This window comes from Paramesorhizobium leguminum (genome assembly GCF_003217235.1).
In the GTDB taxonomy this organism is placed as follows: domain Bacteria; phylum Pseudomonadota; class Alphaproteobacteria; order Rhizobiales; family Rhizobiaceae; genus Paramesorhizobium; species Paramesorhizobium leguminum.
Genome location: NZ_QJTF01000018.1, coordinates 1 through 54,619 on the forward strand (window position 1 = coordinate 1; position 54,619 = coordinate 54,619).

A 54,619-nucleotide genomic window follows, 5' to 3' on the forward strand; every position below is an offset into this window, starting at 1 on the left:
GCGATTCCCGGGGTGGCCATCCCGGGAATCGCATCCAGCCTCAGCGCCAATTAAGCATGAAACAAACAGACAATTCCTGTGCTTGTCACAGGAATTCATGCCTCAACCTATCCATTCACCACAACGGTGCAAAAGGGACAGCAAGCGATTCCCTCAAAAGAGGAAGCGCGCTCTAAACTGGCCTATTGCGAGGTTTCACGTTGGATGCATTAACGCCGATGAGTTTGGAGCGGACGAACCAGATGGCGATGATGGCGGCTGCGGAGAGCAGGCTGAGCGTCACCTGCGACCGGGTGCCTTGCTCCAGAAGCATCATCACGATGATTGCCGCCATTCCGGCGAAGGTGGCCAGCGAGAGCCAGGGATGGAACCACATCTTCACCTTGAGGCGCTCTGGCGGTGTGCGCGGACGCAATATCAATTGCGAGACGGTGATGAACATATAAACGAAGAGCATGATGGCGCCGGACGAGTTCAGCAGGAATAGGAATATCGTGTCCGGCGCGAGATAGGCGGCGATGACGGCGACATAGCCAACCAGCGTCGAGGCAAGGATCGTCCGTATCGGCACGCCCTTGGCGCTTGTTTTGGCGAGCCAGGCGGGCGCATCGCCGCGCTTGGCCAGCACGAACAACATGCGCGAGGCGGTGTAGAGACCTGAGTTCAGGCAGGATAGAACAGCGGTCAGGACCACGAAATTCATCGCATCGCCGCCAAAAGGGATATTCATCTTGTCGAGGGCGGCGACGAAAGGCGACGTGTTGGGGGCGAGGCTGTTCCACGGCAGGATGGTGGTAAGAAGCAATATGGAGCCGACATAAAAAATCAGGATGCGGATGACCACCGAGCGGGTGGCCTGGACGACCGCCCGTTCCGGATCCTTCGCCTCCGCGGCGGCGACGGTGGCGATTTCCACGCCGACCATCGAGAACACGACAATGGCGATGCCGGTGAAGATCGCGCCGGGCCCGTGCGGCAGGAAACCGCCGGCGGGATCGATATTCAGGAAACTCATGGGTTCGCCGGGCCAAAGGCCGAATACATAGGAGACACCGAGCGCGAGGAAGGCGACGATCGCCGCGACCTTGATGCTGGAGAACCAGTATTCGAATTCGCCGAAGGAGCGGACGGAATAGAGATTGGTCGCGGTCATGACGACGATGAGACCGAGAGCCGCCGCCCATAGCGGCACGTCGGGCATCCATTTCTGCAGGATGCCGGCACCCGCCACGGCTTCCGCGCCAACGACGATCACCCAGAAATACCAGTAGAGCCACGCGACCGTGAAGCCGGCCCAATCGCCCAGCGCCAGCCTTGCATATCTGGAGAACGAACCCTCGACGGAATTGGCAATCGCCATTTCGCCAAGCATCCGCATCACCATGACGATCATCAGGCCTGTGAGGGCATAGGTGATGAATGCGGCAGGCCCCACGCTGCGAATGACAGCGCCGGAGCCGACGAAAAGACCGGCGCCAATGACGCCGCCCATCGCAATCATGGTGATGTGCCGCGGCTTCAAGCCATGATGGAGTTCGGCGCTCAACTCGGGAGCCGATTGCTTGCGATTATTCCGCTCTGGGGCCATTTTCTTCATATCTTTCCGACAATCCCGGTGACGCGAACATGCCAGTTTGCGAACGGAAATGTGTCTAAGTGCTGAATGCCGATAGGGCTCGGTTGGTTGCATTGCCTCTTTCGCGGCAATTCTAGGCGGTTGCATGGCAATATGGTTTATGATTCGATAATTCTGTGGGTTGGCCTTCCCATCGGACCTGGAGGGATTCTCAAACCCGGTTTCGTCCGGTACCTTGTGTTCATGGAGTCGCCTTCGCAGTGGCAGACATGGTAACCAGTACAGGCGGGATATGGCACAGACATCGAGCGCAGCGCGCGAGCCGTCCATGGAAGAGATTCTGGCTTCCATTCGTCGGATCATCGAGGACAGTGATGTGGTGCGGCAGAGTGTGCCGCCCAAGCCGGAGCGGCCGCTTTCCGAACGCCCAAATGTGGCCGAGCGTCCGCATGTAGCGCCGGTGCGTGTGGCGCCAGTGCGCGGCGAGATCGCCGAATTCCGGCGCGAACCCGAACCGGTGTTGCGTTCCCCGCACCCTGTCCAGACCGCCACGCCTGTTCAAGCGACTCAAACAGTTCAGGCCTCGCCGCTTGAGCGCGAGGCCGAACGCAGCGGTCGGCGCAACGAGCAGGCGGATGAGGCGATGAATGCGCTTGCCGCGCGCATCGGCTTGCGCGGTGCTCTGGATGTCAAGGGCGAAGCTGCGACCCAAGCAGCGTTCAAGCCGGCCTTTATAGCCATCGACGAGGATGACGAACCCGAGCTCGATGCCGTCAATGATGATTTGCCTGCCAAGGCCGAAGCGCTCAAACAAGCCCACGCCATGGCGAAACCAGAGATGGGCACGGTTAAGCCGGATGTGACGTTTGCTGCAGTTGGTCGCGCGGAACCGGTTGAAAAGCCGGGACGCGTGGTGGATCAGGGGCCGCAGTTTCTTACCACCCAGCCGGCGCCTGAAAAAACGGAACCCGTTTTCGAAGAGCCGGCGGCGCCGTATGTTGCAACCGATACGCCGCCGATAATTTCGCAGGTAACGGGCCTGCAGGTGGCCGCTGCCTTCGAGGGGCTTTCAAGCGTCATGCGGGCCGAGCAGCGCCGGTCCTTCGATGAGATGGCGGAGAAAATGCTGCGTCCCATGCTGCAGGACTGGCTGGACAACAATCTACCTTCGCTTGTCGAGCGGCTGGTGCGCGAGGAAATCGAGCGTGTGGTGCGCGCCGGACGGGGATAAACCGCAGTTGTCAGTACTAGCTTGAAATCGTTTCCCCTCCAGTCGTCATTTTCGGGCTTGTCCCGAGAATGACGACTGGATGAGGCGTGTCGTCCTGCTAGCGTTCAATTAGACAATGACAATCTTTAGAGCATTTCATTTTTAGGTTGAAACGGTGATATTCTTTTATCGGTGCGGACTGTTTCACCGTTGAGGCATGGATTCCTGTGACAAGCACAGGAATGACGGCAATATGGCTTTTGACACCAGCCCAAACATTTCTGCCTGCAAGACGATGAAGTTTCAGGCGAAGAACCCGCTCTTCCGTCATTCCTGTGCTTGTCACAGGAATCCATGCCTCAACCTATCCATTCACGACAACGGCGCAAAAGGACACCAAGCGATTCCATCAAAAGAGGAAGCTCCCTGCATAGGCTAAATTTTTCGATTTCATGACGGTCGGTTCCACTCACTTCTTCGTACGGCAGATCCTCGGGACAAGCCCGAGGATGACGATTGAAGCGGGATGCCCTAATCGCTGATGGCCCGTTGAGCCCATCATTCCAGACCCAGCGGCGCTTCCTGCACACGGTCGCGCAAGGGGCGTTCTTCCATGGCGATGACGGCGGCGAGCGCAATGAGAAGGCCTGCCGCTGCCGCAGCGAATACCCATCGGAAAACAACGGCAATATCAAGCCCGTTCGCTGTGAAACTTTGAGCGAAGGTTTCCATCGTGATGTGGCCTGCGACCCCGGGCGGAAGGCCGCCCATGAGGATCGCGCCGAAGCCCGCAACCACGAGCGCGCCGCCCAACGAGCGGAAGAAGTTCATGGTGGAGGTCGCGGTGCCCATCTGGTGGGAAGCGACCGCGTTCTGGATGGAGACCGTGGATACGGGCAGAAGCGTGCCGAGCCCGATCCCGGCTATGGCGAGAAAGACTTCCAGCTCGGTAACGGACAAGCTTCGGGGGACGGCCGCAAGAAAGGCAAGCGCCGCGACGGCAACGGCAAGGCCAACCATCGGCATGCGTTTATAATGCGCAACCCGCGCCATCGTTTGCCCCGTAGCCGTGGCGCCCAGCATGGTGCCGAGCATGAGCGGCATCATGGCGAGGCCGGATTGGCTGGCGCTGAGGCCATAGACGGTCTCCAGATAGATCGGCAGATAGATGATGAGCCCCATGAACGTGCCCATGCAGAAGCAGGCGGCGATCGTTCCCATCGCAACGATTCTGTTGGCGAGCACCTCGACCGGGATCAATGGCTCCGGCGCGGTCATGAGCCGCCTGATGAACCCAGCCCATAGTATCGCTGAAAATGCAAAAAGACCGAGGATGACCGGCGAGCCCCAGGGGTAGCTGAGCCCGCCCCAGTTGAGCGCAAGCATCAACGAGACGGTGGCGCTCGCCATGAGCACTGCGCCGAGGACATCGAGACGATGCGGACGCTCGTAACGCGGGAGCTTCTTGAGAAGCGTGCTCGTCATCCAGAATGCAAGGAAGCCGAGCGGCACGTTGATCCAGAAGATCGCCGACCAGTGCAGATGTTCGGCGAAAAAGCCGCCTATGAGAGGACCGGCGATGCTCGATGTGATGAAGACCGCTGCGATGTATCCCTGGTAGCGGCCGCGCTCTTTAGGCGAGACGACATCGGCTATGATGGTCTGCGGAAGAGCCATGAGGCCGCCGCCGCCCAAACCTTGCAGGGCGCGCGCCACGATCAGCACCGGCATGGTGGGCGCAAGCGCGCTGGCGACCGAGCCGACGACAAAGAGGCCGACCGAGACGAGAAGTGTCACCCGGCGCCCCATGGTATCGGCCATCTTGCCGTATAGCGGAGTAACCGCCGTCGCAGTGAGAAGATAGGCAGTGACGATCCATGACAGCAAATGAACGTCGCCAAGATCCTGCCCGATGGTCGGCATGGCGGTGGCCACGATGGTCTGGTCGAGAGAGCCCAGCAGCATGGCGAGCATGATGCCGAAGACGATGGACCGTGTCTCGGCGTGAGTAAGTGTTGCCTTTTTGGCCGGCTTGGATCGCGCAACAGTCATGGGCGGGATATGGCTCGCAGGATAATGTTCATGCCGGGATTCGGTAGTAACAGTATTGAGAATAATGAATTTGAAGCAAGTTAAGAAAGTTTAAGTCCTGTTATATTGTTGGTTGCGCGTTAAATATACGCATTACTATCCAGTCGACATAAGGGCTGCGCATCGCGGTAGGACGTGCGGACGGCTCCCTATTAAGACCGTTTCCGCTCTTGCCTCGCTGCGTGCTTTGCACTAGCGAATAAAGCCACGAAATCCATGAGTGACAAGCAGCATGACCCTTATCGATACGCGTACGCCTGAACCCAAACGTCTCATTTCCGGTGCCACCGGTGAATGGGAGGTGATTGTCGGCTTGGAGGTCCATGCCCAGGTAACGTCGAATTCGAAGCTGTTCTCCGGCGCTTCCACTTCCTTTGGCGCGGAGCCCAACTCCAATGTCTCGCTCGTCGATGCGGCGATGCCCGGCATGTTGCCGGTAATCAATATGGAATGCGTCGCCCAGGCGGTCCGCACGGGGCTGGGTCTCAAGGCGCAGATCAACCTGAAGTCGGTCTTCGATCGGAAGAACTATTTTTATCCTGATCTGCCGCAGGGCTATCAGATATCGCAGTTCCAGCAGCCAATCGTCGGCGAGGGTATTGTGACCGTTTCGGTTGGTCCGGATTCGAAGGGCCAGTTCGAGGATATCGAAGTGGGCATCGAGCGCCTGCATCTGGAGCAGGACGCGGGCAAATCGATGCACGACCAGCATCCGACCATGTCCTATGTCGATCTGAACCGTTCCGGCGTAGCGCTGATGGAGATTGTGTCGAAGCCCGACATTCGCTCGTCGGAAGAGGCGAAGGCTTATTTGACCAAGCTGCGCACCATCCTGCGCTATCTGGGCACCTGCGATGGCAACATGGACGAAGGTTCGATGCGTGCCGATGTCAACGTCTCCGTGCGCCGCCCCGGCGAGCCGTTCGGCACGCGCTGCGAGATCAAGAACGTCAATTCCATCCGCTTCGTCGGCCAGGCCATCGAATATGAGGCGCGCCGGCAGATCGCTATCTTGGAGGATGGCGGCAAGATCGATCAGGAAACGCGCCTGTTCGATCCGGTGAAGGGCGAGACACGCTCGATGCGCTCCAAGGAAGAGGCGCACGACTATCGCTATTTCCCCGATCCGGACCTGTTGCCGCTGGAATTCGACCAGGCTTTCGTAGACAGCCTCGCCGCGGAATTGCCGGAACTGCCCGACGATAAAAAGGCAAGGCTGATCAGCGAGCAGGGCCTTTCGGCCTATGATGCGTCGATCCTCGTCACCGAGAAGGCCATCGCCGATTATTATGAGGCGGTCGCCACGGGCCGGGACGGCAAGATGGCCGCCAACTGGGTGATCAACGATCTTCTCGGCGCGCTCAACAAGGCCGGCAAGGGTATCGAGGAATCGCCCGTATCGCCCGCGCAATTGGGCGGCATCATCGATCTCATCAAGGAAGGTACCATCTCCGGCAAGATCGCCAAGGATCTGTTCGAAATCGTCTGGAACGAGGGCGGCGATCCGAAGGCGCTGGTGGAAGAGCGCGGCCTGAAGCAGGTGACCGATACTGGCGCCATCGAGAAGGCCGTGGACGAGGTGATCGCCGCCAATCCGGACAAGGTGGAGCAGGCCAAGGCCAAGCCGACGCTTGCGGGCTGGTTCGTCGGTCAGGTGATGAAAGCCACCGGCGGCAAGGCCAATCCGCAGGCGGTCAGCGATCTGGTAAAGGCAAAACTGGGTATCGAATAATAGGTATCGAATAAGATGTGGCTGAGAACCGCGACCAAGGACGACATTCCCGCCGTTCGGGAGCTTCTGATCGAAACCTGGCATTCGACCTTCGATGACGTATTCGGCGTCGAGACGGTGAATGCCATCACCGACAAATGGCATTCTGCCGATGCCCTGAAGAAGCAGCTCTCCAAGCCCTATTCGGAATTCATTCTCGCCGATGATGGCTCCGATCTCTACGGCATGGCCTTTGCCAGCCAGAACGACCAGACATTCGCCAATCTGCATCAGCTCTATGTGCGGCCTGAAAAGCAGGGGCAGGGCGTTGGCGGCCTGCTTCTGGTGGAAATCGAAAGCGCGTTTCCGAATGTGCGCAAGCTGCGGCTGGACGTGATCGAGAAGAACGCCAAAGCGCTCCAGTTCTATGAAGCCAGGGGATATGCCAAGACCGGGCGCACGGAAAACTGGGGCGAGCCGGATTCGGGCATTGCGGTGTTGACGATGGAAAAAGCACTGGCGGACTGGTCGTTATAGGCGGGTTTGCTTATATCGGCATCAACTTGACCCTTGCCTTGGCTGGACGATGGGGCCATAAGCGGGGCCTGTTCTTTGGACTAGGAATGCCATGAAAACCCTTCTGCTGCAGATTTTCACCTGGTGGAATAGAGAGACCATCGGCACGCGCCTCCATACATGGCGCAAGGGCCAGCGCGTCGGGGAGGACGAATTGGGCAACGTCTATTATCAGGGCGGGACCGATTCCGAAGGCCGCACGCGCCGCTGGGTGATTTACGCCGGTTATGCCGAGGCATCTTCCATTCCGCCCGGCTGGCACGGCTGGATGCACCATCGCACCGACACGCCGCCATCAGAGGAAAACTACAAGCCCTGGTCCTGGCAGAAGCCGTTTCAGCCCAACATGACCGGCACGCCCTATGCCTATAGGCCGCAAGGCTCGATGGCGAGCCTGGGCGAGCGCCCGAGGGTGACGGGCGATTATGATGCCTGGACGCCGGGAAACTGAGCATGATCCCGAACCGAAGGTCAGCGACAGCAAAAAGTTGCAGACTTTTCGGATAAGATCATGCGGCTAAAACAATTAGAGCGGGATGCTTCATTCAACTTGACCTGCATCCCGCTCTGATTTCAGCGGATTGATGGAGATTTATCGGCTGGTGGCCTTGAATGGCCACGTTCTCCGGGTATGAATAGGCCCCAGGGGAAGGGTGCCTGTTTCAAAATCGATCAACCCGGATCATGCGGAAACCGAATTGACAATGCACCATACGACGCGACGCTTTAACCGCCGCTTTTTAGCCCGTTCCGCCACTGCGCTGTGCTTTCTGGCCGCTGCCATCGCTCCCGCCGCCGCAGAGCGCATCGCCAATCCGATTGCCGAGTTCTCCGGCCTCGACAAGATCACCGGGCGTATAACCACCTTCGACGTTTATATGGATGAAACGGTGCAGTTCGGCGCCCTGCAGGTGACGCCGCGCGTATGCTATTCACGCACCGATGACGAGGCGCCCAAGACCGACAGCTTCGTCGAAGTCGATGAGATCACCCTGAACAGGAAAATCCAGCGCATTTTTTCAGGCTGGGTGTTCAAGGACAGCCCCGGCCTCAATGCTATTGAGCATCCTGTTTATGATGTCTGGCTGAAAGACTGCAAGCAGAAGTCGGATGTCGCGGCGCCGGAGGGGAAGTAGAGTTTCATTTTTAAAATGCCGGGGCGGGAACACCCCCCTCTGGCTTGCCAGCCATCTCCCCCTCAAAGGGGGAGATTACGCCTTCAAAAAGTTCGGCACCAATCGCAACCGTTGCAAGACAAGCGTTGATGGCCGCGTCAGCCAATCTCCCCCCTTGAGGGGGAGATGCCTGGCAAGGCAGAGGGGGGTACGCCTTGCGATTTCATTAAAACAGTACCGCTCACACCGCCATCCCGTGCAAATCATAAGCATCGCTCTGCTCGATCTTCACCGTCACGATATCCCCCGCACGCAGCGGTCGGCGTGACTGTATGTGCACCGAACCATCAATCTCCGGCGCGTCATAGCGGGTGCGGCCTTTGGCGGTAGTGCCGTTCGCCTCATCGATGATCACAGGCAGGCGCTTGCCGACCTTCTTCTTCAGGAGATTGGTCGAAATCTGCTGCTGCTTCGCCATGAAGCGATGCCAGCGGCTTTCCTTGACCTCTTCCGGCACCATCTCAAGGCCGAGATCATTCGCCTTCGCGCCCTTGACCGCCTCATATTTGAAGCAGCCGGCGCGGTCGATCTTCGCCTCGTCGAGCCAGTCGAGCAGCATCTGGAAATCCTCCTCCGTCTCGCCGGGGAAGCCGACGATGAAGGTGGAGCGGACGGCGAGATCGGGACACGTCTCGCGCCAGGCCTGAATGCGGCGCGAGGTCTTTTCCTGATGCGCCGGGCGGCGCATGGATTTGAGAACCGCAGGGGAGGCGTGCTGGAAAGGGATGTCGAGATAGGGGAGGATCTTACCTTCCGCCATGAGGGGAATCACCTCATCGACATGGGGGTAGGGGTAGACATAGTGCATCCGCACCCAGGCGCCCATGTCCCCCAATTCGCGCGCGAGATCGATGAACTTGGCGCGGACTTGGCGGTCCTGCCAGACGCTTTCCTGATACTTGATATCGACGCCATAGGCGCTCGTATCCTGCGAGATGACCAGGATTTCCTTGACGCCAGCCTTCACCAGCTTTTCCGCCTCGCGCAGCACATCCGAGGCGGGCCGGGATACCAGATCGCCGCGCAGCGCCGGGATGATGCAGAAGGAGCAGCGATTGGAGCATCCCTCGGAAATCTTCAAGTAAGCGTAATGGCGCGGTGTCAGCTTGACGCCCTGCGGCGGCACCAGATCGACAAACGGATCATGCGCGGGCGGAACGGCTTGATGCACCGCCGTCATGACGCTCTCATAGGCCTGCGGGCCGGTGATCGCCAGCACATTGGGGTGCTTCTCGCGGATCACATCGGGCTCCGCGCCAAGGCAACCGGTGACGATCACCTTGCCGTTCTCGTTCAGCGCCTGGCCGATCGCCTGCAGCGATTCATCGCGCGCCGAATCCAGGAAGCCGCACGTGTTGACGATCACCAGATCCGCGCCGTCATGCTTGCGCGATATCTCGTAGCCTTCGGATCGAAGGCTGGTGATGATGCGTTCGGAATCGACAAGGGCCTTCGGGCAACCGAGAGAGACGAAGCTGACGCGCGGAGCGTTCATGAAGAGAGTCCTAGATTAAATTTGAGCGCGCACTAGCATGAAGTAGGCCATTTCGTAAATGCCGCTAGCGCCGTTTACCCTCCCCCTTGCGGGGAGGGTGGCCCGTAGGGCCGGGTGGGGGTGGTGAAAGGTAGAGCACAATCGTCTCCACCCCCATCCGCCCGCTCCGCGGGCACCTTCCCCGCAAGGGGGAAGGAGGGCGCTGTTACTCCGCCGAATCCGCCGGCGCGGCATTCAGCAGGCCGTAGCGCTCTTCGCCGATCTTGGCGAGCAGCTCGAGCTGGGTTTCGAGGAAATCGATGTGGCCTTCCTCATCCTTCAAAAGCTCGTCAAAAAGCTGCTTGGTGACGTAATCGCCAAGCTCGTCGCAAATCTCGCGGGATTTCTTGTAGGAGGCGCGGGCGTCGTATTCGCCTGCGAGATCAGCTTCCAGCACTTCCTTGACATTCTGGCCGATGCGCAGCGGCGCGACGGTCTGCAGGTTCGGATGGCCTTCGAGGAAGATGATGCGCTCGATGATGCGGTCGGCGTGGTGCATTTCCTCGATGGATTCGGCGCGTTCCTTGTTGGCGAGGCGCTTGTAGCCCCAATCTTCGAGAAGGCGGTAATGCACCCAATATTGATTGACGGCCCCAAGCTCGAGGAACAAAGCCTCGTTAAGCCGCTCGATGACCTTTTTGTCGCCCTTCATGCTGCATGCTCCCGTATTGCTGACGTAGCGAACGAACACGATCGATGAACGATATGACCTGGCTATCGTTCTGGTCGTGCCGAAGATGGTATTCTTCGGTGACCCTTATGATCGTTTCAACGACGTTTGGGAAGCATCCGCAGCAGCGGCCGCGCTTGCTCATGGCATGGTAGACCTTGGCCGGCACGATAAGCTGCCAGCAATCCTCATCGAGAAGAGAGATGATCGTCTCCTCGATTTCCTTTTGTGTAATGATATTGCAATGGCAGACAAGCATCAGAGTGTAAAACCTCCGACGGAATTGTGATCGTCCAGGTGCATTTCGCCATTGATATGGAGGGTTACTAAAGCAATACTGGAAGCTTCGTGCGGGGATGACGCAACGAGACTTTGCTTATTCCGGAAGGAAGAAGCCGCTATACTGAGCGAAGACGAACCAATCACAGGTTCCTCCAATCGAAAGGGTTAAAGGCCCAGACATCAAAGGCGCGCTTGGGTGAGCGCCCCTTTATATGGGGGAGGAGCAGCTGGATTGTCAAATTGCTCTTCTGGATTAATTCTAAAAATCAATAACTTAGAAAAGTTCTAAACTTGAGTGGAAGTGCCAGCTTTTAAGGAAGAATTTGCATTTGCCGCAGCGTGAAATCGAGGATTTGGCCCGTTGCGGCAAATTATCACATCTTTGTTTTCAACTGCTCATATTCCAAATCGGACCGAGGATTTGGAGCTCGTCTTCAATTGTTTTATGCAGACGCCTTCGGCGACACCCTGGCCCGTGCATTCCGTCGCGTCGTTGATCAAGATGCGGCTGATGCTATCGCATTTGATATTGGCGAGGTCGAAACGGCGTACCTTGGTCTTTCCGGCAGGCAGAGTCTTGAAGTCGAGAATGGACAAACGCTCGACCCGCTGCTCGGCATTGAAGAGAACCATCTCGAACGTCACCTTGTCCAGCTGAACGTTCAGATCATTGGCGGCGATGAAGGTGAGACGGCAGCCTTTTTCGGAAGGATCGAGCGCATTCAGCTCCAGATTCAGGGCGGGCGCCGGAGCGGTTTCCTGCTGGATTTCCTGCCCCGGCGCCTGCCCAGCGGCGCCCAGCGAAAAAGCCAAAACCGCGGTCAGAAGTCGGCATGTCTTCATCGGGTGCCGCATCTCTCTTCCCCCTGTGCATCCTGAACGACAAAAAGCTAATTCAAAGCGATTTTCGCCGCAACTATTATCTTGACGTAAATTATCATATTTTGTAGGTCCGTCCTGCCCGACCAGGATTATGGCTAAAATCAGCCGGTCAACAACGGGCATAGCCAGCCTAGGGCATTTCGCCTGCGCCAGCCAAGATCAGTTTCACGGTTTTTAGCGGGTTGAGGTGGGGTTATGCATAAGCTTTCGAAGAGTTTCTGGCTGGGTTGCGTTGCGTTCGGTGCGCTGAATGCGTCGATGCTATCAAGCGCGTTTGCGCAGGATGCGGGCGGGCAGGGGCCTATCGAGCTGAAGCCGATCGTCGTGGACGGGAAGGCCAAGAAGACGGCCATCGACGCGCCCACCGTGCTGACCGAGCGGGTGACGGCAAAGCAGATGCAGGAACGCCAAGTCGATCGCATCGATGATATTGGCCGCCTCGATCCCGGCATCAATTACAATCGCACCAGCGACAGCATCAACATTCGCGGCCTTGGCGACAATCGCGTGCTGACCACGGTCGATGGCATTCGCATCCCATGGCTCGACGATGGCGCGCGCGGCGTGAAGGGCGGCATGTCCACCGTCGATTTTGATACGCTCTCGACGCTCGATATCATTCAGGGCGCGGATTCCAGCCTGTTCGGCTCCGGCGCGCTTGGCGGCGTTATCGCGCTGCGCACGCTCAACCCGGAAGATCTCCTGACCGAGGGCAAGAACTGGGGCAGCATCACCAAGGGTTCCTATGACAGTTCCGACCGGAGCTGGAATATCAATCAGGCCTTCGCCGCCCGGGCGAACAACACCTATGTCCTGTTCCAGGGCGGCTACCGCGCCGGCAAGGAGCGGGAAAACATGGGCGATATCGGCGGATTTGGAGCAACCCGCACCGAGAAGAACCCGGCCGAATACGACCAGAACAATCTGTTGTTCAAGCTCAATCAGCATGTCGATGGCGGCCATCGGTTTGGGATTGCGGCGGAGCGGTTCAGTGCGGATGAGGATATCGACACGCTTAATGCTTCCACCTCTACCTATCAGCCGGGATCGTCCTTTGAAACAAAGACTCGCAAGCGCGAGCGAATTTCGGCGACATATGATTATGACGGCACGGGCGACGCTTGGCTCGATCAGGCGAACCTCACTATTTATTGGCAAAAGGAAGAGCTGAAAGACAATACTGACGCGATTCGCCTTCGTGACCCACGCAGCTTCATTATTCCGCGTGATCCATTCTTTTATGGCTATCCCTATGGCGTCTATAAGCGTGACAATTTGATCGAAGAGACGTCTTACGGCGTAACCGGCAATGCCGTTAAGGAACTGGAATTGGGGGGTGTCAACCACGAATTCCGGTTCGGTGGTGAACTCTATTGGCAGGGTATCCACCAGTATTCCGCTGGTGTCGATAATTGCCCGGATGTGGATTGGAACAAGATCCGAGATCCGTTTGGCCCGCAATCTTGCCGGATGCTCCATTCCAATTCGTCGGACATGCCTGATGTCGATAGCGTGGCGTTGGGGTTATATGTCGAGGACAGCATCAAGTTCATGGATGACCGGCTCACGATCACGCCCGGGCTGCGCTTCGACTGGTATGATCGCGATCCGCAGAAAACCTCTGATTATGAACAAAGCCCCAATTATGCGCAGTGGGGCTATCCAGAGGGGTCAAGCGACTCAAAATTCTCGCCCAAGCTGCGCGCTGAATGGGCAGCAACGGATAATGTTACGCTCTATGCGCAATGGGCACAGGCCTTCCGCGCGCCCTCTGCGACAGAACTTTACCTGACCTATGGCAATCCAGGGGCCTATCTTCAGATAGGCAATGCCGACCTTGAACCGGAAACCAGCAATGGCTTCGACATCGGCGCGAAGTTCGGCGACGACCAGTTCGGCGGATCGGTCAGCATCTACAATAACTATTACAAGAACTTCATCGACACGGCTGCCGTTAATCCGGCGGAATATGGTGTTCCGGCGGGCATGTACCCTATGGGTATCACCAGATATATCAACCGCGCGCATGTGCAGATCTATGGCGTCGAAGCCAAGGCGCATTATGCCTTCGGCAATGGCTGGAAGACCTGGGGCGGCATCGCCGCCGCGCAAGGGAAGGACACGGATGAGGATGAATATCTGAACTCCATCCCGGCGCTGAAGGGTGTGGTCGGACTTGGCTATGCTACCGAGACCTGGGGCACGGATGTCGCGCTCACAGCGGTTTCCAAGCGCGACAAAGTCGAAGACGACAATGACTTCTACAAGACCCCCGGCTATGCGACCGTTGATGTCACAGGCTGGTGGGAGCCGGAGCAGTTCAAGGGCCTTCGTGTTCAGGCGGGCGTCTATAACCTCTTCGATAAGCAGTATTGGAACGCCATCGATCTGCCGGAGGGTCGCGTTACCTCTCCGAAGGATTATTTCTCCGAGCCGGGCCGCACGTTCAAAGTCTCCCTGACGCAGCGGTTTTAGTCTCTTTCCTTCCCCCTTGCGGGGAAGGTGCCCGCGGAGCGGGCGGATGGGGGTGGTGAATGGCGTGCATAACCGTCTCCACCCCCACCCGGCCCTTCGGGCCACCCTCCCCGCAAGGGGGAGGGAGGGGCGCTTCGTATAAGTTGAGTCCTAAACTCTTCTATTGCGCGGGCGCTAAAAGGTGATAATTTCTATCAAGAATAAACAGGTGCGCGGAGAACCATCTCGCGCGCCTGTTCAAGGCCAAGGGGATGCGCAAATGAACAGCCGCGATTTTATCGACATGAAGCCTTCCGTGACGGCTGCGCCGCATGGCGAAGCGCGGAAACCGGGGCTGCATCCATTGAAAACCTATGGCAGCAGCGAACTTTTCGAAGGCTCCACCGAGGTGGGGATCGAACATGCCGGTTTCCTTTACCGGCTCAAGATCACCCGGCAAGGCAAACTCATCCTGAATAAATAGGCAAACTGACATGACCGACAATTCCAAGCCTTCTTCCAATCCAAAGCCTTCTCCTGAAGAAATCCTCGTCGCGCGCGCCGAGAACCCGAAGCTGCGCGAGCGCGAATTCGCCCAGCTTCTGAATATTTCCGAGGCCGATTACGTCGCCGCGCAATGCGGAGACGCCGTCATTCGCATCCGCCCGGATGTCGATGCGCTTCTTTCCGGCATCGAGGCGGTCGGCGAAGTGATGGCGCTGACGCGCAATGAAAGCGCGGTGCACGAGAAGATCGGCGTTTACGAAAACATCAAGCGCGGCGAGCACGCGGCGCTGGTGCTGGGCGCTGAGATCGATTTGCGTACTTTCCCGAAAGTCTGGGCGCATGGCTTCGCCGTTGAGAAGCGCGATGGCGACGATGTCAGGCGCAGCCTGCAATTCTTCGACAAGGCGGGCGAGGCGGTGCACAAGATCCATCTGCGCCCGGCCTCCGATCTGAATGCCTATTACGCCCTTGTCGAGACGATGCGATCCGACGACCAGTCGCGAAGCATCGAAACGGTCGCCTATGGCGCAAAAGACTACATCAACGTCGAAGAACTGAACCGTGACGATTTTCGTAATCGCTGGAGCCAGATGACCGACGTGCACCAGTTCGTCGGCTTGCTCAAGGATTTCAAGCTGAACCGGCATCAGGCGGTCAATGTGATCGGCGAGGAATATGCCTGGACGCTCGACATCCAGGCCGTCGAAACCATGATGAATGCGGCAGCGGAAGCCGCGCTCCCCATCATGTGCTTCGTCGGCAATCGCGGCTGCATCCAGATCCATTCCGGGCCGATCGCCGAGCTGAAGACCGTGGGGCCGTGGCTCAACGTGCTGGACCCGACCTTCCATCTCCATCTGCGCGCCGACCATATCCGCGAGGTCTGGGGCGTCCGCAAGCCGAGCAAGGATGGCCATGTGACATCGCTCGAAGCCTATGATGCGAACGGCGAAATGATCATCCAGTTCTTCGGCAAGCGGCACGAGGGCGAGCATGAGCGCGAGGACTGGCGTGCGCTTGTTGAGAGCCTCCCGCGTGTGCGCCAGTCCACGGCGGCTTGAGGGGAAGTATGATGCGTAATTTGCACCCCCCGTACCCTCGTCCTTCGAGGCTCGCTCCGCTCACACCTCAGGATGAGGGTACGGGTAACGCGGCATCCGATGATCCTCATCCTGAGGTGCGAAGCGAAGCGAAGCCTCGAAGGGCGAGGATCATCGCGCGGAGCCGGATGAGGAGTATTCTCGGCCTTCTGGCCATGGCTATCGCTTCTGCGGCCAGTGCACCGGCACTAGCCGATGAAACCACCCGCCTCGCCGATACCTCCCGGCTCGTCACCATCGGCGGTTCGCTGACCGAAATCATCTATGCGCTGGGCGAGGAAAAGCGCCTTGTCGCCGTCGATTCGACGAGCATCTTCCCGCCACAAGCGAAGGAGCTTCCCGATGTCGGCTATATGCGCGCGCTTTCGCCGGAGGGCGTCCTGTCCGTCAACCCGTCGGGCATTCTCCTGCTTGAAGGCAGCGGGCCGCGTGAAGCGCTCGATGTCTTGAAGAAGGCGTCGGTTCCGATGGTCGTCGTGCCTGAGCATTTCACCCGCCAGGGCGTGCTCGACAAGATTACAACCGTCGGCAAGGCGCTAGGCGTCGAGGACAAGGCGGACAAGCTCGCCGCGTCGGCGGATGCTGATCTGGCGGCAGCGGAGAAGGTGGTTTCATCCATCAAGGAACGCAAGCGCGTTCTCTTCATCCTGTCGATGCAGGGCGACCGGATTCTCGCCTCCGGCAGGAACACCGCCGCCGATGGCATCATCGCGCTTGCCGGCGGCGTCAACGCCATCAATGGCTATGAAGGCTACAAGCAACTGACCGACGAGGCCGTCGGCAAGGCTGCGCCTGATGTGATCCTGATGATGGACCGGGCCGGCAATCACGCAGCCAGCGACGAGCAGATATTCAGCAACCCCGCCTTCGCCGGAACGCCCGCCGCCGCGAATAAGAAGCTGATCCGCATGGAGGCGCTTTATCTCCTTGGCTTCGGTCCGCGTACGGCCAAGGCGGCGCATGATTTGTCGGTCGCGCTCTATGGCGATGCGGCTGCGGCCCAGCATTGAAGCAGCCTGCTTGAAATGGAAATGTTGGCTCCATACACCCCCCTCTGCCCTGCCGGGCATCTCCCCCATTATCTCGCCGTCATCCTCGGGCTTGACCCGAGGATCCACGGCCAGAGAAGCACTAATTTTTCCATCGCCTCCAGGCATTCCAGTAAGCGAATACGGTCAATATTTCGACGAGATGGTCGCTATCCCGTCGCGAATGATCGTGCCGTTTTTGCCCCCTTGCCGTGGATCCTCGGGTCAAGCTGTTGTTTGACGCCGGGTTTTATGTAGGCGGGGAGAGGCGGGAATAGCCATGATCTGGCGGGGAAAGCCTTTGTTTTCAATGGGATCATGCGGAAATCCAGCGGGATAAACGGGAATTCATTTTGACGCCGGGTTTTAGCATAACCGCCCTCTTTGCCACCATCTGAAAGTCCGCCTCCCAGAACCGTCGAACCGCCGTCAAATCGAAGGACGGCCCTTTCAAAAGCCCGGAAAACCGCCGTTTAGAAGGCATCGAGAACGCCTCTAGAATAGGCCGAAACGGGGCGAAAAAGCAAAACAATGTTGGACATTCCGTCCACGTCACGCCGCCGGAGCGATAAGTACAGTAATATCAATATGATAAGAGCCAAAAGACGAAGGTATATCAGGCTGAGCTTATGGAACGGATTAACACTATCAGGGGGAAATATACCGGGAAGAGGACGAGCGCCCATGTGAGGGCGGCAACGATGCCCCATAGCACTGCGGTGAGCAGGTCCTTGCGCGCACGGCTAGCTGGATCCATGGCCGCGCGGCGCTGTTCGTGGCGCATGTTCGCCACGCCAATCTGTTCATAATACCCCACTGGAAATACCCCACTATCCTCGACTGTCCCTGCTTAGGTCATAAAGAAAGGCGCTGATCGTATCAGCGTCCACTTTCCAAAAGCGGATAAGGTTGACTAAGTGACTGCGTACCGCCGGGGGCGGCGTCCAACCTATGCTATGAGACGCATCATCGACGATAGCTTCTGCACGAGCCATCTCGTCCCGAACGCGTCTGGCGCGTAGCGCCTGACGCTGCTCTGCATCCTCGTCATGAAATGCAACGCGCAGAAGAAGATCCGCGCGGGCACGGGTGCGGTCCGATATCGTCTCATCGAGGGCGATGGTTCGAAGCGTGTCACCGTCTGCCTGGCTTAATTCGGGACGCTCCCCCGCTGAACGCTCCAGTTTGTCGAGCAGCGTTTCGGCATCACGCTGGGGTACCCCGCTGCGCGATCCTCCCCGGTACCCGGTGATGACATAAAGAACATCAACCCCAACTGCTGCAATCGCGGCAAGATATATACCACCTGGGGCAGATTTTCCGCGCTCGTATAGAGATTGCGAATTGACCGCCTGGCCTCCGAGGGAGGCCATTTCCTTTTGCGTCATTCCGAGCCTAATGCGCTCTTCTTTCAGACGCTCACCAATTTCGGTGGCCAGATCATCCATTTTTACACGTCACACACGCCACATACGCCGACACTCACTTATCTACTCGCGTTACGCACGCGCTGTAAAGCACCCTAGGTGAAAAGCCGCCATTTTGGAGGTTCCGCTCCCCTTGACGCGCTATCCCTCCACTCGCACACACAAAAATTAGTTAGATCACACTATTTTTCGCTATAGTTATATGTTGACAAATCATTTTAGATTATCACTAATCAAAAATAGTTAGTCACAATGGGGTTGAATATGACGAGAGAGGAAAAGGTCAACGATATCCGCCGTCGTCTAAGGGCGGCCGGTTTGACCATCACCGAAGTGGCGCGCGAATTGGAAGTGGACAGCCAAATTGTCTTTGCCGTGCTCTCTGGCCGGCTGAAGGGCGACCGCGGCGATGCGCGGCGCGTGGCCGACCGGTTCGGATTGCGGGATGAACGGCCGGTCTCGGAAAGGCTGGATGAAGCCCTCCGCGTCGGGGGTGCGAAATGAGCATCGAGCTGAAAACCCTGCCAATCGACAAGATTTTCATCGATCCCGAACGCATCAGGCCGGTGGACGAAGGCCACGCCTTTGCGATCCGGGCCGAGATCATGACGATCGGCTTCACCGATCCCATCCTTGTCCGGCATACGCCGCGCCGCAGCGAGCAGCCCTATACGCTGATCGACGGTGCACATCGCCTGCGCGCAGCACAGCTTCAGGAAGAAGACGAAGTTCTCGTTTTTGTGGTCGAGGCCGACAAGGATACCGCGACCATGATGGAGGCCGGAGCGAACCTGTTTCGCCACATGACGGTGCTCGATCAAGCGTTGGCGATCTATGCCTACCGTGCGGCTTGGGAGCGCAAATACGGAAAGATCACGCGTGGCGGCGACCAAAGCGCCAAGTTGGCGGTTTGCTCTATAGACGAGATTTCCGGCGAAAAAAGCAATTTTTCAAAACACTGCGTCGAGCGTTTGGGCATGTCAAAACGTTCCGTAGAGCGGTCTGTACTTATCGCTAAAAACCTCACCCGCCCCCTCATCGAATGCATACGTGGATCGGCCTACGCCGATCATCAGTCCATTCTGCTAAAACTCGCCTCGCTTGATGCACAACAACAAGAAACCATAGTTGCCTCGATCAAATCCGGCGAGAAGACACTCGACGATGCCATCAGGATGGGCGTTCGGATGGTCGGTTCCGCCAGCGATGCGCTCTTGCTTGATGAAGATGAAGAGCGAAAGCGGGAATTCGATATTGCTATCAGCGGTTTCGGACGTCTCAACCGGCAGGAGCGTATCAGCGCCGTCATCTACTACTGGGGGGCCGACGAAAGGGCCATCCGCTCCGGGCTGAAGAAGCTGGGCTTCGACATCGTGCCGCTGGGAGCTTCGAAATGACGCTCCGGGCGGTCCTGTTGCATTCCTCGTGCCTCGCTATCGTTCTGGTTGCGCTCGCGCATTGCGGTGGCGGCATGGCCGCCTGCATGGACCGCTATTCCTTCGATACCTGCCACCACACGCTCAACAGGTGATGCATGATGGATGACGACGAACTTGAACAGGAACGCAGGCGCGAACGCCGGTTCCGCCTTCTTATCCTGTTGTTGCTGGCGCTTAACATCGCGAGCTTCATCTATACCCTTTGGACGGCCCTGCGCACGGTGACGGCCCATGGCTGACGGGTGGTACAGCGTCGAAGAAGCGGTGCAGGTGGCGGACCCCGCCATGCCCGCTTCTGTGCGGGGCTGGAACCGGAAGATCACCGAGCAGAAATGGCGCGCGGCGGACGGCAAGGCGCGCAAGGCCGGGCACGGCTGGGAATATCACCTCACGCTTTTTCCGCAGACCACACAGAACTTGCTGCCGGCCAAAGAGGCCGACGCGGCGGCGAAGCCTTCTTCCGACACCACCGAAAACCCGATCTGGCGGCGCTATGATGAACTGCCGCAGAAGCATAAGGACGAGTGTGCCCGCCGGTTGACGATCGTCAAGGCGGCGCATCGGCTGATGTCTGTCGGCAAGACACAGACGGCGGCCATTGAAATCGCCGCCCGTGAGGCCGGGATTTCCACGCCGACCTTGCGCAACTGGCTCAATACGGTGCGCGGCGTCCGAGCGTCGGACTGGCTGGCCGCGCTCGCGCCGGATTACAAGGCCACCGCACAGTTCACCGAGTGCCACCCGAAGGCATGGGAGGCGCTGAAATCTGACTATCTGCGCGCCGAAGCGCCGAAATTTTCGGCCTGCTATCGACGGCTGGAAGCGGCGGCGAAGCGGGAAGGATGGGAACCGCTGCCTTCCGAACGGGCGCTCCGCCGTCGCTTCGAGGCCGAGGTGCCGCAGAGCGTGATCAAGCTGAAGCGGAGCGGACGCGATGAGTTGAAGAAACTCTATCCGGCCCAGCGCCGCACCAAGAAGCGGCTGCGCGCGATGCAGGTGGTTAATATCGATGGCCATCGCTGGGATATCTGGGTGCACCGCCCAAGCGGCAATGGCGAACCATTCCGCCCTCTGCTGGTGGCAATTCAGGACATATTCTCCGGCAAGTTCCTCGCTTGGCGTCACTGCGAAACGGAAAACCGTGTCGCGGTGCGCCTCGTCATCGGCGACGTGGTCGAACGCTACGGTATTTTCGACGAAATAGTGCTCGATAACGGGCGTGGCTTCGCTTCAAAGTGGATTACAGGCGGAACGCCGAACCGGTACCGGTTCAAGGTACGCGATGACGAGCCCGATGGTTTGCTGACCCAGCTCGGCGTGGAGGTCCATTGGGCCACGCCTTACGCCGGACAGTCCAAGCCGATCGAACGCGCCTTTCGCGACTTCTGCGAGGATATCGCCAAGCATCCATTCTGCGCCGGGGCATACACGGGCAACAGCCCCGTAAATAAGCCTGAAAACTACGGCTCGCGCGTGCTCGAATGGGATGAATTCCGGCAATTCGTCGATGGCATGATTGCCGAGCACAATGCGCGTGTGGGCCGGAAAACGGAGACCGCGAAGGGCCGCTCATTCGATGAGGCCTTCGCCGCATCGATCGCCGAACCGTCCACCATCGTGCGTTGGCCTACGACGACGCAGCGCGATCTCTGGCTCTTGATGGCAGAAGAAGTCACCGCGCGGAAGGGCAATGGCGAAATCCACCTACTCGGCAACCGCTACTGGACGGAAGAACTCATCGAGCATGCCGGGAAGAAACTCGCCGCCCGCTTCGATCCTGACGATCTGACGCGCCCGATCAAGGTCTACGACCTGCGCGGCTCACTCCTTTGCGAGGCACCATCGTTGGGTGATGTCGATTTCATCGACGCGGAAGAGGCCCATACCCACAACCGCCTGCGCGCCGCCTTCCAGAAGAAACAGCGCGAGCTGGCAGAGCTGCATGTGACCATGAAGCCCGATGAGTTGGGGCGGCTCTATGCGCCGACAGCGGTCTCCGAAAAGAAATCCATGAAGCCGGCCGTCACCCGTCTCGCCACGCGCGGCAATGCCGCCCTTAAACCCCGCCCGGAAGAAAGCTGGAACGAGGAGGCCGAGGCCGCCTTCGAGAATGTGGCGAGCCTGATGGGGAGGCGGCTGCTCAAGGAAGCATAAAAAAGCCCGGCCATAAGGACCGGGCGAAAAGTCGGATGAAACATAGGAGAGAAATAGATGAAGAATGCGGAAAACTCAATCGTGGACGACGTGCTGGCCGAGCGGACGGAGCTGGCGGCACGCGTGGAAGCGATTATGACGACGCGCGCGTGGAGCAAGGCCGAGGTCGCGCGGCGCACCGGCCTCGGCACCGGCACATTCAGCCAGTGGCTGTCGAGCACCTATAATGGCCGCTATGACGCCGTGAACGCCAGGGTGCGCCAGTGGCTCGATAATCAGGAGAGCGTGGACGAGCTTACGGACAGCGTTCCGCAGTCTCCTGAATTTCTCGACCTCGCCTTTTCCAGAGAAGTCATCAGCGCCCTGTCTGTCGCGCAGATCATGCCGACCATGGTGATGGTCACCGCCGATGCCGGGATCGGAAAAACCATAGCGGCGACCTATTATCGCGAGACCAGGGCCAATTGCCACATCGTGACGATGAGCCCGAATTCCCGTTCCGTCCACAACATGCTGAATGAGATCGCGGCGGCGGTTGGTGTGGAAGAGAGAAGCCCGGCCCGGTTGCTGCGCGCGCTCACCCGGCGGCTGGCTCGCATTGGCGACGGCACGCTTCTGATAGTTGATGAGGCCCAGAACCTAAGCGACGAAGCCATCAACCAGCTCCGCCATTTCGTTGATGTTCCGGAATGCCGCTGTGGCGTCGCGCTACTCGGCAACCGAGAAACCTATGCCCGGTTCCGCACCTGGTCATCCGGCGAGAGATACGGCCAGCTTCGTCGTCGCATCTTCAAGCGCATTCGGCGGGACAAGCCCAATCCAGCCGACCTGACGGCATTCATCGCCGCCTGGGGCATCACCGACCCCAAGCAGATGGAATTCCTGACCGGCGTCGGCATGAAACCCGGCGCGCTCGGTCAGGTGGACATGACCGTCAAGCTCGCCCGCATGGCGGCGCAGGGCGCCCAGCGCGACATGACCCTCAACGATTTGCGCGCCGCATGGGCGAACCGCGATGTGGAGACGGCGTGATGGTCAGGCAACCGAACACCTTTGAACTGTCCGACCGGCTGAAACATCTGGAACAGATCTTCGCGCGCTTTGAGGAAAAGGGCGTGAACGTCAGCCCGCGCGGGGTGGATGCGCTCATGCGCACTCTGAAAGAATTCCGCGAGACGGCGATGGCTCTCGAAAACGAGGTGTCCCGCCATCGCTGGAACGATGCGGCGCGGCGGGAACGGGCGCAGCGCCAGCGGCAGTTGCTGGCCGACGCGGTGGGGACCGGCGACGTCATGCTGTTCCCCGTCATTTCGCGCCCGGAACCCAAGGAACACGTCAATGCCGTACCCGGCGGTGATCGACCTCGATCTTGAACAGCTCGCCGCCGAGGTCGCCCCGCTGGTGGCGGCGATCCTCGCGGCAACGCCCCCGCCAGCGCAACAGGCGGAATTCGAACGATCGGTGAAGCTCGTGCTCACAGCCGGGCAGAAGCTGGAAAATGACCGTTTCTCCCGCGGCGAGGCTGCGGCGATCGACGGTGTGGTGAAGGCAATCAGGCAGCTTGAGGCTGCGATGAGGAATGGGAACCATGGCAAAGAAATCGAAGCTGAAGGCGCTCGCACGGGTGCCGCAATCTCGGGAACAGGCGGCGGCGGCAGTCGGGCGGATCGGCACCCTGCGCCGCGAGATCGACGCGCGCAAGGCCGCGAAGGATGAAAAGGTCCGGCAGGCCGGCGAGGAATTGGAGCGGGAAATCGCTCCCCTTGTCGAGGAAATGGGCCAGCAGGTGGAAGGCATACAGGTCTACTGCGAAGCCAACCGCACGGCGCTGACCAATGACGGCAGGGTGAAATACCACGATTTCGGCACCGGTCGCGTTTCGTGGCGGCAGCGCCCGCCGAAGGTGTCCGTGTCGAACGTCAAGGCCATTATCGAGCATTGCAAGAAGTTCGGGTTGAAAGCCTTTCTGCGCGAGAAGGTCGAGATCAACAAGGACGCCATGCTGGCCGATCCTGATACGGCCCAGATGATAACGGGCGTCTCGATCTCGTCTGACGGCGAAGATTTCGTCATTGAAACGGCGGAGCTTCAGACCGCCGGGGCGGAGGGCTGATCCATGGAAACCCTCGAAACACTGAACGAAGAACTGACGCGCGCGGAAACGGAACTCTTCTGCGCCGACATGATCGATGACAGCGCCCGGCGCGACCGTGAGCGGAGCCGCTGGAAAGATCGGGTGGAAGAGCTCAAGCAGAAGATCGCGGCAGCGGAGAAAGAAGATACCGCGATTGCAACCATTGATCTTGAAGCCGTCTGGGTCGGCGAGCCGGATGAGGACGGTCTGACGCCCTGTCAGGCCATTGTTGCGGATGTTGCTGGTCAGTTCAAGGAAAAGCCCGCACTTCTTGTGTGGGTTTTAACCGAGATGGCCATTGATCTGAACCACACGCCGGTGAGCGATCGCGAAATGTGGTTGCAGAAATTTGCGTCCAGTCTCGATCCGGACACCCGAAACCTGATTTCCCACCTGCATGAGGCGGGAAAGGCAGGCGCGATATGAGCAGAAAGTTTTCTGAACTGAAGCGCTGCCCTGTTTGCAAAGCCGATCTCTACGGCGGTGAGCAGACTACGATGGGCTATTGGCGCAAGGATTTCGTTTGTGATGCCGAATTCTTTCTATGGGCCAATGGTAGAGTTGTGGTCAGCAAACCTTGTCCGTCACCTTCTTACCTAGCGGCTCTCGTGCTCGAAGATCACAAGGCAGGTGCGGCATGAACACGTTGCGTCTTCCCGTCGCTCGCTCCGTTGCCCTGATCGAGGAGGCGTTGCAGGCCACCATTGGCCGCGCCGGAAATGTCGATCTCGTCATCGTAGACGGCGAAACAATCGCCCGCATCATCGACTTCACTACAGATTCCCCAGCCCGTAACGGTTTTGCTTATGGCGAGTTGAACCTCTCCCGGATCGCTCGCGACATGGAGAGGTTTTTATCATGATCACGCATGACAATTTCGTCCCAACCCACCTCCACCGGAAACGCGGCAGTACCTATCAGGTAACCGGCATCGCCCTCGTCCAGACAGACAGCGGCCTGCGTGACATGGATGCCGTTGTCCTCTACCGGGGCGAGGATGGCCGCCTTTGGGTTCGCGGCGTCGAGGAATTCATCGACGGACGCTTCGAGCCGATCGACCCGGTGCCTCCGCTCACTCCTGATGCGGAGGGAGGCATATGAGCACGATCCGGGCAATTAAGACTGCCATCCGCGAACTCGGTATCGAAGAAGATGACGAGCGCGATCTCTATGAGCGGCTGACGGGCATACGCCATGCGAGCAGTATGACGCCGAAGCAACAAGAGATCGTGCTGGGTGAGCTGCGCCGTCTCGGCTTCAAGCCATATTCGAAGGGCACTCGAAAGACGCTCGACGGGCCGTATGCGAAGAAGCTTCAGGCGCTGTGGATCGGCGCCTGCAATCTTGGGCTTTTCCATCGGCGGGATGATGACGCGATCATTTCCTTCGCCAAACGTCAAACCGGCATCGACCACGTCCGCTGGGTCCGCTACCCGGATGACGCCCAGAAAGTGATCGAGGCGCTCAAGGGAAAGATGGCGCATGACGCCGGCGTCGATTGGAGCACGGATAAAAATCAGCGGCCATGGCAGAAGGCCCCCGGCTACCGGATCGCCCGCGCACAGTGGGCCATTCTCCTGAAGGCCGGCTCTGTGGCCGGTGAACTGGAAAGCTGGCTGGATGCTCACGGCTTTCCGCAGCCGCCCTTCATGGACAAGTCGGAATGGCAGAAGGTGATGAACAGCCTCGGCGTCAAGGTCCGTGCGTTGAAGAAGGAAAAGCGCTGATGGTCGCCTATTCCTTCGCCCCGATGTTCTGTCCGCTGGTTGCTGCCGGCGTGAAGTCGCAGACGGTGCGCGGGCACCGTCGCCGCCATGCGCGGCCCGGCGAGCCGATCCATCTCTACAGGGCCATGCGTACCCGCCATTGCCGCAAGCTGGTGGATCCCGATCCCGTCTGTGTTTCCGTACACGACATCGTGATCGAGGTCAGCCCGCTGATCGACGTGCTGATCGCCTCCATCATCATAGGTAGCATTGCGCTTCACAGTGATGAGATTGAAGATTTTGCCCGCGCGGACGGCTTTGGGCAGGGGCACCTTCTGGGAGGGGAAAGGAGCGTCAGCGCTCGCGCGGAAATGGGCCAGTTCTGGCAGCGTTACCACGGCCTCGGGAGGTTCGAGGGCGTGTTGATCCAATGGAAGCCATGGAGCGCATGAGATGGAGCGCGTCCTCCCGCTTTTCACATGGCGCGAGGACGCGGTCCTCGGACGTCTGCGGGAAAACCGCATCTCCCTTCAAAACCGCATTTCCGCCTTGCCGAGGATGAGCCATCGGCGTGTCGAGCTGCAGGCGAAGTTGAAGGAGCTGACGGCCAGGGAGCTTGCCATGACGCTTCAGATAACGGGGAATTCTGTACGATGATTATCGATGAAGTGCATATTCCGAAAATTCCGGCGAATGTCGCTCCCTATGTCAAGGCGCTCGGCGCGGATGAAGCCATGCGCCTGTTTCTCTCTATCGGCGGCTCCTGCATCTATCTGCCCGCCACATCAACGGAGCGCTCCGTAGCCGCGAGAACGATCGGCGAGCACAATGTAGAGTGTCTTGCCCGCGAGATCGGGCCGGGATACATAAAAATCCCGCTCGCCCGTAAATGGGTGGCGGCGACGATGAAGGCGAAGGGCGCCAGCCACAACGAAATCGCCCGCACCCTGCGGGCGGACGTGGCGACGGTTCGCCGCTGGTTCAATGACGAAAATCAGATGAGCCTGTTTCGGGATTGAGCCTGCCCCGCGCACCCGCGCGTATGAACCCAAAGTAGAAATCACGCCAAATTGAGCCCCGGTGCGCCGTCCGGCGCACCCCATCGGGGGGCTCTCCATGAACGATCCATTTTATATTTACCGGCCCATGCTCGACCTGCTCGGCAAATCCGAGGGGACGGACAAGAGGCGTGGCTATAACGAGACGCTGGGCTACGGTGCCTATACGGGCGGTGACCGCGATCTGGTCAACATGACGCTCGACGACATCGACTATCTTCAGACCGCGATGCTCGCTCATCCGAAGAATAAGCTCAATTCTTCCGCGCTCGGACGATATCAGATTGTCCGCACCACGCTGCGCAAGCTCAAAAGCAGCCTGAAGCTTGTCAGCACCACGCGTTTCGATGCTTCCCTGCAGGATAGGCTTGCCTGCTACCTCATGGCCGGGCGCGGGTTTGACCGCTGGCTGGCTAGTAATATGACGCTGGATGCGCTGATCGTTGCCCTATCCAAAGAATGGGCCAGCCTACCGACCACATCCGGCAGAGGATATTATTACGGTCAGAACGCGGCCGTAACCGTGGCAGAAGTCCGCGCGGCGCTCGCTGAATGCAAGCGGCGTTATGATGACGAGCCGATCAAGCTCGCCCCCCAAGGCACCAACAAAACGACGGCGATCGGGGTTGTCGCAGCGGCGGCCGGCAGCACGGTTGCCGTCGTCGGTGGTGCGGCGGCTGGTGGTGTGGCAGTCAGCCCTTCGAGCGGAGCGGCATGGATCATCATCGGCACCGTTGCGGCGGTGGCGGTGATCGTCGTCGGCGTCCTGATCTGGAGACGCCGCAAATGAGCGCCGCCCTCATTTCCATCCTCGCGCCTATCGCGGCCAAGGTCGGCGCGGACCTGATCGGCAAGGTGCTCGGTGGCCGTTTCGGCGAAATCGGCGGTGACCTGGTTGAAGCCGTGATCGGCGAGGTTGCGGAGCGGGCCGGTGTCGCGCCGGAGAAATTGCCCGATCTTCCCGGTGAGCAGCTGGAAAACGCTGTTTCTCAAGCCGAAGACTTCATGCCGGAGTTGATCGAACTCTGGTCGAAGGGCCTTTCTGGTCAGTTCGCCCTTTTGCAGGCCGAGCAGAAGGAAGGCCTATGGGTCAGCGGCTGGCGTTGGGGCTGGATGTACCTGCTCGGCCTGATGTGGTTCGTCCGCCTCATGATCGTGCCGGTGGCGGACGCCCTGACTGGTGCCGACATCGCCAGCGGCATGGATCTCGGCGTGATGATGACGCTCACCACCTGGTTCATCTCTTTATATATGGGCGGCCATACCGTGAAGGCGCTGGGCACCACCGCGATCGACGCCGTGAAAGCGATGCGAGGTGCCAAGTAATGGAGGAATTGCGCACATGGAGCGGCCCCGTCGCCTCCCTGCTGGCGATCGGCGGCATCATCTACACCTGGCTGACCGCCTCGTCGAAAGCCAATGAGGGGAAAATAACCGATCATGAGGAAAAGCTCATTGAGCATGATCGGCGCATCCAGTCCCTCGAAAGCGAGTTGAAGCACCTGCCCAGCAAGGACGATTTCAATGGACTTCTGCTCGCTGTCGAGCAGGTGAAGAGCGGGCTCGGTCGCCTTGAGGAAAGCCATGATGGCGTGAAGGCAGCCATGCGCCGGATCGAGGAATATCTTTTACGGGAGAAGCCCTGACATGCGATTTGACGAGCATCTGACGGCCGACGCCCGGCTTGTCATCCTCAAGGAATTGACCCAGCAGCCGGACGGACGCCTCAACGAAGCGCTGCTTGAAAAGGTGCTCGACACGTTCGGCCACCGCCGCAGTCGTGAATGGATCCGCACCCAACTCCACAAGCTCGAAGAACTGGGCGCGATCCACCTTCTCGAAGCGGGCACAGTGCTGGTCGCGGCTATCACGCGCGCCGGTATCGACCATGTCGAACGGCGCTCGGTAATCGAGGGCGTGGCGCGCCCTTCGCCGGAGGTATAGCCGATGGTCGAACGGCCGCGCACGGAAAAATCAGGACGGCAGGGGCGCGGGCGCCTATCGTCGCTTGATATGCTCCCCGAAGAGGCGGATGGCGATCTCGCGTGGCTGAATGAAGAGTTGCGGGCGGGCAAGCGCTTGCAGATCGACCTGCTGGCCGAATTCAACGCCAGGATCGCCGACCGTGGCATCGGCCCGATCAGCAAGAGCGCGTTCTCACGCTTTTCGGTGCGCAAGGCCACGCAGTTCAAGGCGCTTGATGAGACACGTCGCATTTCGGTTGAACTTGCCGAAATGCTCGGCATGGACAGCGCCGACAAGATGACGGTCGCCGTCTCCGAAATGTTGAAGATGGCGGCCTTCAAGCTCGCCGAGGGCGGCGACTTGTCACCGAAGGACATCATGGAGTTGTCCCGCGCGAACAAGGATGCTGTCTCCGCCCAGAAGCTCTCTACCGATTATCGGCGTTTGCTCGAACGCGAATATGCCGAGCAGGTAGCCGAAGCCGCCAAGGATGTGGCGGAGATCGGTAAAGCGAACGGCGTCTCGGACGAGGCCATGCGCAAGATCAATCAGCGCCTCGCGGGGATCATGTAATGGGCAATGCCCGCATCGTGCCCGCGAACACCGAGGCTATCTTCCTGCCGTATCAGGCGCGGTGGATCGCCGACCGCTCGCGGCTGAAGCTCATCGAGAAGAGCCGCCAGATCGGCCTGTCCTGGTCAACCGCCTATGCCATGGTTTCCCGCATCGCGCTTCAGGCCGCGCGGTATGATGAATGGGTTTCGTCACGCGATGAAATTCAGGCTCGTCTCTTCCTCGAGGACTGCAAGCTTTGGGCCGGGATCGCCGATATCGCCGCCCGCGACATGGGCGAAGTCGTCATCGATGAGGAGAAGAAACACAGCGCCCTTGTGCTGCGTTTCGCCAATAGTCGCCGCATCCATTCCATGAGTTCGAACCCGGACGCGCAGGCCGGCAAGCGTGGTGGCCGCGTGCTCGACGAATTCGCCTTGCATCCGGATCCGCGCAAGCTCTGGACCATCGCCTACCCTGGCATCACCTGGGGCGGCTCGATGGAGGTTATCTCCACGCATCGCGGTTCGCATAATTTCTTCAACCAGCTCGTGCGCGAGGCGAAGGAAGGCGGCAATCCGAAACGGATCAGCCTCCACACGGTGACGCTTCAGAACGCTCTGGATGAGGGTTTCCTGTGGAAGTTACAGCAAACGCTGCCTGCCGATGACGAACGGCAGGAGATGGACGAGGCCACCTATTTCGACTGGGTCAAAAGCGGCGCGGCGGATGAAGAGAGCTTTCTTCAGGAATATATGTGCCAGCCGGCGAACGACGATGCCGCCTTCCTTGAATATGATCTGATCGCCTCGGCGGAATATGCGGAACACTCGAACTGGCAGGTGCCCGAGGGCGGCGAGCTTTATGCCGGGATCGACATTGGCCGGAAGAAGGACTTGACGGTACTCTGGATCGTCGAGCGGCTCGGCGACGTACTTTATACCAGGCATGTCGAGACGCTGAAGAATATGAGCAAGCCCGATCAGGAGAAAGTCATTTGGCCGTGGCTTGCGAAATGCCGCCGCACCTGTATCGACGCCACCGGCCTCGGTATCGGCTGGGTCGATGACGCGCAGGCGAAGTTCGGCCCCTATCTGGTCGAGGGCGTCACCTTCACCGCGCAGGTCAAGGAAAAGCTGGCCTATCCGGTGCGCTCGCGCATGGAGGAACGGCGTCTCCGCATTCCCTATAGCGGCGAGGTCCGTGCCGATCTGCGGTCAGTCACCAAGCAGGTGACGGCGGCGGGCAACATCCGGTTCACCGCCGAGCGGACAACGGACGGCCATGCTGACCGTTTCTGGGCGCTGGCGCTCGCCATCCATGCCGCCGACGCTGTCAATCAGCAACCGTGGCGTCCGCTGATGGGCCAGCTCGGCCAATCGTCTCAACCAGATCAGGATTTCATCGCCTATGGCTAGCTGGCTCACGAAGGCGCTGACGCGCATGCGGCATAACCCTCAATCCGTCTTCATGGGGCGTTTCCTGAAACGCACCCGGTACGACTATCGCAAGGAAGTCGGGGATTGCATCGACGCATCCGTGGTCACCGCGCCGGTGCAATGGATCCAGCGCGCCCTGCCGGAAGCACGGCTCACCGTCATGCAGTATGGGCGGGGCGGCAAGGTCAACGACCTCGCCGACCACGCGATGTTGCAGCTCATCAACCGCCCGAACGCCTATTATGGTGATCTCGCCCTCTGGGCGGCGACGGTGTGGAGCTGGTGCGTCGCCGGAAACGCCTACTGGATCAAGGTGCGCAACGGCGTCGGGGTGCCTGTCGAACTGTGGTACGCCCCGCACTGGATGCTTGAGCCGAAAGGTTCCGATGATGGGCGTGAGTTCCTGACGCATTATCGCTATAGCCCCGGCGGCGTCGAGCCGATGCGGTTGGAGCCGGAAGATGTGGTGCATTTCCGGCACGGGCTGGATCCGCGTGATCCGCGCAAGGGGCTATCGCCGATCGACGGCGCGGTCCGCGAAATCTTCATGGATCTCGAAAGCTCGAATTTTGTGGCCTCGCTCCTGCGCAATATGGGCGTGCCCGGCGTAGTGATTAGCCCGAAGACGGGCGGCGTTGTCGCGCAGGAGGATGTCGCGGCCACGAAGGCATGGTTTCAGGAGGCGTTCGGCGGAGATCGGCGCGGCGGTCCCCTCGTGATGGGTGCGCCGACCGATGTGGTTCCCTACGGTTTCAACCCGCAACAGATGAATATGTCCGAGGCGCGCGACGTGGCCGAGGAGCGCATATGTGCGTGTCTCGGCATCCCGGCCGCCGTGGTCGGTTTCGGTGCTGGCCTTCAGGCGACGAAGGTCGGCGCTACCATGTCGGAGATGATCAAGCTCGCCTGGCGCAATGGTGTATTGCCCCCAGCGCGGATGATGGCCGACGAACTGGACCGCTCGCTCTTGCCCGATTTTCCGGCTGCTGGATCCGGACGCCTGAAAACGGAATGGGACACATCCGAGGTGCTCGCCCTGTCCGAAGATGAGGACAAGGAAACCACGCGCTGGCAAGCCCGGTTAACGAGCGGTGCCGTGACTGTCGCCGAGGCGCGCGAAGCATGGGGCATGGAGGTCGATGATAGCCACCGCATCTATCTGCGCCCGATATCATCAATAGAGGTGCCGGTCGGTGCGCCGCCACGTGATCCAGAGCCGGAACCGAAACAGCAAGGAGAAAAGGCCGCGAGAGCGCCTGTGGCGGCGCAGCGCGCTGGAATGGCCTTCCTTCGGGCAATCCAGCGGCAGGAAGACCCGCTGGCGCGCGCTTTCGAAAAGCGGCTTAAAGGCTTTTTCGTGGGCTTCGGGAAGGCTGCTGAAAAGGCGGCATTGCCGTTGCTCGAAGCGGAAAATGTCGCGCCGAAGGATGCCGTGATCCAAGAAACGAAGGCCGACGATCTCGTTGTCGAGATGATCCTTGAGGCGCTGGGTATTGGCGAGCATCAGACCACGTTTCGCCGTCTTTTCGAGGCGCAGTATCTTGAGGTGGGCAAGAAGCTGGCTGAAGCGGCGGAACTGGCAGGCCTCGGTGGCAGCCTGCCCGATCCAGTGGCGCGCTCGATTGTCGGTGCCGGTGGCCGCCGCGCCGGCCTAGTCGATCTGAATGAGCAGACGAAGCGCACACTCTTCGACGCGCTCGCCGAAGGTCGCGCCGAGGGCGAAGGCGCGGCGCAGCTCGCCGCCCGCGTTGCCCAGCATGTCGAGGGCGGACCATGGTTGAGTGCGGAGACGAGGGCGAGAACGATTGCCCGCACCGAGACGAAGTATGCGCAGAACATCAGCACCATCGAGCGGGCGCGGGCGGCGAATGTGGAGCGTTTCATTGTTTTCGACGGCCGTTTAGGCCCCGGACGCTCCCTGCCTGATCATATCGCCCGGAATGGTGAAATCGTCACCGCTGACGCGGCGGCGCAGATGGCTGCCGATGAGCATCCGAACGGCACACTCTCTTTCGCACCCTATTTCGGGGACGATGACGAGTGATGACGCCGCGATGCCTGTGCTGCGACGGTACCGGCAAGGTGCTGGACGCATCCGACGAACCCCGGCCATGCAGCCGTTGCCGGGTAGAGGATTTCATAGCCTGGGCGAAGGACAGGCGGGAAAAGAGGAAACTGGATCATGCCGACCGAAATCAAAAGCCTGACCGTTAAGGACATGGACGACGCCGGGCGCGGGCAAGCCCGTATCGCCGTCCTCTCTGCCGTTGACCATGACGGCGACACCTATATGCCCGGTGCCTTCAGCTGGAAGGAAGGCGGCCAGTGGGTTTCGATCCTGCCGGCGCATAATCGCAGCGCGGTTCCGCTCGGCAAGGCAAGGGTTTATGAAGATGGAGACGCGGCGCTGGCCGACCTCTACCTCAATATGAAATCCGAGGTGGGCCGAGAGTGGCATTCCACACTGAAGTTCGATCTGGAAAACGGCAACCCCGTGCAGGAGTGGAGTTATGGCTTCGGCGTCCTCGACAGCCAGATCGAGCAGCGTAGTGGCGACCGTGTGCGCGTGCTGAAGCGTCTCGACGTACATGAGATTTCACCTGTGGTGCGGGGCGCGGGCATGGGCACGGGCACACTCACCATGAAATCGCGCGGCAGCTTCGCCGAGCGGATAGAGGCGGTGTTGGCCGAGATCGACGACATCATCGAGCGGGCCGGCGACATCAAGGGATTGCGCGAGGCGCAGGGCCGCGAGATGAGCAAGGCGCGGCTCGACCAACTCACCGAACTGAAGAACAGGCTTGACGCGATGCTCGCTGCTGGCGCATCTGGAAATCAGCCGGATCGTCAGGCACAAGAGGAAGCCGAGCGGCTCGCTGCCGAGTTCCACACGCGGGAAGCACGGTCCCGGCTGCGGCTCTAAATTCCCCTCCGAAATAAAGGCCCGTGGAGCGCCTTTTCCTTGTGGGGGCGACCAGACTGCCCCCGCGAGGAAAAAAGCCGCACACGCCTTTCGATGGCCTTTCAAATTTGAACTAAATTTGAGATGTTCGGGGGCGGTTGCTTCCGTCACCGCCTTTTCCAATTTTCCCGCCCGTCAGCACTGCCCGCGCACCCGCGCGCATGTTTCGGCGGCGGCACTCTCCCATAGTCTCTGACTGTCAGGCTCGCGCGGATGCGGGCTTTTCATCACCAGCCGCGCGCGGACGCATGGCCAGAGATAACCCCGACAGGAGAGCAGCCACCATGGCTAACGATCTCACGCTGAAACAGGTCCGCGAAAAGCTCGCGGCGAAACAGGATGACCTCGGAAAGGTATTTACCGAGGCGCTCGTTACGACCGATAGCGGTCAGAAGAGCTACGACTTCAACAAGGTCACTTGCCTTGGCGATAGCGTCAAGGGCTCGATCGCCGTGGCCGAGAAGGTCAAGTCGATGAATGCCGAGCTGAATGAGCTCGGGCAACAGGCCGAAACGCTCGAAGCCGCCGAGAAGGCGGCCCATGATCAAGACGAGCGGGCGAAAGCGCGAAACCGGCCACCGCTGCCCGGCGGTGGGGGAAACCACCCTTCCATCGAACGTATCAAGGCGCTCGGTGATATGGTGGTCGATCAGAAATCCTATCAGGATTGGGTTAAATCCGGCGGTGGCGGCGGCGTCACCCTGAATTTCAGCGAGGCATTCCCATCCGATATCCTCGCCAAGGGCATGGGTTTCGAGACGATAGGCTCCAAGGCCCTCATGTCCACGACTGCCGGGTGGGCACCGGAAAATCTGCGCATCGGTGGCTTCGTCGAAGCGGCAAGCCGGCCAATCCAGGTGCTCGATATCATCCCCATGGCACAGACAGGCAACGATCAGGTTGTCTATATGGAGGAAACCTCACGCGTTTCCGGTGCAAAGGAAATCGCAGAAGGAGGTCCCTATCCCGAAGCGAGCTTTGCGCTGACGGAAAAGACCAGCCCCGTCCGCAAGATCGGCGATAGCCTGCCGGTGACCGACGAACAGCTTGAAGACGTTGCCCAGGCGCGCAGCTATATCAACTCGCGCCTCACCTTCGGCCTGCGGCAGCGCCTCGACTTTCAGGTGCTGGTCGGCGACGGCGCGGGCTCCAATCTGCGCGGCATCAAGAACGTAGCCGGTATCCAGACCCAAGCGCGCGGAGCCGACCCGGTGCCGGATGCTTTCTATAAGGCGATGACCAAAATCCGGCTTGTCGGTCGCGCCATTCCGACGCACCTGCTGATGCATCCCATGGATTGGCAGGCCGTCCGGCTGCTTCGTACTTCGGACGGCATTTATATCTGGGGTAGCCCCAGCGAGGCCGGCCCGGAGCGTATGTGGGGGCTTCCGGTGGTCCAGCAGGACGCCGATGCAGCGGGCACTGGCTTTGTGGGTTCCTTCCAGCCGGCTTGGATTTCGCTTTACGAACGGCGCGGCGTGGATGTGCAGGTCGGCTATGTCGGCACCCAGTTCGGCGAGGGCAAGCGCACCGTGCGCGCCGATATGCGCTACGCGTTCGTGGTGCTCCGTCCGGCGGCGTTCAGCGAAGTAACGGGTCTCGCCGCCTAAGCTCCCACGCGAAAGCGGGGCGCGGCTTATCAGGCGGCGCCCCCGTTTCCACGACATAAGGAGGCTTTGATGCCGACAATATCAGGATTTTCCACGCCGGTCGGCTGCGCGATGATCGCGGGCGGTCCGGTAGGCGAGCACATCGTCCCCGGATCGATCAGGGACGGCGACACGCTGCTTTCCGTCGAGCACATCACCGACGGCACTCCACCGACGCGAGCCGACATAACGGCGGAATTCTCCATCACGCCCGGCAAGGGCGGCTCCATCACCAACACCACAACCGACACCACGGGCGGCTTTCTGCATGTCCTGTGGTCAACAAGCGAATGAGGATCAGGTGCCATGCAAGCGAAAGAGCGGCTCTATCTCACGGCTGATAAAGAGCGCCTGGTGGGTGCTGGCGATAAGCGGGCTTCCACTCTTTATGCCGTCCCCGGTGACGAAATCCCCCAGAGTGCGGCGGGGAAGTTCGGCCTGGTCGACGGATTGCTCAAGGCTTCCCGTACGGGCGCGGCTGAAGCGGACGCCAAGACTAAGGCGGATGCCGGGACCAAGGCCACGGCGGACGCGACGGCAAAAGCGAAGGCTGAAAAGGAGGCCAGAGAAAAGGCCGACAAGGAAGCCAAGGCTGGCGCTGACAAGGGCGAGAAATAACCATGGCGCTCATCGACCGGGTTAAAGAGCGCACGGGGAGCAGCCTCTCCGACACCGAACTGCAGGCGATGATCGACGCGATCATTGCCGAGATCGATGCGCGCTTCGGCCCGACCGGGGAGACAACCATCTTGCTCGGCGAAAGCCCGGACCTGCCGCGCTATCGCCATATGCTGCGGCTCACGCGCCCCATGGATGAGAGCAAGCCGGTGACGATCGTGGAGATCGATCCGGGATGGAGCGGCACCAGCACCAGCGAGACGGTGCTCGCCGCCGACGATTACCGGCTGATGCATGGCGGGCGCACCCTTCAACGATTGTGGGACGGGACGAACGGCCATCGCTACTGGGCGTCCCTCGTCCGCATCACCTACACGCCGATCGGCGCGCTGGCCATGCGTGATGAGGCGGTGATCCGGCTTATGGCCATCGATGTCGGCAACCCCGGCGCGCTCAAGAGCGAGCACGCTGGCGACTACTCATGGACCGCCGCCAGTGGCCAAGAGCTTTCACAGGCGCGCGAGGATGTTTTCACCTGGTTAGGAGGCGTGCTGGGAGCCGGCACGATGACAATGGCATGATCGATTTATCAGGCATCGGCATACTGATTTTCGCCGCCTTGGGCGCGGCCGTCGGCGCACTCCTCATCATTCCTCTGGCGATAGCCTCTTTTTGGATTGATGGCCTCATGAGCTGGGCATGGATCGCGCCGGTCGCGGGCTTGCTTATCGGCTCTATGTTCGGCGCGAGGGCACCATGAAAGCAATCACCATGTCGTTCAAGGCGACGGCGGGCGAACTTCGAGCGGCTATCAAGGCCCAGCGCGAGGAAACCGAACGGCTCTTGAATGATGAAGCTGCCGTCCAGGCGCTGCGCTCGATGCTCGCTGGGGGATTTAGCTCTGACACCATTGGGCGTGCCGCCGCCTGCTTGGAGGTGGCATGAACCCGGTCAATCGCCGTCTCACCCATCGGGCGCTTGTCGAGCGCAACGTGGCTGTAACCGATGATCCGTGGGGCAACCCGGTCCCGCCAGACTTCCAGCCGCTCGGCACGTTCAAGTGCTTCTTCTGGTCGAAACAGAGCCGGGAAGCCGTCGATGGCGACAAGACGGCGATGATCGAGGATCTGCGGGCACTGTTCGCGCTGGATGCCGATCTTCGCGAGGACGATGAAATCTCCGCCATCACGGACGCCCGAGGCAATGCGCTTGTTGCCGGGCGCGTCCGTGTGGATGGACCCGTTCAATATAAACACACGCATATGGAGGCCGCGCTGAAGCGGGTCGATTGAATGGCGATGCATCTTATTACTCCCCCAGCTATAGAGCCGGTGACAGTTTCGGAGCTGCGCTCTTTTCTTCGCGTTTCCCCTGATGAGGACGATGTGCTCCTCACGCAAATTATCCGTACCGCGCGTGAGGCCGTGGAAGCGCAGGCCGGGCTTGCGCTGATCAATCAGACCTGGCGGTTACGGCTCGACCGCTGGCCGCGTTCGGGCCGCGTTGCGCTTTATCGCCATCCTGTGCGCGAGATAGTCGAGGTCAGGGCATACGCGCCGGGCGGTATGGCTTTCATCATCGGCACGGGCGAACGTTATCTTCAGGGCTCCCGCCCGCAGCGGCTCTATTTGAGCCCGCGCGCGGATGCCCATTGGTTCGACGGTATGGAGATCGATTTTCTGGCCGGGTTCGGCGAAACCGCCGCGGACGTACCGGACGCGCTGAAACGCGCGATCCTGATGCACATCGCCGACAATTATAAGGTCCACGGCTCTATCGGCAGGGAGGTGCAACCGGCCTAACGGTAAGAGCGCCTGTTGCAGGCGCCGTCAGCGGATGGCCGGAGCGATGCTCCGGCAGCGGGATCAGACGGCAATCTATACTCCCGCAAGCACCGAGGGATGCTTCACCCGCCGCCCCAGATGGGGCGGACGAACTATCCATGATTCTCGGAGAACACGAAATGCCATCTCTCGAAATGCGTGCAGTCACCCCGACATCCACACCCGCCCCCTATCTGGGCGGCAAACGCAATCTCGCCAAGCGCATCTGTGCGCTGATAGACGCCACACCCCACACGCTTTACGCCGAATGCTTCGTGGGCATGGGCGGCATCTTCCTGCGGCGCACGTCCGCGCCGAACTGTGAAGTGATCAACGATTTGTCCGGCGATGTGGCGAACCTCTTCAGGATTTTGCAGCGGCACTATCCGCAGTTCATGGAGGTTTTGAAATTTCAGCTAACCAGCCGGCGCGAGTTCAACAGGCTCTATGACAGCAACCCGGCTACGCTGACCGACCTCGAGCGCGCGGCGCGCTTTATTTATATGCAGCGGATTGCTTTCGGCGGAAAAATCAGCGGGCGGAATTTCAGCGTCAGCCGGGACCGGACGGCGCGCTTCAACATGACGATGGTCGCGCCGATCCTTGAGCAGATCTATGAGCGGCTCACCGGCGTCGTCATCGAAAACCTGCGCTGGCAGGAGTTGATCGACCGCTACGACCGGCCAGGCACACTCTTCTATCTCGATCCGCCTTATTTCGGAAACGAGAACGATTATGGGAAGGGGCTGTTCCGGCGCGAGGAATTCGCCGAGATGGCGGAGCGTCTGGCGCGGCTTCAAGGGCGTTTCATCATGTCGATCAATGATCGGCCACAGATCCGCGAATTGTTCGGTGGCTTCGAGATTATCCCCGTGGAGCTGACCTATACGATCGCGGCCGGCACGAACATGATGAAGGCGAAAGAGCTGATCATCCACTCGAAGGAATGACGCTGTGGCGGGAAAGACCAAATCCCTCAAATGGTATGGGAAGGCCGTCAACAAGAAGATGGAGGCGGCACAGATCGAAGGCGTCGACCGGACCATGGCGGCGTCGGTGGTCCAGGCGAAAGCCAATCACGAATGGCAGAACCGCACTGGCATTCTTGAGGGCGGCATTGATATCGTGGCGTATGGCCGTCCCGAGAAAGGCGGTGTGCGCGGTGTATGGGGCGTGCGCGACGTGGTCTACGCTCTGATCCATGAGATCGGCGGCATAATCAGGCCGAAGAACGCTAAGGCGTTGGCGATCCCCGATCCTGACAATCCCGGCGGCGTGCTCTTGGTCAAATCCGTCACTATCCCCGCGCGCCCTTACCTCCGCCCAGCCGCAGATAAGGAATATCTGAAGCTCGCCGGTCGCATTAAAAAGGCATTCGAGCGCAAGAAGAAAACCCCGAAACAGGGCGCTTGACAGCGCTCCCCGGTGCCGCGATGCTCGCGGCACTCTCCTGAACCCTCTGCCTTCCAGACACTGCCCGCGCGGGCGCGCGCATGTTTCGGCGTGTCCCCGCACCGTAGTGTCAGCACCATGGCTGACGCGAACATCATCACGGCGATATGCGAGATACTGAAGGCTGACGGCGAGGTCACCGCTCTGGCCGGTCGCCGTGTCTTCGGCGACGAACTGCCCGCGCGGGAAGCGAAGGCCATGCCGCGACATGCCATCGTGGTGCATCCCTCGGGCGGCGCATCGATGGCGATGGGCAGCTATCTCAACCACGACGCCCAGCGGTTCGATCTATTCTGCTATGGCTCCACCCCTTTTGAGGCCGACGCGCTGCGCCGTGCCTGCCGCGCGCCGCTCGCCGATGTCCGGCGGCGCGTTGTTGCCGGATGCCTCATTCACTGGATCGAGCCAGCAGGCGGCTTCTTCTCGGCCCGCGATCCCGATGCCGCATGGCCGCGCACCTTTCAGTCCTTTCAGGTCTTTTACGCTCTTCAGGAGGTTTAAATGCCCGCGCCCTTCGAAATCATCGCGGCTCCTTTCACGGCCTATTACGCGCCGCTCGGCACCGCCTTCCCGGTAATCAGCGCCGCTCCTGCGGCCGACTGGACCAAAATCGGCACTTCCGGCGACAAGAACTATGACGAGGAAGGCGTCACCGTCCAGCACACGCAGGACATCAACAAGGTGCGTTCGCTCGGCAGCACGGGGCCGATCAAGGCATTCCGCCGTGAGGAGGATTTGATCATCTCCTTCACCGTGTGGGACGTGAGCCTTGAAAACTATCGCCTTGCTCTCAATCAGAACGAGGTTTCGACGACCGCCGCCGGCGTTGGCACGGCGGGTACCCGGTCGGTCCAGTTCTATAAGGGCGAACAGGTGGCGACGATGGCGCTCCTGCTGCGCTCGCATGTATCGCCCTATGGCGACGGCATGAACATGCAGTACGAGGTGCCGTATTGCTTCATGTCGGGGAACCCCGAGCCGGCCTATCGCAAAGGCGAGCCTGCCGGCATGGCCCTCGAATTCACCGCGCTGCGCGATCCCGCCGCAGTCACCGACGCCGCGAGCTTCGGGCGTCTCCTCATCCAGCATCAGAAGCCACTTTGAGCCGATGACGGCCGAAAGACTGATAGCTCGCGCCCGTGCCCTTGATGCCGAGGCGCGCCACCATAAGCGGGAAGAGCGCCGCCACCGCCGCGCAGCGCAGACCGCCCGCGAGAAGCTCGCCGCGCTGGAACGGGAATGCACCCGGCTCGGCATCACCATCATTCAATCTGGCGAAGGAAATCTCCATGGCCGACAAGACGAAACCCATCCTTGACCTCACGACGATGATCGAGCGCCCGAAGATCGCGATCGACGGTCAGCTCTATGAAATCCGCTCGCCTGACGAACTGTCCATTCTGGACAGTCAGCGTTTCACCCTGTGGGGCCGTGAGATCGAGGCGCTCGCGAAGGAGCCGGATAGCGCCGACGCCTTGACCGCCGTCATCGATGTCGCCGCCCGCACGGTGATGGTCGGGGTGCCGGACGAGGTGTTCGACAAGCTCTCGGGTGCGCAGCGCCGGTCCGTACTCGACCTTTTTACGACGCTCCTGCTCCGCAACCGGCTGGGCGTGGCGGGAGCGATAGCGGATCATCTGACCCAGTTGATTGGGGAGCCGAGCTTCCGCGCCTTCAACGCTTCTATGGCGGAAACCCAGCGTGGTGGCTCGACCAAGCCCCGGCAGCCTTAGTGCGGGCCTACCGGATCATGCTCCCCCGCCTCGAAGCCGAAGAACAGTTGATGCGGATCGCCGCCGCCTCGCTCGGCTCCGGTCAGGTCAAGCAGCGGGATGCCCGCCGCGCGATCGACCAGCTGGAACGGGCCGTCCATGGCGGGCGGCGCGCGACGGCCAAGGCGACGCCGGACATGCTCGCCGCTATCGGCATCGCCGTCATCGAGGTGCCACCGGCAAGCCCCGGCGTGGAGGTGAGCGATGGCTGAAAAGCTTGGTGAAGCCCTTCTCGAAATAAGGACCGACGACAAGGATTTTAGTCGCGGCGTCGATCAGGCCGAGAAACGGGCCAACCGCCTCGGTCGCACCTTCGACATGACTGCGGCGGGAGCCGTCAAGCTGGGGGCCAATCTCGGCCTTGCCGCTGCCGCAGGCGCCGCCGCCATCGGCCTGCTGGTGAAACAGGCGATCGACCAGGCGGACGCCATGAGCAAGAGCGCCCAGAAATCCGGTTTAACAACCGAGGCGCTCTCCCGGCTCGCGTGGGCAGGCAATCTGTCCGATGTCAGCCTCGAAACCCTGACGATGAGCCTCGGGCGCCTCTCCAATGTCATGGCCACCGTTGCTTCAGGCAAGGGGAAGGACGTCAAGGCCATCTTCGACGCGCTCGGCATTGCCGTCACCGAGGCGGACGGACGTATGCGCTCGACCGACGCGGTGATGGCTGACCTGGCGGATGTTTTCGCTTCGATGGCAGACGGCGCGGACAAGACGGCCCTCGCCATCAAGATATTCGGTCGCGCCGGCGCTGATCTCATTCCGCTCCTCAACAGCGGCAGGGATGGCCTTTCCGAGATGGCGGCGGAAGCGGATCGGCTGGGCATCACGATCAGCACGGACATGGGCAAACAGGCCGAAGAATTCAACGACACGATGACGCGGATCGGCGCTGTCCTGCAAGGCATGGCGGTCAAAATTGCCGGAATGGCGCTGCCTTATCTGAATGAACTGGCGGCGAAGTTGAACGACCCGGAATTCGTGGCGGGCGCGCAGGCCATGGCGCGAGACGTTGGAGACGCGTTCCGATGGATCATCACGGGCATCCAAGAAGTCATCGGCTGGATGCGCACTCTTGGCGAATGGTGGGACAAGCTGAAAGGCTGGGTAGAGTGGGCACGCACCCATGATATGTTCGGCAATCCTTTGTCGGCGGAGGAGTTGAAAAGGGTCACCGTCGATCTGTCACCGCGTCCTGCGGTAAACGACAACAATTTCGATGAGCGGTTTCAGGGACAGCTTCCCGGCAAGGGCGACCGCCCGACACCGCCGCCGAAAAAGCCCCGCACCTTCAATCTCGGCGGCCTGCTGGGGGAGGATGACGGCTCGGGCGGTGACAAAGCGGCCGACGACGCCATCGCCAAGCTTGAAGCGCAGAAGCAGGCCGTCACGGATCTGATAGCGCGGCTTGAAGAAGAGCGGGACATTCAGCGCGAGACCGACCCCGTGCAGCGGGAGATGATCCGGCTGCGCGAAACGCTCGCAGTGGCGACGGATGAACAAAAGAAAAAGGTAGAGGAGCTGATTGCCACCACGCTGCGCGAGCGGGAAACGATGGAGGCGGCTCAAGAGGCTTCGCGTGCCTTCTCCGAGATCGCCTTTGATGGCCTCGACGATCTGATCGCCGGCGGCAAATCCCTCGAAGAAACGCTTCAAGGGGTTTACAAATCGCTGGTCCAGTTGGTGCTTCAGGCTGCTCTGCTGGGCCAAGGGCCACTTGCCGGGTTGTTTGGGACTGCCGGTAGCGCCAAATCGGGCGGCCCGCTCGGCTCTTTATTAAGCGGCCTTTTCGCGGGCTTCCGGGCTAATGGCGGGCTCATCCCTTCCGGCACGTTCGGGATTGTCGGCGAGCGCGGCCCGGAGCCGGTGATCGGCACGGCGCGCGGCGCGATGGTGCTGCCGAATTCGTCGCTGCGCGGAATGGGCGGCGGGACGAATGTCACCGTCAACATCTCAACGCCGAATGCCGAGAGCTTTCGGGCATCGCAGAGCCAAGTGTCGGCCCAGCTCGCGCGCGCTGTCGCCCGTGGTCAGAGGAACCTCTGACATGGCGTTTCACGAAGTCCGCTTCCCGACAGATATTTCACGAGGCGCGCAGGGCGGCCCGAAGCGCAAGACGACGGTTGTGTCGCTCGCCTCGGGCTTCGAGCAGCGCAATAGCCAGTGGGCCGATAGCAAGCGCGCCTATAATGCCGGATATGGCCTGCGCAGCATCGACGACATTCACGCGGTCATAACCTTCTTCGAAGAGCGGCGCGGGCGGCTGCATGGCTTCCGCTGGAAGGACTTCGCCGATTTCAAATCCACGTCGCCGGGCAAGGCCATATCGGCCACCGATCAGCGGCTCGGCACCGGCGACGGAGCGAAGAAGGAATTCCAGCTCATCAAAACCTATGGATCGGCTTTCCTGCCGTGGATCCGCGAAATCAGGAAGCCTGTCTCGGGCACAGTCGTGGTGGCGGTCAGCGGTACGGTTCAGAACCCCGGCACGGCCTATACGATCGATGAAACCACCGGCGTCGTAACCTTCGCTGCAGCGCCCGCGAAGAACGCCCTCATCACCGCTGGCTATGAGTTCGACGTGCCCGTGCGGTTCGACACGGACGAACTGCTCGTCACGCTCGACATGCTTGTCGCAGGCGACATCCCCGACATTCCGATTGTGGAGATACGGTTATGATAGAGAATGTCGTTTCCGTTTCTGGCGGCAAAGATAGCACCGCGACCTATCTGAAGGCATTGGAGCGTGGTCTACCCTTTCGGGCCGTTTTCGCCGACACCGGCAACGAGCACGAATGGACTTATGATTTCGTGCGCAGTCTGGCCGCCCGCACTGGCGGGCCAGAGGTAATCTGGGTCAAGGCGGATTTCACGGCGCGACTTGCTAAAAAGCGCGAATATATCGCGAGCCATTGGGCAAGAGAGGGCATTTCCGCTTCAACCATTGAGACGGCGCTTTCTCTATTACATCCCACGGGAAACCCGTTCCTCGACCTTTGCCTTTGGAAAACGCGGTTTCCCTCTGCAAAAGCCCGTTTCTGTACCGATGAACTGAAGATCGTTCCCATTTTCGAGCAGGTCCAGCGCCCGTTGCTGGCAGCCGGCGCTTCTATGGTTTCGTGGCAGGGCGTTCGCGCTGATGAAAGCCTAGCGCGTGCTGATCTTCCTCGCTTCCAGCGTATCGATCCGGTGCCATATTCGATGCCCGCAGATGCTCGGCACAAGGGCGCTAACTGGAAAGCATTCGTCTATCGACCGCTGATTTCGTGGTCGGCACGGGACGTCTTCGCCTTCCACAAACGTCACGGCCTTCCATGGAACCCACTTTACGACCACGGAATGTCCCGTGTCGGGTGCTTGCCTTGCGTCATGTGCAAGAAAGGTGAGCTGCGCTCGATCGCCCAACGCTTCCCCGATCACATTGACAAGATTGAGCAATGGGAGGCCGTCGTTTCGCAGGTCAGTAAACGGGGGAATTCGACGTTCTTCAACGTCTGCGATGATCCGGTGACCTCGGAGGGCTGGGACAAGCCCGATTACGACTGGTCGCTTTCACGCGTCGGGATCCGCGCTCACGTTGAATGGTCAAAAACCTCGCGCGGTGGCCGCCAATATGACGCTTTCCTTGATGCCGCCGAGAATTTCGGAACCTCATGCAGCGAGTGGGGCGCGTGCGAATGAAACCCATCACATACAAGTATCCCGAGGAGCGAGCCCCTTGCGGCGTTGGCGGCCTTACGGCTGTCTATAATCGACTGATGGCCTACAAGAGGATGGCGTCCGACCTTTCCGATTGCCTTGTATCCAGACCGGCCCCATTTCGGCTTGTGATTTGGGAGCCGCTCAACACGAAGGCCCCCAAGCCACCGAAAGCGCGCCCATACTGCTGCTACATTCAGACGGTTATTTTCTACCACTCTCCCCATATTCGAGAGATTTGGCCCGGTGCCTGGCGCGACGACGGAGGCTTGTTGCGTAAGCAGAGCACCGGCTTCGAAGAGTGGGACCGCATCGAATATCGCCTCGCTAATGAGGATATCGTCGAGTTCGGGGGCGAGCAGTTCGTTGTCGGCGGCGGCAGTGTCCTCTGGAAAAAAGGGCGCTGGTGGATGGTTCACCATGCGCGCCGGTTTGAACAGCGTGAGGCCGCATGAATGTGGCTCTACATTCCGAACACCTCAACGTCATCAGCCTCTGCACAGGAGGTGCCGGGCTCGATCTCGGACTTGAGCTTGCGTGCCAAGCATTTCGAAGCGTCGTTATGGTGGAGAGGGAAGCCTTCGCCGTCGCGGAACTGGTCGCAGCGATTGAACAAGGTCTGCTGGCTCCGGCGGCTATCTGGAGCGATGTGCGATCCTTTAACGGCAGACCTTGGCGCGGTCTCGTGGACGGCCTCATTGGTGGCATCCCGTGCCAACCGCACAGCGTCGCCGGACGAAAGCGCGGCAGCCTCGATGAACGAGACCTCTGGTCACCGGCGCGGCGCATCATCGTTCAGTCCCGGCCATGGTTCGTCCTCATCGAGAACGTCGCCGGCATGCTCTCGCCGGGGGATGACGAAGTCGCTGGAGCCGAGAGGGTTTGGCGAGACCTACGAAAATTGGGTTTCACGGTTGAGGGAGGATTGTTCACGGCGGCGGAAGTCGGCGCGAGCCATGAGCGCGAGCGGCTCTTCATCCTTGGTGTGGCCGACCGCGACAACCAGCAATGGCGGGGACAATTCGAACTCCCGGTCGGTTACGGAAAGAGGGCATGGCAACAACCTGAACGGGGTGGCCACGAATTGGCCGACCCCTGCCGCCAGCGAGGCGAGGCTTGGTTTTCAAGATCGCTCCGATCCGGGGAAAAAGGGAACGCAGGAGAGCTTATCGACTATCGCCGTACTTTGGCCCACGGCATCAGCACGGGACTGGAAGGGTGCGAACCAGGCGGATTTGCACGACAGGGGAACCAAGGGCGCACCGTTGAACGAGATGGCGGTGCTGTGGTCGACGCCCCGCGCCAAGGAAGAGGGCCAGTGGCAGAACGCCAACCGGCAGCAGACGAAACAGACACTGACGCTGACCGGGCAAGCAAGCCAGTGGGCCACGCCGACATCGTTGAGTTTTGCGGAAAGCCATCAACCGGGGAATTCGCGCAATCAGAACATCAATATGGAACTGGCAAGTGGCCTCTATTCCCGCCTGGCCCTAACGACCGTGAAAACTGGCAAGCCGTCCTCGAAAGAGCGCCGGAGCTTGAACCCGCTTTTCGTCGAGTGGCTGATGGGTTGGCCGCCCAGCTGGACCTTGCTCGGGTGGACCGACTTAGGCTGCTCGGCAACGGCGTTGTTCCGCTTCAAGCAGCATATGCGTTCCGCACTCTGGCAACTCGACTTCAGCGCCGAGGCTCCACCGGCGCAGCTCGCCTTGTTCGAATGATGACGGAGGCGCTGTCATGAAAACCCTTCCGCCCGGCCTGCAAGCCCATCTGGATAGCGGAGCAACAACGCTTGCGTGGTGCTGGCGGATCATCCGCGCCGATGGAACCACCATGGGCTTCACAGACCATGATCGCGACCTGACCTTTGACGGGACGGTGTTTGCGGCGGCGACCGGCTTCACCACCAGCGAAATCGAAAGCTCGCTGGGCTTGTCCGTCGATAATCTCGAAGTGGAAGGCGCGCTTTCATCGGACGCCATCACCGAGGCGGATATTTCAGCCGGACATTATGACGGTGCCGCCATCGAGGCGTGGCGCGTCAACTGGACGGACGTCGCCCAGCGCGTCCTGATGCGCAAGGGCCTGATCGGCGAAATCACCCGAGGCAAGCTCGCTTTCCGCGCCGAGCTGCGCGGCCTCTCTCAAGTGCTCGATCAGCGGCAGGGGCGTTCGTTCCAGCGCACCTGTGACGCCGATCTCGGCGATGGTCGCTGCAAGTTCAATCTCAATCAGGCTGGGTTCACGGGCGCGGGGACCGTCACGGCGGTTGCCCGAGGGCGCATCATCACGGCATCCGGCCTCGGTGCCTTCGCCACCGGCTGGTTCCGGCACGGCCTTCTGACATGGGCGTCCGGCGAAAGTGCCGGGGCGCGGATGGAGGTGAAGGCCCACAAGCTCTCCGCCGGCGTCGCCACGATCGAACTGTGGCACCCGATGGGCGCTCCCGTCGCAGTCGGGGACACGTTCAACGTGACGGCAGGCTGCGACAAGACTTTGAACACCTGCAAGGGCCGTTTTTCCAATGCAGCGAATTTCCGGGGCTTTCCGCACATGCCGGGTGCGGACAAGGCGTTTTCCTATGTGGTCGGCGAGAGCGGAGAGAATGATGGCGGCAGTTTCTTCAATTGACCGCGCGATCATCGTCGCGGAAGCCCGGCGCTGGATCGGGACACCCTACCATCATCAGGCGAGCACCCATGGCGCGGGCTGCGATTGCGTCGGCCTCGTCCGGGGCGTCTGGCGCGCGCTCTATGACGGGGAAGAGCCGGAAGTCATGCCGCCCTATAGCAGCGATTATGGTCTGACCGACGGCAGCGAGCCGCTGCTCGCGCTGGCCTGCCGTCACATGGTCGAGATCACGCCGACCGACGCGCGCGAAGGTGATGTGGTTGTCATGCGCATGAAGCGGCACTGGCCGGCGAAACATGCGGGCATTCTCGCCGCGCCCGACCGGATGGTGCATGCGATCGAGCGCGCCGGGGTGTCGGAAATCTCTCTGAACGACTGGTGGAAAGAGCGCATCGTTTCCGCCTTCAGCTTTCCGGGAGTGGCGTGATGGCGACATTGCTTCTCGCCGGGCTCGGCTCTGCGATCGGCGGCGCGACCGGCATCGGCTGGCTGGCAACGCTCGGCCAGGCGGCGGGCGCGGTGGCTGGTGCTGTGATCGACCAGTCGATCATCAATATGTTGTCGCCGGGCGCATCCGCCGAGGGCGGCAGGCTGACGAACGTCAATATCTCCGGGTCGACGGAAGGCGCATCCATCACCCGGCTGGTCGGGCGCTCGCGGCTGGGCGGCCAGATGATCTGGGCGACGCGGTACGAGGAACAGAAGGAAACCGAGGAGCAAGGCGGCAAGGGCGGTGGCGGCGTCAAAACGACCACTTACACCTATTTCGCCAATTTCGCGGTGGCGTTCTGCGAGGGGCCGGTGGCGCGGATCGGTCGCCTCTGGGCGGATGGCCGCGAGATCGATCAGCAGGCCGCGACGATCCGGAAATATCTCGGCACCGAAACGCAAGCGGCGGACAGCCTGATCGAGAGTAAGGAGCGGGGCAACGCGCCGGCCTATCGCGGCATCGCCTATGTGGTGTTTGAGCGGCTTGATCTTAGCGAATACGGCAACCGGATGCCGTCGGTCACCGCCGAGATATTCCGCGCCGAGGGCGACCTTGAGCCGATGATCCAGGCGGTGACGCTGATCCCCGGATCAACCGAATTCGGCTATGAGCCGACGCAGGTCAATCAGGTGCTGGGGAAAGGATCGGCGCGAACCGAAAACCGGCACACGCTGGTGACGCAATCCGACATCACCGCCTCGCTCGACCAACTCCAGCAGCTCGCGCCCGAATGCCGATCGGTCAGCCTTGTGGTGGCATGGTTCGGGAATGATCTCCGCGCAGGCAACTGCTCGATCCAGCCAAAAGTGGAGATCGCGAACAAAAACACCGCGAAGGAAGGCGGCGGCAATTACGCATGGACCGTCGCGGGCCTCACGCGGAAAACCGCTCTCGTCATCAGCCAAGTCGATGGCAAGCCAGCCTTTGGCGGCAGCCCGAATGACGCCAGCGTCATCGCCTGTATCCGCGAAATGAAGCGGCGCGGTTTCCGCGTCACGCTTTATCCCTTCATCATGATGGACGTGCCGGGTGGCAATACGTTGCCTGATCCCTATTCCGACAATGCCGCCCGGATCGGCCAGCCTGTCTATCCATGGCGGGGCCGGATCACAATTTCGCCCGCGCCGGGCTTTTCCGGATCACCTGACAAGACGGCGGCGGCGGGAGCGCAGATTTCCGCCTTCGTAGGATCCGCGCAGGTCTCGCACTTCTCATCCTCAAGCGGCGCTACGGTCAGATACACGGGACCGGCTCAATGGAGCTACCGCCGTTTCATCTTGCACATGGCGAAGCTGTGCCAGCTCGCCGGGGGGGTCGATAGTTTCTTTCTCGGCTCCGAGATGGTGGCGCTGACCACATCGCGCTCCGCCGCCGCGACTTATCCCTTCGTCGATGCGCTGATGGCACTCGCCGCCGACGTGCGCACCATGCTGCCCGCGATCAAAATCAGTTACGCGGCCGACTGGTCCGAATATCATAGCCACCGGCCCACCGATGGCTCCGGCGACGTGTATTTCCACCTTGATCCACTGTGGGCGAACCCCGCCATCGACATGGTGGCGATCGATAATTATATGCCGCTCGCCGACTGGCGCGATGGCTCGGACCATCTCGACTACAAGCCGGATGGCCCGACCACGATCTATGATCGCGCCTATCTCAAGGCCAATATCGAGAGCGGGGAATATTTCGACTGGTTCTATGCCAGTGAGGCGGATCGGATCAGCCAGAAGCGCACACCGATCACGGACGGCGCTGGCAAGCCGTGGATATACCGCAACAAGGATATCAGGAGCTGGTGGCTCAACCGGCATTTCAACAGGCCGGGCGGCATCGAGAGCGGCGCGGCGACGGCATGGGTGCCGCAGAGCAAGCCCATCTGGTTTTCCGAAATCGGCTGTCCCGCCATCGACAAGGGCGCGAACCAGCCGAACGTCTTCTTCGACCCGAAGAGTTCGGAGAGCTTCGTTCCGTATTTCTCGTCCGGCGAACGCGATGACGCCATGCAGCGGGCCTTTCTTGAGGCGGCGCTCGGCTATTGGTCCGATCCCTCCAAGAACCCGCCATCCGGTGTGTATGCGGGCCGCATGGTCGACACCAGCTCGATCTTCCTATGGACATGGGATGCCCGACCGGGGCCAAGCTTCCCGCAGGATGACGAGATGTGGGCCGACGCTTCGAACTGGCAGTTCGGCCATTGGCTCTCCGGGCGGCTCGGGTCCGCCCCGGCGCGAGAGACGCTCACCGCGCTGATGAACGATTTCAGCTTTCGGGACTATGCTGTCGCGGATATCGGCGCGGTAGTCGACGGCGTCGTCATCGATGACGCGACAACCGCTCGAAGCGCCTTCGAGAACATTTCGACAGCCTATCTGGCCTATGCCATCGAAAGTGAGGGCTTGATCAAATTCCGGTCCCGACTGGGCGAGCCGGTGCGCGCCGAATATGGGCTGGACGAGCTGACGGACGGTGGAGACAACGGCGAGCCGCTGACGAAGACACGCCAGCAGGAAACGGACCTGCCGCGCGAGGTCAAGGTTTCCTATAGCGAGCCGACCAATGACGATCAGCCCGCATCGGTGTCCGAACGTCGCCTGACCGGACAGGCACTGGGCAAGCGCGATGTAAGCCTGCCCGCTGTGATGCCTGAAACATGGGCGCGCCGTGTCGCGCAGACCGTGCTGCATGATGCATGGGCTTCGCGCGAGAGCGCCGAATTCGGCCTCGGCCCTTCGGAGCTGGTACTCGATGCAGGCGACATTGTCAGCGTGACGTGGCCGACGCCCGAGACGTGGCGGCTTTCGGAAATCGCCGATGGCGATGCCCGCAAGATGAAGGCGGCGCGAGTGGAAACCGACCTTTATAGCGGTGGCGGCGGCTTCCCGGCCCGGCATCGCGGCACGGTGTCCGTGCCAGCGCTTTCACCGCCTGCGGTTCTCTACATCGACGGGCCGATGCTCGCGGACGAGCATGTGGACTATCGGGGCTATATCGCCGCTTTTTCGAACCCGTGGCCGGGCGGCACCGCCTTCTATCGATCCCCGGCGACATCCGGCTATACGCTTGACAGCGTTCTGCCGGTTGCGGCCACCATGGGTGAACTCGCCTTCGATTTCTGGGCGGGACCGACCGCGCGCTGGGACCGCGTCAGCCAGCTCTGGGTCAATATGTACACGGGGACGCTGTCCTCGGTGACAGAGCTGCAGGCGCTCGGCGGGGCGAACGCGATCGCCGTCCAGAATATGGATGGCGAATGGGAGGTACTGACCTTCGCCACGGCTACCTTGTGGAACCCCGGTCAGTACCGCCTCACCGATCTCCTGCGAGGCCTGCGCGGCACGGAGCACGCCATGCGCAGTCCGGTCGCTGCCGGTGCGCCGGTCATCATGCTCAACACGGCGATGCGTCAGCCGGACATCAAGCCGGAGCATGTTGACGCGCCGCTCAACTGGCGCGCCGGGCCGAGCAAGCGGGACGTCTCCGATCCGTCCTATGTGGAGAGCCAGGAGATTTTTCACGGCAAGGGACGGCGACCATATTCGCCCGGCCATCTGAAAAGCGTCTGGCTTTCGAATGGCGATATCCGCCTGTCATGGATCCGGCGCACTCGCATCGGCGGCGAAAATGACTGGCTGGACGGCGTCGCTGATGTTCCGCTGGGCGAGACGAGCGAAGCTTATGAGATCGAGATATTGGAGGGTACCGCGCTTCCGATGAAGCGCACCGTCACCGGGATCGATAAGCCGGAATGGGTCTATACGACAGCCCACCAGATCGCCGATTTCGGCGCGCCGCTCACCTCCATCCGGTGGCGTGTCTATCAGATGAGTTCGACCTTCGGGCGTGGCGTCGGAGCCGAATATCCATGACGCTCTGGGTCGAAATCCGATGCAGCGGACCATCCCCGGCAGGCGGTTCCTGTCCCGAGGGCCATGGCGAACGCGGCTTCGGATCGGCCATAGAAGAGAGCCATCCTGCGCTGAAAGCTGCCTATTCTCGCCTCCTGAAACAGGCGGAAGGTGATGGATGGCAGCGCGATACCAAGATGCTCGCGCTACGCTGCCCCCATTGCGCCGCTGCCTTCATGGCGGCCGATCCGGTCGAGATCGCAGGCATTCCCTTTCAAAAATTCATTGAGGGCGTAGAGCTGTGTGTGGCGGGGCGGCCGCCGTCGAGCTGGGCCGGTCGCGACGGCTTCCCGACCGCGACGCAATTCCGCAACGCCGTCAACCGGTTTCCGAGCCTTCGCCAGCGGTATGAGCAGGCACCGGACTTCAAGGGCGGTCGAGGGGTAAAGCGCGCAGCACCGGTTGCTGAAGAACGGTGGGCCATGGTGCTAGACCGTCTTCGTGCTGGTGAGCGTGTGGCGGACGTCTGCACCGGCCTGGATGGCTGGCCGACGCTCAAGCAATGGCATCATCGCCGGGCAACCGATGAGGGCCTTAGCCACGCGCGTGGGGAAATCAGGGCGACGGTCAGGCGACCATCACGCCCGCGCCTCACGCCAGAAGAAAGAGGCGAGCGCCAGCGGATGAGCGCTGAACGGAAGCGAGCGGCTGATGCCAAGCGCCACCAGCTTGCGCGAGAGGTTAACGAATTCCTTCGGGCAGAACGGGAGCGAGCCAAAGCCTTGGCACGCGCCGAACGCGAGGAACGGCGAAGGGAGGCCGAGGCGGCAGAGAAAGCGCGACGCAATGAGGAGCGATGGCTTGCACGGGAAGCAAGGCTCCGGGAGAAAGAACAGAAGCGATGGAAGCAGGCAGAAGAACAACGGGCAGCGCGCTTTGCTGAAGAAATCCTTGGATTAGCGCCAGCAGCTACGCGGCGCGTCCGCAATCGCAACCTTATGGTCAATCGCCGGAAGGTGGTCCGGCTTAGAGTGGACCCGCCAGAGGCTCAGTTTGATCGCAGGCTCGGCAAGCCGGACGCTGAAGGGTGCCGATACTTCATAGGCCCAGTCCCCACTTCAATTAGCGTCGGCGGCGGCAAATCGATGAAGCCGGAGCGCGCCGCTCTATTCTTCGCCGGAGTGGCGGTGCCGAAGGGATACGTGGTTGAGCACACCTGCTGGAATGATGCCTGTTTTGCATCCGGCCATCTGAAAGCCGTTCCGGCCAACTGGCGAGAGAAGCCGAAAAAGACGATCCCGCAGGAGATCGTAGAAGCGGCTGCGGAGATCGTCTCTCATCAGTTCGGTGTGAGCCGTCCCGATCTGAATGCGACCGGCAAGAGGGGCAGCGCCAGTCGCCAGATAGCATTTCCCCGTCAAGTGTTTCGCTACCTTCTGAATGTAGAGCTGGAATACACCCTCGCCATGGTGGCCGTCGCAACCGGGTGCGATGTCGCGACGGTCCGACACGGCAATCACCTGATTGAGGACCGGCGCGACGATCAAGCCTTTGACGATTTGATGGAAGGGATGGCGCAGCGGGTGCGCGATCTGCTATCGAGGGGTGTTCAACGGGCGTTTTTAGGCTAAATGAAGTGCTTTCGAAGTGTGATAAAACCCGGCGTCAAAAATGCAAAACCGCGCGACCGGCTACACAAGCCCGAGGATGACGGGTGGAGTGGCGGGGGAGATGTCCGGCAGGACAGAGGGGGGTACTGCCGCGCCATGCTGAAACGAAACGAATTCGTCGATACCTTCTCTGACGAGGCAAGGCACAAGCGCGGCGACCGCTCCAATACCGCCCGCGCCGCGATTGGCCTCCTCGCGATACTACTGGTCCTGACCATGCTTTTCAGCCTCACCGCGGGCGCATCGGATGCATCCGCCTTGGGGCTCGTCAAGCACTGGCTGTTCCCGTCGATGGAAGAACTATCCCAGCGCGACCGCATCATCGTCATGGACATCCGCCTCCCGCGCATCATCCTCGGTGTGCTGATCGGAGCGGGGCTGGCCGTTTCCGGCGCGGTCATGCAGGGGCTTTTCCGCAATCCGCTGGCTGATCCCGGTCTGATCGGCATTTCCTCAGGCGCCAGCCTTGGCGCGGTCAGCGTCATCGTTCTGGGCGGGAGCGTGCTGGCGCCGGTCGCGGCCATCTTCGGCATCTTCACGCTGCCGGTCGTGGCATTTCTCGGCAGCCTGATCTCGACATTCCTGCTTCATGGCATCGCCACCAGACGCGGCCAGACATCCGTTGCCACCATGCTTCTGGCCGGAATAGCGCTCACCGCGCTGGGAATGGCGCTGACCGGAGCGCTTATCTACATGGCCGACGACCGGCAATTGCGCGACCTGACATTCTGGCAGCTCGGGTCGCTGGCTGGAGCAACCTGGACCAAGATCGCCGCATCCGGCCCGATCATCGCGCTGGCGCTCGTCGCCGCGCCGTTTCTTGCGCGTGGCCTCAATGGGCTGGCGCTGGGGGAAGCCTCGGCCAACCATCTGGGCATTCCGGTGCAACGGCTGAAGAATATCGCCATCGTCACGGTCGCCGCGGCGGTCGGCGCATCCGTCGCGATGAGCGGCGGCATCGGCTTCGTCGGCATCGTCGTGCCGCATCTCCTGCGCCTGGTTATCGGCCCGGACAATCGCTATCTGCTGCCCGCATCCGCGCTGCTGGGCGCGATCCTCCTGCTATTGGCCGATGCCGTGAGCCGCACCATCGTCGCGCCGGCGGAACTGCCCATCGGCATCGTCACGGCACTCGCCGGCGCTCCCTTCTTCCTCTGGATTCTGCTGCGCCGTCGCGGAATCGTCGACCTTTGAGCGAGATCATGATCGAAGCGAAAAATCTCTCGGTCGCTATCGGCAAGAAGCGGATCATCGAGAATGTCGATTTCACCGCAAGGCCGGGCGAACTGACGGCCATCGTCGGGCCGAATGGTTCCGGCAAGACCACGCTGCTCC

At 60.6% G+C, this 54,619-nt stretch carries 66 protein-coding genes (1 of these 66 cut by a window edge); 58 read left to right on the plus strand and 8 right to left on the minus strand.

Features of this window, described 5'->3' with window-relative positions; genetic code table 11:
- Positions 1–172: 172 nt before the first annotated feature.
- Positions 173–1,597 carry an amino acid permease gene (locus tag C7477_RS13980; protein ID WP_245411845.1) on the minus strand — a complete coding sequence of 475 codons (1,425 nt, stop codon included), beginning with the start codon at positions 1,595–1,597 and terminating at the stop codon, positions 173–175.
- A 271-nt stretch (positions 1,598–1,868) separates the two neighbouring features.
- On the opposite strand from C7477_RS13980, the gene C7477_RS13985 reads away from it, so the two are divergent.
- Complete coding sequence (locus tag C7477_RS13985) at positions 1,869–2,807, plus strand: PopZ family protein (RefSeq protein ID WP_110753175.1); 939 nt, start codon at positions 1,869–1,871, stop codon at positions 2,805–2,807.
- Positions 2,808–3,344: 537 nt separating this feature from the next.
- Here the strand turns inward: C7477_RS13985 and C7477_RS13990 are convergent.
- Positions 3,345–4,838 (minus strand): MDR family MFS transporter, encoded by a 1,494-nt coding sequence (locus tag C7477_RS13990; protein ID WP_110753177.1) that lies wholly within the window; start codon positions 4,836–4,838, stop codon positions 3,345–3,347.
- A gap of 271 nt (positions 4,839–5,109) precedes the next feature.
- Here C7477_RS13990 and gatB point away from each other — a divergent pair, with 271 nt between their 5' ends.
- The 4 genes from gatB to C7477_RS14010 all read left to right on the plus strand — a co-directional run bounded on the left by gatB (position 5,110) and on the right by C7477_RS14010 (position 8,300).
- On the plus strand, positions 5,110–6,609 hold the full coding sequence (gene gatB, locus C7477_RS13995) for an Asp-tRNA(Asn)/Glu-tRNA(Gln) amidotransferase subunit GatB (protein WP_110753179.1): 1,500 nt from the start codon (positions 5,110–5,112) through the stop codon (positions 6,607–6,609).
- A 15-nt stretch (positions 6,610–6,624) separates the two neighbouring features.
- A complete protein-coding gene (locus C7477_RS14000; RefSeq protein ID WP_110753181.1) occupies positions 6,625–7,125 on the plus strand; it encodes a GNAT family N-acetyltransferase in 501 nt (166 codons plus the stop codon).
- Between the two features lie 91 nt (positions 7,126–7,216).
- Positions 7,217–7,615: an NADH:ubiquinone oxidoreductase subunit NDUFA12 gene (locus tag C7477_RS14005; protein WP_110753183.1), complete on the plus strand. Its 399-nt coding sequence runs from the start codon at positions 7,217–7,219 to the stop codon at positions 7,613–7,615.
- A 253-nt stretch (positions 7,616–7,868) separates the two neighbouring features.
- Positions 7,869–8,300 (plus strand): DUF2155 domain-containing protein, encoded by a 432-nt coding sequence (locus C7477_RS14010; protein ID WP_110753409.1) that lies wholly within the window; start codon positions 7,869–7,871, stop codon positions 8,298–8,300.
- Between the two features lie 220 nt (positions 8,301–8,520).
- On the opposite strand, the gene rimO is transcribed toward C7477_RS14010, so the two are convergent.
- From rimO to C7477_RS14035, 4 genes are all read right to left on the minus strand, one after another.
- The gene (rimO, locus tag C7477_RS14020) at positions 8,521–9,834 is read right to left on the minus strand and encodes a 30S ribosomal protein S12 methylthiotransferase RimO (protein WP_110753185.1); all 1,314 of its coding nucleotides are present in this window, start codon (positions 9,832–9,834) and stop codon (positions 8,521–8,523) included.
- Positions 9,835–10,039: 205 nt separating this feature from the next.
- Positions 10,040–10,525, minus strand: coding sequence for a bacterioferritin (gene bfr, locus C7477_RS14025; RefSeq protein ID WP_110753187.1), 486 nt, complete (start codon positions 10,523–10,525; stop codon positions 10,040–10,042).
- Positions 10,491–10,802, minus strand: a complete 312-nt coding sequence (locus C7477_RS14030) for a (2Fe-2S)-binding protein (RefSeq protein WP_110753189.1) — start codon at positions 10,800–10,802, stop codon at positions 10,491–10,493. The genes bfr and C7477_RS14030 overlap by 35 nt, the downstream gene beginning before the upstream one ends.
- A gap of 419 nt (positions 10,803–11,221) precedes the next feature.
- Positions 11,222–11,668 carry a hypothetical protein gene (locus C7477_RS14035; protein WP_245411846.1) on the minus strand — a complete coding sequence of 149 codons (447 nt, stop codon included), beginning with the start codon at positions 11,666–11,668 and terminating at the stop codon, positions 11,222–11,224.
- A 234-nt stretch (positions 11,669–11,902) separates the two neighbouring features.
- On the opposite strand from C7477_RS14035, the gene C7477_RS14040 reads away from it, so the two are divergent.
- From C7477_RS14040 to C7477_RS14055, 4 genes are all read left to right on the plus strand, one after another.
- The gene (locus C7477_RS14040) at positions 11,903–14,182 is read left to right on the plus strand and encodes a TonB-dependent hemoglobin/transferrin/lactoferrin family receptor (RefSeq protein WP_110753193.1); all 2,280 of its coding nucleotides are present in this window, start codon (positions 11,903–11,905) and stop codon (positions 14,180–14,182) included.
- 259 nt (positions 14,183–14,441) lie between these two features.
- Positions 14,442–14,645, plus strand: a complete 204-nt coding sequence (gene hemP, locus C7477_RS14045; RefSeq protein ID WP_110753195.1) for a hemin uptake protein HemP — start codon at positions 14,442–14,444, stop codon at positions 14,643–14,645.
- A 10-nt stretch (positions 14,646–14,655) separates the two neighbouring features.
- The gene (locus C7477_RS14050; RefSeq protein ID WP_110753197.1) at positions 14,656–15,729 is read left to right on the plus strand and encodes a hemin-degrading factor; all 1,074 of its coding nucleotides are present in this window, start codon (positions 14,656–14,658) and stop codon (positions 15,727–15,729) included.
- A 167-nt stretch (positions 15,730–15,896) separates the two neighbouring features.
- Positions 15,897–16,778 carry a heme/hemin ABC transporter substrate-binding protein gene (locus tag C7477_RS14055; protein ID WP_110753199.1) on the plus strand — a complete coding sequence of 294 codons (882 nt, stop codon included), beginning with the start codon at positions 15,897–15,899 and terminating at the stop codon, positions 16,776–16,778.
- Positions 16,779–17,626: 848 nt separating this feature from the next.
- On the opposite strand, the gene C7477_RS14060 is transcribed toward C7477_RS14055, so the two are convergent.
- Entirely contained in the window at positions 17,627–18,244 is a 618-nt protein-coding gene (locus C7477_RS14060) for a helix-turn-helix domain-containing protein (RefSeq protein WP_110753201.1), read from the minus strand.
- 243 nt (positions 18,245–18,487) lie between these two features.
- Between C7477_RS14060 and C7477_RS14065 the strand changes: the two genes are divergently transcribed.
- From C7477_RS14065 to C7477_RS14220, 36 genes are all read left to right on the plus strand, one after another.
- Complete coding sequence (locus C7477_RS14065) at positions 18,488–18,727, plus strand: hypothetical protein (protein ID WP_181418428.1); 240 nt, start codon at positions 18,488–18,490, stop codon at positions 18,725–18,727.
- Positions 18,724–19,620, plus strand: coding sequence for a ParB/RepB/Spo0J family partition protein (locus C7477_RS14070; protein WP_110753205.1), 897 nt, complete (start codon positions 18,724–18,726; stop codon positions 19,618–19,620). The genes C7477_RS14065 and C7477_RS14070 overlap by 4 nt, the downstream gene beginning before the upstream one ends.
- Positions 19,617–19,754, plus strand: coding sequence for a hypothetical protein (locus C7477_RS18990; RefSeq protein ID WP_181418429.1), 138 nt, complete (start codon positions 19,617–19,619; stop codon positions 19,752–19,754). The genes C7477_RS14070 and C7477_RS18990 overlap by 4 nt, the downstream gene beginning before the upstream one ends.
- A gap of 3 nt (positions 19,755–19,757) precedes the next feature.
- Positions 19,758–19,901: a hypothetical protein gene (locus C7477_RS18995; RefSeq protein WP_181418430.1), complete on the plus strand. Its 144-nt coding sequence runs from the start codon at positions 19,758–19,760 to the stop codon at positions 19,899–19,901.
- Complete coding sequence (locus C7477_RS14075; protein ID WP_110753206.1) at positions 19,894–21,816, plus strand: transposase domain-containing protein; 1,923 nt, start codon at positions 19,894–19,896, stop codon at positions 21,814–21,816. The genes C7477_RS18995 and C7477_RS14075 overlap by 8 nt, the downstream gene beginning before the upstream one ends.
- A gap of 57 nt (positions 21,817–21,873) precedes the next feature.
- Entirely contained in the window at positions 21,874–22,848 is a 975-nt protein-coding gene (locus C7477_RS14080; protein WP_110753208.1) for an AAA family ATPase, read from the plus strand.
- On the plus strand, positions 22,848–23,189 hold the full coding sequence (locus C7477_RS14085; protein ID WP_110753210.1) for a hypothetical protein: 342 nt from the start codon (positions 22,848–22,850) through the stop codon (positions 23,187–23,189). The genes C7477_RS14080 and C7477_RS14085 overlap by 1 nt, the downstream gene beginning before the upstream one ends.
- A complete protein-coding gene (locus C7477_RS19240; protein WP_245411847.1) occupies positions 23,155–23,532 on the plus strand; it encodes a hypothetical protein in 378 nt (125 codons plus the stop codon). The genes C7477_RS14085 and C7477_RS19240 overlap by 35 nt, the downstream gene beginning before the upstream one ends.
- Positions 23,441–23,929 (plus strand): host-nuclease inhibitor Gam family protein, encoded by a 489-nt coding sequence (locus C7477_RS14090; protein WP_245411851.1) that lies wholly within the window; start codon positions 23,441–23,443, stop codon positions 23,927–23,929. The genes C7477_RS19240 and C7477_RS14090 overlap by 92 nt, the downstream gene beginning before the upstream one ends.
- A gap of 3 nt (positions 23,930–23,932) precedes the next feature.
- Positions 23,933–24,376, plus strand: coding sequence for a hypothetical protein (locus tag C7477_RS14095; RefSeq protein ID WP_110753212.1), 444 nt, complete (start codon positions 23,933–23,935; stop codon positions 24,374–24,376).
- Positions 24,373–24,591, plus strand: a complete 219-nt coding sequence (locus C7477_RS18790; RefSeq protein WP_146226102.1) for a hypothetical protein — start codon at positions 24,373–24,375, stop codon at positions 24,589–24,591. The genes C7477_RS14095 and C7477_RS18790 overlap by 4 nt, the downstream gene beginning before the upstream one ends.
- Positions 24,588–24,812, plus strand: coding sequence for a hypothetical protein (locus C7477_RS14100; RefSeq protein ID WP_110753215.1), 225 nt, complete (start codon positions 24,588–24,590; stop codon positions 24,810–24,812). Before C7477_RS18790 ends, C7477_RS14100 begins: the two co-directional genes overlap by 4 nt.
- Positions 24,809–25,051, plus strand: a complete 243-nt coding sequence (locus C7477_RS14105) for a DUF1653 domain-containing protein (RefSeq protein ID WP_110753217.1) — start codon at positions 24,809–24,811, stop codon at positions 25,049–25,051. The genes C7477_RS14100 and C7477_RS14105 overlap by 4 nt, the downstream gene beginning before the upstream one ends.
- On the plus strand, positions 25,048–25,677 hold the full coding sequence (locus C7477_RS14110) for a regulatory protein GemA (RefSeq protein ID WP_110753219.1): 630 nt from the start codon (positions 25,048–25,050) through the stop codon (positions 25,675–25,677). Before C7477_RS14105 ends, C7477_RS14110 begins: the two co-directional genes overlap by 4 nt.
- Positions 25,677–26,108, plus strand: coding sequence for an ASCH domain-containing protein (locus C7477_RS14115; protein ID WP_110753221.1), 432 nt, complete (start codon positions 25,677–25,679; stop codon positions 26,106–26,108). Before C7477_RS14110 ends, C7477_RS14115 begins: the two co-directional genes overlap by 1 nt.
- 1 nt (position 26,109) lies before the next feature.
- A complete protein-coding gene (locus C7477_RS14120; RefSeq protein ID WP_110753223.1) occupies positions 26,110–26,313 on the plus strand; it encodes a hypothetical protein in 204 nt (67 codons plus the stop codon).
- Positions 26,310–26,675, plus strand: a complete 366-nt coding sequence (locus C7477_RS14125; RefSeq protein WP_110753225.1) for a helix-turn-helix domain containing protein — start codon at positions 26,310–26,312, stop codon at positions 26,673–26,675. The genes C7477_RS14120 and C7477_RS14125 overlap by 4 nt, the downstream gene beginning before the upstream one ends.
- Positions 26,676–26,772: 97 nt before the next feature.
- Positions 26,773–27,504 (plus strand): lysozyme family protein, encoded by a 732-nt coding sequence (locus C7477_RS14130; protein WP_110753227.1) that lies wholly within the window; start codon positions 26,773–26,775, stop codon positions 27,502–27,504.
- Entirely contained in the window at positions 27,501–28,040 is a 540-nt protein-coding gene (locus C7477_RS14135) for a hypothetical protein (protein WP_110753229.1), read from the plus strand. The genes C7477_RS14130 and C7477_RS14135 overlap by 4 nt, the downstream gene beginning before the upstream one ends.
- Positions 28,040–28,360: a DUF2730 family protein gene (locus tag C7477_RS14140; protein ID WP_110753231.1), complete on the plus strand. Its 321-nt coding sequence runs from the start codon at positions 28,040–28,042 to the stop codon at positions 28,358–28,360. The genes C7477_RS14135 and C7477_RS14140 overlap by 1 nt, the downstream gene beginning before the upstream one ends.
- Before the next feature lies 1 nt (position 28,361).
- The gene (locus C7477_RS14145; protein WP_110753233.1) at positions 28,362–28,658 is read left to right on the plus strand and encodes a VpaChn25_0724 family phage protein; all 297 of its coding nucleotides are present in this window, start codon (positions 28,362–28,364) and stop codon (positions 28,656–28,658) included.
- Between the two features lie 3 nt (positions 28,659–28,661).
- A complete protein-coding gene (locus C7477_RS14150) occupies positions 28,662–29,252 on the plus strand; it encodes a DUF3486 family protein (RefSeq protein WP_110753235.1) in 591 nt (196 codons plus the stop codon).
- Positions 29,252–30,649: a phage terminase large subunit family protein gene (locus C7477_RS14155; protein WP_110753237.1), complete on the plus strand. Its 1,398-nt coding sequence runs from the start codon at positions 29,252–29,254 to the stop codon at positions 30,647–30,649. Before C7477_RS14150 ends, C7477_RS14155 begins: the two co-directional genes overlap by 1 nt.
- Positions 30,642–32,714 carry a phage portal protein gene (locus C7477_RS14160; protein ID WP_110753239.1) on the plus strand — a complete coding sequence of 691 codons (2,073 nt, stop codon included), beginning with the start codon at positions 30,642–30,644 and terminating at the stop codon, positions 32,712–32,714. The genes C7477_RS14155 and C7477_RS14160 overlap by 8 nt, the downstream gene beginning before the upstream one ends.
- A gap of 138 nt (positions 32,715–32,852) precedes the next feature.
- The gene (locus tag C7477_RS14165; protein WP_110753242.1) at positions 32,853–33,593 is read left to right on the plus strand and encodes an HK97 family phage prohead protease; all 741 of its coding nucleotides are present in this window, start codon (positions 32,853–32,855) and stop codon (positions 33,591–33,593) included.
- A 323-nt stretch (positions 33,594–33,916) separates the two neighbouring features.
- Positions 33,917–35,242, plus strand: coding sequence for a phage major capsid protein (locus tag C7477_RS14170; RefSeq protein WP_110753325.1), 1,326 nt, complete (start codon positions 33,917–33,919; stop codon positions 35,240–35,242).
- A gap of 69 nt (positions 35,243–35,311) precedes the next feature.
- Positions 35,312–35,575: a hypothetical protein gene (locus C7477_RS14175; RefSeq protein WP_110753327.1), complete on the plus strand. Its 264-nt coding sequence runs from the start codon at positions 35,312–35,314 to the stop codon at positions 35,573–35,575.
- A 12-nt stretch (positions 35,576–35,587) separates the two neighbouring features.
- Positions 35,588–35,899, plus strand: coding sequence for a hypothetical protein (locus C7477_RS19095; RefSeq protein ID WP_210206153.1), 312 nt, complete (start codon positions 35,588–35,590; stop codon positions 35,897–35,899).
- A gap of 2 nt (positions 35,900–35,901) precedes the next feature.
- A complete protein-coding gene (locus C7477_RS14185) occupies positions 35,902–36,480 on the plus strand; it encodes a hypothetical protein (protein WP_110753329.1) in 579 nt (192 codons plus the stop codon).
- 118 nt (positions 36,481–36,598) lie between these two features.
- Positions 36,599–36,844: a hypothetical protein gene (locus C7477_RS18795; protein ID WP_146226103.1), complete on the plus strand. Its 246-nt coding sequence runs from the start codon at positions 36,599–36,601 to the stop codon at positions 36,842–36,844.
- The gene (locus C7477_RS14195; protein ID WP_110753334.1) at positions 36,841–37,191 is read left to right on the plus strand and encodes a hypothetical protein; all 351 of its coding nucleotides are present in this window, start codon (positions 36,841–36,843) and stop codon (positions 37,189–37,191) included. The genes C7477_RS18795 and C7477_RS14195 overlap by 4 nt, the downstream gene beginning before the upstream one ends.
- Positions 37,192–37,701 (plus strand): head-tail connector protein, encoded by a 510-nt coding sequence (locus C7477_RS14200; RefSeq protein ID WP_110753336.1) that lies wholly within the window; start codon positions 37,192–37,194, stop codon positions 37,699–37,701.
- A gap of 161 nt (positions 37,702–37,862) precedes the next feature.
- Entirely contained in the window at positions 37,863–38,672 is an 810-nt protein-coding gene (locus C7477_RS14205; protein WP_110753339.1) for a DNA adenine methylase, read from the plus strand.
- A 4-nt stretch (positions 38,673–38,676) separates the two neighbouring features.
- Positions 38,677–39,135, plus strand: coding sequence for a phage morphogenesis protein (locus C7477_RS14210; protein ID WP_110753341.1), 459 nt, complete (start codon positions 38,677–38,679; stop codon positions 39,133–39,135).
- Positions 39,136–39,252: 117 nt separating this feature from the next.
- Positions 39,253–39,675: a tail completion protein gp17 gene (gene gp17, locus C7477_RS14215; RefSeq protein ID WP_110753343.1), complete on the plus strand. Its 423-nt coding sequence runs from the start codon at positions 39,253–39,255 to the stop codon at positions 39,673–39,675.
- Positions 39,676–40,278, plus strand: coding sequence for a hypothetical protein (locus tag C7477_RS14220; protein ID WP_110753345.1), 603 nt, complete (start codon positions 39,676–39,678; stop codon positions 40,276–40,278).
- On the opposite strand, the gene C7477_RS14225 is transcribed toward C7477_RS14220, so the two are convergent.
- Positions 40,253–40,486 carry a hypothetical protein gene (locus tag C7477_RS14225; protein ID WP_146226104.1) on the minus strand — a complete coding sequence of 78 codons (234 nt, stop codon included), beginning with the start codon at positions 40,484–40,486 and terminating at the stop codon, positions 40,253–40,255. The two genes, C7477_RS14220 and C7477_RS14225, sit on opposite strands and share 26 nt — an antisense overlap.
- Here C7477_RS14225 and C7477_RS14230 point away from each other — a divergent pair.
- From C7477_RS14230 to C7477_RS14290, 13 genes are all read left to right on the plus strand, one after another.
- Positions 40,464–40,907 (plus strand): hypothetical protein, encoded by a 444-nt coding sequence (locus C7477_RS14230; RefSeq protein ID WP_110753349.1) that lies wholly within the window; start codon positions 40,464–40,466, stop codon positions 40,905–40,907. The genes C7477_RS14225 and C7477_RS14230 overlap by 23 nt on opposite strands.
- 17 nt (positions 40,908–40,924) lie before the next feature.
- A complete protein-coding gene (locus tag C7477_RS14235; protein ID WP_110753412.1) occupies positions 40,925–41,158 on the plus strand; it encodes a hypothetical protein in 234 nt (77 codons plus the stop codon).
- Positions 41,151–42,992 carry a hypothetical protein gene (locus C7477_RS14240; RefSeq protein ID WP_110753351.1) on the plus strand — a complete coding sequence of 614 codons (1,842 nt, stop codon included), beginning with the start codon at positions 41,151–41,153 and terminating at the stop codon, positions 42,990–42,992. The genes C7477_RS14235 and C7477_RS14240 overlap by 8 nt, the downstream gene beginning before the upstream one ends.
- Before the next feature lies 1 nt (position 42,993).
- Positions 42,994–43,626, plus strand: coding sequence for a DUF2460 domain-containing protein (locus tag C7477_RS14245; RefSeq protein WP_110753353.1), 633 nt, complete (start codon positions 42,994–42,996; stop codon positions 43,624–43,626).
- Positions 43,623–44,627, plus strand: a complete 1,005-nt coding sequence (locus C7477_RS14250) for a phosphoadenosine phosphosulfate reductase domain-containing protein (RefSeq protein ID WP_110753355.1) — start codon at positions 43,623–43,625, stop codon at positions 44,625–44,627. Before C7477_RS14245 ends, C7477_RS14250 begins: the two co-directional genes overlap by 4 nt.
- Before the next feature lie 290 nt (positions 44,628–44,917).
- Positions 44,918–45,100 carry a hypothetical protein gene (locus C7477_RS18800; protein WP_146226105.1) on the plus strand — a complete coding sequence of 61 codons (183 nt, stop codon included), beginning with the start codon at positions 44,918–44,920 and terminating at the stop codon, positions 45,098–45,100.
- Complete coding sequence (locus C7477_RS19535) at positions 45,097–46,386, plus strand: DNA cytosine methyltransferase (protein WP_110753359.1); 1,290 nt, start codon at positions 45,097–45,099, stop codon at positions 46,384–46,386. Before C7477_RS18800 ends, C7477_RS19535 begins: the two co-directional genes overlap by 4 nt.
- Complete coding sequence (locus C7477_RS14265; protein WP_110753361.1) at positions 46,383–47,276, plus strand: DUF2163 domain-containing protein; 894 nt, start codon at positions 46,383–46,385, stop codon at positions 47,274–47,276. The genes C7477_RS19535 and C7477_RS14265 overlap by 4 nt, the downstream gene beginning before the upstream one ends.
- A complete protein-coding gene (locus C7477_RS14270) occupies positions 47,251–47,703 on the plus strand; it encodes an NlpC/P60 family protein (RefSeq protein WP_342633285.1) in 453 nt (150 codons plus the stop codon). Before C7477_RS14265 ends, C7477_RS14270 begins: the two co-directional genes overlap by 26 nt.
- On the plus strand, positions 47,703–51,635 hold the full coding sequence (locus tag C7477_RS14275) for a baseplate multidomain protein megatron (RefSeq protein WP_110753365.1): 3,933 nt from the start codon (positions 47,703–47,705) through the stop codon (positions 51,633–51,635). The genes C7477_RS14270 and C7477_RS14275 overlap by 1 nt, the downstream gene beginning before the upstream one ends.
- Complete coding sequence (locus C7477_RS14280; protein WP_181418431.1) at positions 51,632–53,245, plus strand: hypothetical protein; 1,614 nt, start codon at positions 51,632–51,634, stop codon at positions 53,243–53,245. Before C7477_RS14275 ends, C7477_RS14280 begins: the two co-directional genes overlap by 4 nt.
- Positions 53,246–53,380: 135 nt before the next feature.
- Positions 53,381–54,478, plus strand: coding sequence for a FecCD family ABC transporter permease (locus C7477_RS14285; RefSeq protein ID WP_110753368.1), 1,098 nt, complete (start codon positions 53,381–53,383; stop codon positions 54,476–54,478).
- An 8-nt stretch (positions 54,479–54,486) separates the two neighbouring features.
- On the plus strand, positions 54,487–54,619 hold the beginning of the coding sequence (locus tag C7477_RS14290; RefSeq protein WP_110753414.1) for a heme ABC transporter ATP-binding protein. 659 nt of this gene lie beyond the right edge of the window; the window shows 133 of its 792 coding nt (coding positions 1–133); it begins with the start codon at positions 54,487–54,489; its stop codon lies off the right edge, out of view.

Bases quoted from the DNA above. Each gene is read 5' to 3' on its own strand.
- C7477_RS13980 (WP_245411845.1), bottom strand. From the start codon at position 1,597: ATGAAGAAAATGGCCCCAGAGCGGAATAATCGCAAGCAATCGGCTCCC.
- C7477_RS13985 (WP_110753175.1), top strand. From the start codon at position 1,869: ATGGCACAGACATCGAGCGCAGCGCGCGAGCCGTCCATGGAAGAGATT.
- C7477_RS13990 (WP_110753177.1), bottom strand. From the start codon at position 4,838: ATGACTGTTGCGCGATCCAAGCCGGCCAAAAAGGCAACACTTACTCAC.
- gatB (WP_110753179.1), top strand. From the start codon at position 5,110: ATGACCCTTATCGATACGCGTACGCCTGAACCCAAACGTCTCATTTCC.
- C7477_RS14000 (WP_110753181.1), top strand. From the start codon at position 6,625: ATGTGGCTGAGAACCGCGACCAAGGACGACATTCCCGCCGTTCGGGAG.
- C7477_RS14005 (WP_110753183.1), top strand. From the start codon at position 7,217: ATGAAAACCCTTCTGCTGCAGATTTTCACCTGGTGGAATAGAGAGACC.
- C7477_RS14010 (WP_110753409.1), top strand. From the start codon at position 7,869: ATGCACCATACGACGCGACGCTTTAACCGCCGCTTTTTAGCCCGTTCC.
- rimO (WP_110753185.1), bottom strand. From the start codon at position 9,834: ATGAACGCTCCGCGCGTCAGCTTCGTCTCTCTCGGTTGCCCGAAGGCC.
- bfr (WP_110753187.1), bottom strand. From the start codon at position 10,525: ATGAAGGGCGACAAAAAGGTCATCGAGCGGCTTAACGAGGCTTTGTTC.
- C7477_RS14030 (WP_110753189.1), bottom strand. From the start codon at position 10,802: ATGCTTGTCTGCCATTGCAATATCATTACACAAAAGGAAATCGAGGAG.
- C7477_RS14035 (WP_245411846.1), bottom strand. From the start codon at position 11,668: ATGAAGACATGCCGACTTCTGACCGCGGTTTTGGCTTTTTCGCTGGGC.
- C7477_RS14040 (WP_110753193.1), top strand. From the start codon at position 11,903: ATGCATAAGCTTTCGAAGAGTTTCTGGCTGGGTTGCGTTGCGTTCGGT.
- hemP (WP_110753195.1), top strand. From the start codon at position 14,442: ATGAACAGCCGCGATTTTATCGACATGAAGCCTTCCGTGACGGCTGCG.
- C7477_RS14050 (WP_110753197.1), top strand. From the start codon at position 14,656: ATGACCGACAATTCCAAGCCTTCTTCCAATCCAAAGCCTTCTCCTGAA.
- C7477_RS14055 (WP_110753199.1), top strand. From the start codon at position 15,897: ATGAGGAGTATTCTCGGCCTTCTGGCCATGGCTATCGCTTCTGCGGCC.
- C7477_RS14060 (WP_110753201.1), bottom strand. From the start codon at position 18,244: ATGGATGATCTGGCCACCGAAATTGGTGAGCGTCTGAAAGAAGAGCGC.
- C7477_RS14065 (WP_181418428.1), top strand. From the start codon at position 18,488: ATGACGAGAGAGGAAAAGGTCAACGATATCCGCCGTCGTCTAAGGGCG.
- C7477_RS14070 (WP_110753205.1), top strand. From the start codon at position 18,724: ATGAGCATCGAGCTGAAAACCCTGCCAATCGACAAGATTTTCATCGAT.
- C7477_RS18990 (WP_181418429.1), top strand. From the start codon at position 19,617: ATGACGCTCCGGGCGGTCCTGTTGCATTCCTCGTGCCTCGCTATCGTT.
- C7477_RS18995 (WP_181418430.1), top strand. From the start codon at position 19,758: ATGATGGATGACGACGAACTTGAACAGGAACGCAGGCGCGAACGCCGG.
- C7477_RS14075 (WP_110753206.1), top strand. From the start codon at position 19,894: ATGGCTGACGGGTGGTACAGCGTCGAAGAAGCGGTGCAGGTGGCGGAC.
- C7477_RS14080 (WP_110753208.1), top strand. From the start codon at position 21,874: ATGAAGAATGCGGAAAACTCAATCGTGGACGACGTGCTGGCCGAGCGG.
- C7477_RS14085 (WP_110753210.1), top strand. From the start codon at position 22,848: ATGGTCAGGCAACCGAACACCTTTGAACTGTCCGACCGGCTGAAACAT.
- C7477_RS19240 (WP_245411847.1), top strand. From the start codon at position 23,155: ATGCCGTACCCGGCGGTGATCGACCTCGATCTTGAACAGCTCGCCGCC.
- C7477_RS14095 (WP_110753212.1), top strand. From the start codon at position 23,933: ATGGAAACCCTCGAAACACTGAACGAAGAACTGACGCGCGCGGAAACG.
- C7477_RS18790 (WP_146226102.1), top strand. From the start codon at position 24,373: ATGAGCAGAAAGTTTTCTGAACTGAAGCGCTGCCCTGTTTGCAAAGCC.
- C7477_RS14100 (WP_110753215.1), top strand. From the start codon at position 24,588: ATGAACACGTTGCGTCTTCCCGTCGCTCGCTCCGTTGCCCTGATCGAG.
- C7477_RS14105 (WP_110753217.1), top strand. From the start codon at position 24,809: ATGATCACGCATGACAATTTCGTCCCAACCCACCTCCACCGGAAACGC.
- C7477_RS14110 (WP_110753219.1), top strand. From the start codon at position 25,048: ATGAGCACGATCCGGGCAATTAAGACTGCCATCCGCGAACTCGGTATC.
- C7477_RS14115 (WP_110753221.1), top strand. From the start codon at position 25,677: ATGGTCGCCTATTCCTTCGCCCCGATGTTCTGTCCGCTGGTTGCTGCC.
- C7477_RS14120 (WP_110753223.1), top strand. From the start codon at position 26,110: ATGGAGCGCGTCCTCCCGCTTTTCACATGGCGCGAGGACGCGGTCCTC.
- C7477_RS14125 (WP_110753225.1), top strand. From the start codon at position 26,310: ATGATTATCGATGAAGTGCATATTCCGAAAATTCCGGCGAATGTCGCT.
- C7477_RS14130 (WP_110753227.1), top strand. From the start codon at position 26,773: ATGAACGATCCATTTTATATTTACCGGCCCATGCTCGACCTGCTCGGC.
- C7477_RS14135 (WP_110753229.1), top strand. From the start codon at position 27,501: ATGAGCGCCGCCCTCATTTCCATCCTCGCGCCTATCGCGGCCAAGGTC.
- C7477_RS14140 (WP_110753231.1), top strand. From the start codon at position 28,040: ATGGAGGAATTGCGCACATGGAGCGGCCCCGTCGCCTCCCTGCTGGCG.
- C7477_RS14145 (WP_110753233.1), top strand. From the start codon at position 28,362: ATGCGATTTGACGAGCATCTGACGGCCGACGCCCGGCTTGTCATCCTC.
- C7477_RS14150 (WP_110753235.1), top strand. From the start codon at position 28,662: ATGGTCGAACGGCCGCGCACGGAAAAATCAGGACGGCAGGGGCGCGGG.
- C7477_RS14155 (WP_110753237.1), top strand. From the start codon at position 29,252: ATGGGCAATGCCCGCATCGTGCCCGCGAACACCGAGGCTATCTTCCTG.
- C7477_RS14160 (WP_110753239.1), top strand. From the start codon at position 30,642: ATGGCTAGCTGGCTCACGAAGGCGCTGACGCGCATGCGGCATAACCCT.
- C7477_RS14165 (WP_110753242.1), top strand. From the start codon at position 32,853: ATGCCGACCGAAATCAAAAGCCTGACCGTTAAGGACATGGACGACGCC.
- C7477_RS14170 (WP_110753325.1), top strand. From the start codon at position 33,917: ATGGCTAACGATCTCACGCTGAAACAGGTCCGCGAAAAGCTCGCGGCG.
- C7477_RS14175 (WP_110753327.1), top strand. From the start codon at position 35,312: ATGCCGACAATATCAGGATTTTCCACGCCGGTCGGCTGCGCGATGATC.
- C7477_RS19095 (WP_210206153.1), top strand. From the start codon at position 35,588: ATGCAAGCGAAAGAGCGGCTCTATCTCACGGCTGATAAAGAGCGCCTG.
- C7477_RS14185 (WP_110753329.1), top strand. From the start codon at position 35,902: ATGGCGCTCATCGACCGGGTTAAAGAGCGCACGGGGAGCAGCCTCTCC.
- C7477_RS18795 (WP_146226103.1), top strand. From the start codon at position 36,599: ATGGATCGCGCCGGTCGCGGGCTTGCTTATCGGCTCTATGTTCGGCGC.
- C7477_RS14195 (WP_110753334.1), top strand. From the start codon at position 36,841: ATGAACCCGGTCAATCGCCGTCTCACCCATCGGGCGCTTGTCGAGCGC.
- C7477_RS14200 (WP_110753336.1), top strand. From the start codon at position 37,192: ATGGCGATGCATCTTATTACTCCCCCAGCTATAGAGCCGGTGACAGTT.
- C7477_RS14205 (WP_110753339.1), top strand. From the start codon at position 37,863: ATGCCATCTCTCGAAATGCGTGCAGTCACCCCGACATCCACACCCGCC.
- gp17 (WP_110753343.1), top strand. From the start codon at position 39,253: ATGGCTGACGCGAACATCATCACGGCGATATGCGAGATACTGAAGGCT.
- C7477_RS14220 (WP_110753345.1), top strand. From the start codon at position 39,676: ATGCCCGCGCCCTTCGAAATCATCGCGGCTCCTTTCACGGCCTATTAC.
- C7477_RS14230 (WP_110753349.1), top strand. From the start codon at position 40,464: ATGGCCGACAAGACGAAACCCATCCTTGACCTCACGACGATGATCGAG.
- C7477_RS14225 (WP_146226104.1), bottom strand. From the start codon at position 40,486: ATGGGTTTCGTCTTGTCGGCCATGGAGATTTCCTTCGCCAGATTGAAT.
- C7477_RS14235 (WP_110753412.1), top strand. From the start codon at position 40,925: ATGCTCCCCCGCCTCGAAGCCGAAGAACAGTTGATGCGGATCGCCGCC.
- C7477_RS14240 (WP_110753351.1), top strand. From the start codon at position 41,151: ATGGCTGAAAAGCTTGGTGAAGCCCTTCTCGAAATAAGGACCGACGAC.
- C7477_RS14245 (WP_110753353.1), top strand. From the start codon at position 42,994: ATGGCGTTTCACGAAGTCCGCTTCCCGACAGATATTTCACGAGGCGCG.
- C7477_RS14250 (WP_110753355.1), top strand. From the start codon at position 43,623: ATGATAGAGAATGTCGTTTCCGTTTCTGGCGGCAAAGATAGCACCGCG.
- C7477_RS19535 (WP_110753359.1), top strand. From the start codon at position 45,097: ATGAATGTGGCTCTACATTCCGAACACCTCAACGTCATCAGCCTCTGC.
- C7477_RS14265 (WP_110753361.1), top strand. From the start codon at position 46,383: ATGAAAACCCTTCCGCCCGGCCTGCAAGCCCATCTGGATAGCGGAGCA.
- C7477_RS14270 (WP_342633285.1), top strand. From the start codon at position 47,251: ATGATGGCGGCAGTTTCTTCAATTGACCGCGCGATCATCGTCGCGGAA.
- C7477_RS14275 (WP_110753365.1), top strand. From the start codon at position 47,703: ATGGCGACATTGCTTCTCGCCGGGCTCGGCTCTGCGATCGGCGGCGCG.
- C7477_RS14280 (WP_181418431.1), top strand. From the start codon at position 51,632: ATGACGCTCTGGGTCGAAATCCGATGCAGCGGACCATCCCCGGCAGGC.
- C7477_RS14285 (WP_110753368.1), top strand. From the start codon at position 53,381: ATGCTGAAACGAAACGAATTCGTCGATACCTTCTCTGACGAGGCAAGG.